Source organism: Agreia sp. PsM10 (genome assembly GCF_030433855.1).
Lineage (GTDB): Bacteria > Actinomycetota > Actinomycetes > Actinomycetales > Microbacteriaceae > Agreia.
In genome coordinates this window covers 55,279-112,949 of sequence record NZ_JARUXC010000006.1, presented here as the reverse complement: position 1 = coordinate 112,949, position 57,671 = coordinate 55,279, and the positions used below count along the sequence as shown (strand labels likewise).

42 protein-coding genes (2 of these 42 only partly in view) are annotated in these 57,671 nt (G+C 68.4%); 32 read left to right on the top strand and 10 right to left on the bottom strand.

All coding sequences use genetic code 11. The features are described 5' to 3' along the window. The 12 genes from QCD70_RS09555 to QCD70_RS09500 form a co-directional block, all read left to right on the top strand. Window positions 1–2,509, top strand: the final stretch of a protein-coding gene (locus tag QCD70_RS09555) for an Ig-like domain-containing protein (protein ID WP_301215498.1). 3,560 nt of this gene lie to the left of the window's left edge; only the last 2,509 of its 6,069 coding nucleotides appear in the window; its start codon lies off the left edge, out of view; it ends in the stop codon at window positions 2,507–2,509. A gap of 22 nt (window positions 2,510–2,531) precedes the next feature. Next, window positions 2,532–3,506, top strand: coding sequence for an AAA family ATPase (locus tag QCD70_RS09550; RefSeq protein ID WP_301215496.1), 975 nt, complete (start codon window positions 2,532–2,534; stop codon window positions 3,504–3,506). Then, entirely contained in the window at window positions 3,503–4,819 is a 1,317-nt protein-coding gene (locus QCD70_RS09545; protein ID WP_301215494.1) for a DUF58 domain-containing protein, read from the top strand. The genes QCD70_RS09550 and QCD70_RS09545 overlap by 4 nt, the downstream gene beginning before the upstream one ends. Next, on the top strand, window positions 4,819–7,179 hold the full coding sequence (locus tag QCD70_RS09540; protein ID WP_301215492.1) for a transglutaminase family protein: 2,361 nt from the start codon (window positions 4,819–4,821) through the stop codon (window positions 7,177–7,179). The genes QCD70_RS09545 and QCD70_RS09540 overlap by 1 nt, the downstream gene beginning before the upstream one ends. Then, window positions 7,176–8,654, top strand: coding sequence for an RDD family protein (locus tag QCD70_RS09535; protein ID WP_301215490.1), 1,479 nt, complete (start codon window positions 7,176–7,178; stop codon window positions 8,652–8,654). Before QCD70_RS09540 ends, QCD70_RS09535 begins: the two co-directional genes overlap by 4 nt. Next, entirely contained in the window at window positions 8,651–9,475 is an 825-nt protein-coding gene (locus QCD70_RS09530; protein WP_301215488.1) for a PP2C family protein-serine/threonine phosphatase, read from the top strand. The genes QCD70_RS09535 and QCD70_RS09530 overlap by 4 nt, the downstream gene beginning before the upstream one ends. Next, window positions 9,472–11,013, top strand: a complete 1,542-nt coding sequence (locus tag QCD70_RS09525) for an FHA domain-containing protein (RefSeq protein ID WP_301215486.1) — start codon at window positions 9,472–9,474, stop codon at window positions 11,011–11,013. Before QCD70_RS09530 ends, QCD70_RS09525 begins: the two co-directional genes overlap by 4 nt. Next, window positions 11,010–12,662 carry a serine/threonine-protein kinase gene (locus tag QCD70_RS09520; RefSeq protein WP_301215484.1) on the top strand — a complete coding sequence of 551 codons (1,653 nt, stop codon included), beginning with the start codon at window positions 11,010–11,012 and terminating at the stop codon, window positions 12,660–12,662. Before QCD70_RS09525 ends, QCD70_RS09520 begins: the two co-directional genes overlap by 4 nt. Next, window positions 12,662–13,444: a hypothetical protein gene (locus tag QCD70_RS09515; RefSeq protein ID WP_301215482.1), complete on the top strand. Its 783-nt coding sequence runs from the start codon at window positions 12,662–12,664 to the stop codon at window positions 13,442–13,444. The genes QCD70_RS09520 and QCD70_RS09515 overlap by 1 nt, the downstream gene beginning before the upstream one ends. A gap of 3 nt (window positions 13,445–13,447) precedes the next feature. Further along, window positions 13,448–17,905: an FtsK/SpoIIIE domain-containing protein gene (locus QCD70_RS09510; protein ID WP_301215480.1), complete on the top strand. Its 4,458-nt coding sequence runs from the start codon at window positions 13,448–13,450 to the stop codon at window positions 17,903–17,905. 140 nt (window positions 17,906–18,045) lie between these two features. Then, a complete protein-coding gene (locus QCD70_RS09505) occupies window positions 18,046–18,312 on the top strand; it encodes a WXG100 family type VII secretion target (RefSeq protein ID WP_044441009.1) in 267 nt (88 codons plus the stop codon). Window positions 18,313–18,405: 93 nt separating this feature from the next. Then, the gene (locus tag QCD70_RS09500) at window positions 18,406–18,879 is read left to right on the top strand and encodes an LpqN/LpqT family lipoprotein (RefSeq protein WP_301215475.1); all 474 of its coding nucleotides are present in this window, start codon (window positions 18,406–18,408) and stop codon (window positions 18,877–18,879) included. Between the two features lie 4 nt (window positions 18,880–18,883). Here QCD70_RS09500 and QCD70_RS09495 read toward each other — a convergent pair whose 3' ends face one another. After that, window positions 18,884–20,008, bottom strand: a complete 1,125-nt coding sequence (locus QCD70_RS09495) for an MFS transporter (protein WP_301215473.1) — start codon at window positions 20,006–20,008, stop codon at window positions 18,884–18,886. Between the two features lie 258 nt (window positions 20,009–20,266). Here QCD70_RS09495 and QCD70_RS09490 point away from each other — a divergent pair, with 258 nt between their 5' ends. The 4 genes from QCD70_RS09490 (at window position 20,267) to QCD70_RS09475 (ending at window position 23,951) form a co-directional block, all read left to right on the top strand. Then, window positions 20,267–21,175 carry a recombinase family protein gene (locus QCD70_RS09490; RefSeq protein ID WP_301215471.1) on the top strand — a complete coding sequence of 303 codons (909 nt, stop codon included), beginning with the start codon at window positions 20,267–20,269 and terminating at the stop codon, window positions 21,173–21,175. Continuing rightward, window positions 21,172–21,837 carry a nucleotidyl transferase AbiEii/AbiGii toxin family protein gene (locus QCD70_RS09485; protein ID WP_301215469.1) on the top strand — a complete coding sequence of 222 codons (666 nt, stop codon included), beginning with the start codon at window positions 21,172–21,174 and terminating at the stop codon, window positions 21,835–21,837. The genes QCD70_RS09490 and QCD70_RS09485 overlap by 4 nt, the downstream gene beginning before the upstream one ends. Window positions 21,838–22,002: 165 nt before the next feature. After that, window positions 22,003–23,109, top strand: a complete 1,107-nt coding sequence (locus QCD70_RS09480) for a hypothetical protein (protein ID WP_301215467.1) — start codon at window positions 22,003–22,005, stop codon at window positions 23,107–23,109. A gap of 140 nt (window positions 23,110–23,249) precedes the next feature. Then, complete coding sequence (locus QCD70_RS09475) at window positions 23,250–23,951, top strand: AfsR/SARP family transcriptional regulator (protein ID WP_301215465.1); 702 nt, start codon at window positions 23,250–23,252, stop codon at window positions 23,949–23,951. A 24-nt stretch (window positions 23,952–23,975) separates the two neighbouring features. Here QCD70_RS09475 and QCD70_RS09470 read toward each other — a convergent pair whose 3' ends face one another. After that, window positions 23,976–25,202, bottom strand: coding sequence for an ice-binding family protein (locus tag QCD70_RS09470; protein WP_301215463.1), 1,227 nt, complete (start codon window positions 25,200–25,202; stop codon window positions 23,976–23,978). Between the two features lie 221 nt (window positions 25,203–25,423). On the opposite strand from QCD70_RS09470, the gene QCD70_RS09465 reads away from it, so the two are divergent. After that, window positions 25,424–26,023, top strand: a complete 600-nt coding sequence (locus QCD70_RS09465; protein ID WP_301215461.1) for an HdeD family acid-resistance protein — start codon at window positions 25,424–25,426, stop codon at window positions 26,021–26,023. After that, entirely contained in the window at window positions 26,020–26,265 is a 246-nt protein-coding gene (locus QCD70_RS09460) for a hypothetical protein (protein WP_301215459.1), read from the top strand. The genes QCD70_RS09465 and QCD70_RS09460 overlap by 4 nt, the downstream gene beginning before the upstream one ends. Window positions 26,266–26,340: 75 nt before the next feature. Here QCD70_RS09460 and QCD70_RS09455 read toward each other — a convergent pair whose 3' ends face one another. The 3 genes from QCD70_RS09455 to QCD70_RS09445 all read right to left on the bottom strand — a co-directional run bounded on the left by QCD70_RS09455 (window position 26,341) and on the right by QCD70_RS09445 (window position 28,908). Next, a complete protein-coding gene (locus tag QCD70_RS09455; protein WP_301215457.1) occupies window positions 26,341–26,877 on the bottom strand; it encodes a HEAT repeat domain-containing protein in 537 nt (178 codons plus the stop codon). Between the two features lie 67 nt (window positions 26,878–26,944). Next, window positions 26,945–28,327, bottom strand: coding sequence for an adenylosuccinate lyase (purB, locus tag QCD70_RS09450; protein ID WP_301215455.1), 1,383 nt, complete (start codon window positions 28,325–28,327; stop codon window positions 26,945–26,947). Between the two features lie 44 nt (window positions 28,328–28,371). Continuing rightward, window positions 28,372–28,908: a low molecular weight protein-tyrosine-phosphatase gene (locus QCD70_RS09445; RefSeq protein WP_301215453.1), complete on the bottom strand. Its 537-nt coding sequence runs from the start codon at window positions 28,906–28,908 to the stop codon at window positions 28,372–28,374. A 111-nt stretch (window positions 28,909–29,019) separates the two neighbouring features. Here QCD70_RS09445 and QCD70_RS09440 point away from each other — a divergent pair, with 111 nt between their 5' ends. Beyond that, on the top strand, window positions 29,020–29,292 hold the full coding sequence (locus QCD70_RS09440) for a hypothetical protein (protein WP_301215451.1): 273 nt from the start codon (window positions 29,020–29,022) through the stop codon (window positions 29,290–29,292). Continuing rightward, window positions 29,289–30,746 carry a hypothetical protein gene (locus QCD70_RS09435; RefSeq protein ID WP_301215449.1) on the top strand — a complete coding sequence of 486 codons (1,458 nt, stop codon included), beginning with the start codon at window positions 29,289–29,291 and terminating at the stop codon, window positions 30,744–30,746. The genes QCD70_RS09440 and QCD70_RS09435 overlap by 4 nt, the downstream gene beginning before the upstream one ends. A 26-nt stretch (window positions 30,747–30,772) precedes the next feature. On the opposite strand, the gene QCD70_RS09430 is transcribed toward QCD70_RS09435, so the two are convergent. Genes QCD70_RS09430 through QCD70_RS09420 form a run of 3 tightly spaced genes read right to left on the bottom strand, consistent with a single transcriptional unit; the run spans window position 30,773 to window position 34,665 of the window. Then, entirely contained in the window at window positions 30,773–31,171 is a 399-nt protein-coding gene (locus QCD70_RS09430) for a phage holin family protein (protein WP_301215447.1), read from the bottom strand. Window positions 31,172–31,195: 24 nt separating this feature from the next. After that, on the bottom strand, window positions 31,196–32,491 hold the full coding sequence (locus QCD70_RS09425) for a glycosyltransferase (RefSeq protein WP_301215445.1): 1,296 nt from the start codon (window positions 32,489–32,491) through the stop codon (window positions 31,196–31,198). Further along, window positions 32,488–34,665 (bottom strand): glycosyltransferase family 4 protein, encoded by a 2,178-nt coding sequence (locus tag QCD70_RS09420; protein WP_301215444.1) that lies wholly within the window; start codon window positions 34,663–34,665, stop codon window positions 32,488–32,490. The genes QCD70_RS09425 and QCD70_RS09420 overlap by 4 nt, the downstream gene beginning before the upstream one ends. Before the next feature lie 245 nt (window positions 34,666–34,910). Between QCD70_RS09420 and QCD70_RS09415 the strand changes: the two genes are divergently transcribed. Genes QCD70_RS09415 through QCD70_RS09400 form a run of 4 tightly spaced genes read left to right on the top strand, consistent with a single transcriptional unit; the run spans window position 34,911 to window position 38,037 of the window. Beyond that, the gene (locus tag QCD70_RS09415; RefSeq protein WP_301215442.1) at window positions 34,911–35,159 is read left to right on the top strand and encodes a hypothetical protein; all 249 of its coding nucleotides are present in this window, start codon (window positions 34,911–34,913) and stop codon (window positions 35,157–35,159) included. After that, the gene (locus tag QCD70_RS09410) at window positions 35,156–36,910 is read left to right on the top strand and encodes a putative bifunctional diguanylate cyclase/phosphodiesterase (RefSeq protein WP_301215440.1); all 1,755 of its coding nucleotides are present in this window, start codon (window positions 35,156–35,158) and stop codon (window positions 36,908–36,910) included. Before QCD70_RS09415 ends, QCD70_RS09410 begins: the two co-directional genes overlap by 4 nt. A gap of 36 nt (window positions 36,911–36,946) precedes the next feature. Beyond that, the gene (locus tag QCD70_RS09405) at window positions 36,947–37,357 is read left to right on the top strand and encodes a hypothetical protein (RefSeq protein ID WP_301215438.1); all 411 of its coding nucleotides are present in this window, start codon (window positions 36,947–36,949) and stop codon (window positions 37,355–37,357) included. Then, window positions 37,354–38,037 carry a DUF1345 domain-containing protein gene (locus tag QCD70_RS09400; protein WP_301215436.1) on the top strand — a complete coding sequence of 228 codons (684 nt, stop codon included), beginning with the start codon at window positions 37,354–37,356 and terminating at the stop codon, window positions 38,035–38,037. Before QCD70_RS09405 ends, QCD70_RS09400 begins: the two co-directional genes overlap by 4 nt. On the opposite strand, the gene QCD70_RS09395 is transcribed toward QCD70_RS09400, so the two are convergent. Next, window positions 38,009–39,055: a LacI family DNA-binding transcriptional regulator gene (locus tag QCD70_RS09395; RefSeq protein ID WP_301215434.1), complete on the bottom strand. Its 1,047-nt coding sequence runs from the start codon at window positions 39,053–39,055 to the stop codon at window positions 38,009–38,011. The genes QCD70_RS09400 and QCD70_RS09395 overlap by 29 nt on opposite strands. A gap of 72 nt (window positions 39,056–39,127) precedes the next feature. After that, window positions 39,128–40,672 (bottom strand): sugar ABC transporter ATP-binding protein, encoded by a 1,545-nt coding sequence (locus QCD70_RS09390; protein ID WP_301215432.1) that lies wholly within the window; start codon window positions 40,670–40,672, stop codon window positions 39,128–39,130. Window positions 40,673–41,086: 414 nt separating this feature from the next. Between QCD70_RS09390 and QCD70_RS09385 the strand changes: the two genes are divergently transcribed. From QCD70_RS09385 to QCD70_RS09350, 8 genes are all read left to right on the top strand, one after another. Beyond that, a complete protein-coding gene (locus QCD70_RS09385; RefSeq protein ID WP_301215430.1) occupies window positions 41,087–42,079 on the top strand; it encodes an ABC transporter substrate-binding protein in 993 nt (330 codons plus the stop codon). 122 nt (window positions 42,080–42,201) lie between these two features. Beyond that, window positions 42,202–43,791 carry a sugar ABC transporter ATP-binding protein gene (locus QCD70_RS09380; RefSeq protein ID WP_301215427.1) on the top strand — a complete coding sequence of 530 codons (1,590 nt, stop codon included), beginning with the start codon at window positions 42,202–42,204 and terminating at the stop codon, window positions 43,789–43,791. Beyond that, complete coding sequence (locus QCD70_RS09375) at window positions 43,791–44,858, top strand: ABC transporter permease (protein WP_301215425.1); 1,068 nt, start codon at window positions 43,791–43,793, stop codon at window positions 44,856–44,858. The genes QCD70_RS09380 and QCD70_RS09375 overlap by 1 nt, the downstream gene beginning before the upstream one ends. Next, complete coding sequence (locus QCD70_RS09370; protein ID WP_301215423.1) at window positions 44,855–45,895, top strand: ABC transporter permease subunit; 1,041 nt, start codon at window positions 44,855–44,857, stop codon at window positions 45,893–45,895. The genes QCD70_RS09375 and QCD70_RS09370 overlap by 4 nt, the downstream gene beginning before the upstream one ends. 99 nt (window positions 45,896–45,994) lie before the next feature. Next, window positions 45,995–50,734, top strand: coding sequence for a family 43 glycosylhydrolase (locus QCD70_RS09365; protein WP_301215421.1), 4,740 nt, complete (start codon window positions 45,995–45,997; stop codon window positions 50,732–50,734). A gap of 40 nt (window positions 50,735–50,774) precedes the next feature. After that, window positions 50,775–54,122, top strand: a complete 3,348-nt coding sequence (locus QCD70_RS09360) for a family 43 glycosylhydrolase (protein WP_301215419.1) — start codon at window positions 50,775–50,777, stop codon at window positions 54,120–54,122. Between the two features lie 27 nt (window positions 54,123–54,149). Beyond that, window positions 54,150–56,699: a LamG-like jellyroll fold domain-containing protein gene (locus tag QCD70_RS09355; protein ID WP_301215417.1), complete on the top strand. Its 2,550-nt coding sequence runs from the start codon at window positions 54,150–54,152 to the stop codon at window positions 56,697–56,699. Window positions 56,700–56,736: 37 nt separating this feature from the next. Beyond that, on the top strand, window positions 56,737–57,671 hold the beginning of the coding sequence (locus QCD70_RS09350) for a LamG-like jellyroll fold domain-containing protein (protein ID WP_301215414.1). It continues 2,509 nt past the right edge of the window; the window shows 935 of its 3,444 coding nt (coding positions 1–935); the start codon lies at window positions 56,737–56,739; the stop codon falls past the right edge of the window.

The following is a 57,671-nucleotide window of genomic DNA, read 5'->3' as shown; positions in this document are numbered from 1 at the left end:
CTACGTGGTGACCGGCAACGGCGAGGCCGCGCGCATCACCCAGGCCGACAAGGTGGCCGTCTCGCACGGCAACGGCTCGAACCTGGTGACCGACGCCACCACCCTGAGCTACACGTCGGCCGAGGGCTACTACGGCCCCGACGCGCTGAGCTTCGAAGTGACAGACGGCACAGGCCCCGACGATCCCGAGGGCAAGAAGTCGATCCTCGTGATTCCGATCACCGTCGTGTCGACCACCAACGTGTCGCCCACGATGAGCGGCGGCGCGGTGAACGTGGAGCCCGGCGGCGACGAGGTCGAGCTCAACCTGCGCACGCTGTCGCGCGACCCCGATGAGGGCGACCTCAAGAAGCTGAAGTTCACGGTGGTCGGGTCGACCGCACAGGGCATCACCGCCTCGGTGGTCGACGACCAGACCCTCAAGGTGAAGGCCGCGGGCAACGCGGCGAAGGGCGACTCGCCCATCCAGATCGAGGTCACCGATGGCCAGAGCAAGCCCGGCACGGGAACCGTTACGGTGACTGTTCTCACCTCGACGAGGCCCCTGCCCAGCGCCACCGACGACGTCGTTCCGCAGGCCAACCAGGGCGAGACCCGCTCGATCGACGTGCTGTCGAACGACTTCAACCCCTACCCCGAGAACCCGCTGTCGATCATCGAGGCCGTCGTCGAGACGGGCGATGGAGCGGCCAGCCCCGACGGCAGCCAGGTGAGCGTGACGCCCGCCGCCGACTTCGTGGGAACGATGGTGGTGCGGTACCGCATCGCCGACTCGACCGGCGACCCGGCGCGCCAGGCCGACGGTCGCATCCGGCTCACCGTGCAGGGCAAGCCCGACGCGCCGGCCACGCCGAGCGTCACGAGCATTCAGGACCGCACCGTAGTGCTCTCGTGGACCCCGCCCGTGAACAACGGCTCGCCCATCACGACGTATACCGTCACGAGCCCGCAGGGCTACTCGAAGCAGTGCGCGTCGACGACCTGCACGCTCGACGGCCTCACCAACGACGTGGAGTACACCTTCACGGTCACCGCGACCAACGGCGTCGGCGAGTCCGACCCGTCGCCCTCGTCGGCCGTGGCACGACCGGATGCCCGCCCCGACCGCCCGGCCCCGCCGACGCTGGTCTTCGGCGACAAGAGCCTCACGGTCAACTGGGTCACGCCCTCCACCCCGGGCTCGGCCGTGACCTCGTACAACCTCGAGATCTCGCCGGCCCCGGCCCGCGGAGCGATTCAGAAGACCGGTGTCACGGGCAACTCCGTGGTCTGGGAAGGCCTCGAGAACGGCGTCGCGTACCAGGTGCGCGTGCAGGCCGTGAACCGTGCTCCCGACCCCAGTGACTGGTCGACGTACTCGGCGACCGAGGTCCCGGCGGGCAAACCGGATGCTCCGGGTGCGCCGTCGACGACACGCGCGGATTCCGTGGGGACGCAGTCGCAGTTGACGGTGAGTTGGAACGCTCCCGCAAGCAACGGAGACGCCATCTCGTCGTACAACCTGACGCAGTCGGGCGGAGGGGTACCGTCGCGCACCATCGCGGTTTCCGGTGGTCAGACGACACAGACCGTGACGGTTGGCGTGTCGGAAACCGACTACACCTTCTCCGTAACCGCGGTCAACAAAGCCGGTGAGGGTGCACCATCAGCGCCGAGCTCGCCACGTCGCGCCGTGAACAAGCCTGACGCTCCGACGATCACCTCGGCGACCGAGGGCGATAACACCATCACGGTGAACTATTCGCCCGGAGCCTTGAACGGCGCGAAAGCCAGCGAGGTGTCCTACCAATATCGCCTGAATGGCGGCGCATGGAGCGCGCTCGCTGGCACGGGCTCGGACACGGTCAGCGCAGCCAACAACGGCACATACTCGATTGAAGTCCACGCTTTGACGAGTGCTGACGGTGCGAACTACACGAGCGATCCCAGCAATGCTGTCGGCAACCTGAAGCCGTATGGGGCTCCGAACGCGCCGACAGTCAGCGCATCCGGGGATGGCACAGGTGTGACGCTGAGCTGGAGCCGCCCGGCAGAGAACGGGCGACCCTTCACGATGTGGATCACCGTCGACGGCGTCGAACGCCAGGTCAACGACAGCGGAAGCCAGCGAATCGACGGCTACTCGCAGACGCATACGATCAGTGCCCGCATCCAGGATTCCGTCGGAGGCACCTCGGCGGCGGGCGAGAAGTCGGCTCGCAGTGGTGACGAACCGCCGAAGAACGCAAAAGTGTCCATCAGCCGAGGTGACAGCCGGGTCGGCTACCCCAATTGCGGCGACCCGTCGTGCTCTCTCATCAGGGTGACTGTCAGCGAAGGCGCTCCGAATGCCACCTACACGGCAAGGGTCTTCGTCAAGGGCAAATACGAGGACACCATCACGATCAACACGAACGGCAGCGGCAACGGCACCGGACAGACCAACTTCTACTGGGGGTACCCGGGAGAAGAAGTAAGGGCTGAGATGACCGGCCCGCGCAACCCAAACAATCCGAGTATGAGCTGGTAATGACGAGGAAGACACGACAACGATGACAATGACACCGGAGCAGGCGACCTGGTTCGCCGGTACTTTCGATCGCCTCGTCGCGAATGTGGGCGTGGCCGTGCTCGGCAAGTCCCATGTGATCAGGCTGTCGATCATGGCGATGATCGCCGAGGGGCACGTGCTGCTCGAGGACGCGCCCGGCACCGGCAAGACCAGCCTCGCCAAGGCGATCGCGGCCACCGTTCAGGGAACGCACCAGCGCATCCAGTTCACGCCCGACCTGCTGCCCTCCGACGTCACGGGTGTCACCATCTACGACCAGAAGACGGGCGCGTTCGAGTTCCACCGCGGGCCTGTCTTCGCGAGCATCGTGCTGGCCGACGAGATCAACCGCGCCAGCCCGAAGACGCAGTCGGCGCTGCTCGAGGTCATGGAGGAGTCGCGGGTGACCGTCGACGGCCAGGTGCACGAGGTCGGCCGCCCGTTCCTCGTGATCGCCACCCAGAACCCCATCGAGCAGGCCGGAACCTACAAGCTCCCCGAGGCCCAGCTCGACCGCTTCCTCATCAAGACGTCGATCGGCTACCCCGACCTGGCCAGCGCGGAGCAGATCCTCGCCGGCTCGGCGAACCGCAACCCGTCGTCGGCGCTGAGCGCCGTGATCACCACCTCGGCGGTCGCCGACATGGCCGACCTCGCATCGACCGTGCACGTCGACAGTGCCATCCTGCGCTACACGGCCCAGCTGGCCGAAGAGACGCGCAACGCCCCCGAGAGCCGCGTCGGCGTCTCCGTGCGCGGCGCCATGGCACTGATCCGCGCCGCCAAGGTGTGGGCCGCGGCCCAGGGCCGGCACTTCGTGCTGCCCGACGACATCCGCGACCTCGCCGGACCCGTGTGGACGCACCGATTCGTTCTCGACCCCGAGGCCGAGTTCCAGGGCACGACCGCCGAGAAGGTTCTCGCGCGCGTGCTCAGCGACGTGGCGGCTCCGCAGGCGAGGCAACCCGCAGCATGACCGTGACGGGGGAGAAGAAGGCCTCCCCGATGGCGACGATCGGCCCCCGGCTGGCGAGCGCATCGGGCGCGGTGAGCACGAGCGCGCCCGCACGCTGGGTCTCGGGCACCGGATGGCCCGCTCTGCTCGGCGGCCTGCGTGCCGCCTGGCGCGTCGTCTCCCCCGTGCTCTCGACCGTCTCGGGATTCGGATGGGCGGTCCTCGCCTTCTCCCTGGTCTTCCTCTTCGTGGGGCTCGAATTCGGATGGCGCGAGTTCCTCGTGATCGCCTGCGTCGGTCTCGCGGCGCTCGTCGTCGCGATCGGCTTCGCGGTGGGGCGCTCCGCCTACGCCGTGCGGCTCGACCTCGCCAGCGAGCGGGTCGTCGTGGGAGAGCGTGCAGTGGGACGCATCACCGTGTCGAACACGTCCGCGCGCACACTCCTGCCCGCACGAATCGAGCTTCCTGTCGGCGCCTCGCTCGCCGGCTTCCCTCTTCCGCGCCTCGCCCCCGGCCAGGAGCACGACGACCTCTTCGGCATTCCGACCACCCGCCGCCAGGTCATCACCGTGGGCCCTGTGCGCTCCGTGCGCGGCGACCCCCTGGGCCTCATGCGCCGCGAGCTGCGCTGGACCGACGCCGTCGACCTCTATGTGCACCCGCGCACGGTGCGCCTCGAGGGCTCCGCATCGGGCTTCATCAAAGACCTCGAGGGGCTCGCCAGCCGCGACCTCTCGAACAACGACGTGTCGTTCCACGCGCTGCGCGAATACGTTCCGGGCGACGACCGCCGCTACATCCACTGGAAGACCACGGCCCGCACGGGAACCCTCATGGTGCGGCAGTTCGAGGAGACCCGCCGTTCGCACCTCGCGCTCGCCCTCTCGACCAACACCGCCGACTACGCCAGCGACGGCGAGTTCGAACTGGCCGTCTCCGCCTGCGGATCCCTCGGCATCCAGGCGCTCATGGAGGAGCGCGACGTGACCGTGATGGTGCAGGGCGCCACCCTGCACTCCGAGACGGGCCGACGCCTGCTCGACGACCTCTCTGCCATCGAGGAGCAGGAGCGACGCGAGACCATCGTGCAGCTGTCGAAGGTGGCGGGCCAGACGGTTCCGGATGCCTCGGTGGCGGTTCTGCTGTTCGGCGGCCCGGTCACCCCCACCCAGCTGCAGGCCGCCTCGGTGCACCTGCCCCTCGGCGTGCGCGTCGTGGGCGTGAGCTGCCAGCCGGGAACGGAGCCCATGCGCCGCCAGATCGGCGACATGACCCTGCTCACCATCGGCGACCTCGGGCAGCTGCCCGCGGCCCTCAGGCGGGTGAACAACTGATGACCGCACCCGCACCCACCCGCCGCAGCGGACGCTCAGCGCAGCAGATCAGCCGACGATCGGTCGTCGACGCCGCGCTCGACTGCGCGGCCGTTGTCGCCCTGCTCTCGGTGGCCATCGTGGGCTTCGGCCCCGCGTTCGGCGGAACCGGGTACCTCGTCGCCGGTTTCGGCGCCCTTCTGCTGGGCCTTGCTATCGCTCTGGTCGGCGCCCGACTGCGCGCCAACATCCTGGTTCTCGCGGCCGCCACGCTGATGGTCTACATGGTGTTCGGCGGCCCGCTCGCCGTGCCCACGACCACGCTGTTCGGAGTCATTCCGAGCCTCGAGACGATCCGCGCGCTGGTTCTCGGCGTGGTCTTCTCGTGGAAGGACGTGCTCACACTCGAGACTCCCGTGGGAGCCTTCGCCTCGGTGCTGATCGTTCCCTACCTCGCCACGCTCGTAGCATCCGTTCTCGCCTTCAGCTTCGCCCTTCGCCTGCGCCGAGCCGCCTGGGCCCTGCTGCCCGCCGGCGTGCTGTTCGTGGTGGCCATCGCCTTCGGCACGCGGGATACGGCCGCGCCGATCGTGCAGGGACTCGTCTTCGCCGGCATCGCGCTCGCGTGGTGGGCCTGGCGCCGCAGCCAGGATCGCGCCCGCCGCATCGCCGCGACCACCCTCGACAGTGCGTCGGGCGCGCAGGCTCCGGATGCGGGCCTCGCCCGCACGCGGCTGGCGCTCGGCGCCGGGCTGCTCGTCGTCGCGCTGGGGGTCGGTCTCGCCACCGGCGGACTGCTCGCCCCGGTCAGCGCCCGCGAGGTGCTGCGCGACGCGATCGTGCCCCCGCTCGACCTGCACGACTACGCGAGCCCCCTCGTCGGCTTCCGCAAATACGTACGCGACGAGAAGGAGGACGTGCTCTTCACCGTGAAGGGCCTTCCCGACGGCGCGCGCATCCGCCTCGCGACACTGGATGCCTACGACGGCGTGGTCTACAACGTGGCGGGCGACGGCACGGCCGGCTCGGGCACGTTCACGCGGGTGAGCGGCGACATCCCCAACGATGAGAAGGGCGACAAGGCCACGCTCGATGTGACCATCGGCGACCTGACGGGCGTGTGGATTCCCGACGCGGGCTACCTCGAGAGGTTCCGCTTCACCGGCGACCGCGCCGACGAGCTCTCGGGAAGCCTTCACTACAACCGCACCACCGGTGTCGCGATCACCACCACTCCGTTGGCCAAGGGCGACAGCTACACCATGGACGTCGTGATTCCGAAGGTGCTGACCGACGAGCAGCTCGAGAGCCACTCGCTGCAGTCGCTGACGATGCCGAAGGCCTCGGGGGTTCCCGAAGACGTGGCGCCGCTCGCCACCACCTACATCGGCGACGCCGAGCGCCCGCTCACCCAGGTGCGCAACATCGCCACGTCGCTGAGCCAGGAGGGCTTCTTCAGCCACGGGCTCGAGGGCGAGGCCACGTCGCGCGCCGGCCACGGCGCCGAGCGCATCGCGACCCTTCTCGGGGCCGACCAGATGATCGGCGACGACGAGCAGTACGCGGTGGCCATGGCCCTCATGGCGCGTTCGGCGGGAATGCCCGCGCGCGTGGTGATGGGCTTCTACCCCGACGACTACGCCGGCGCCGATGCCGAACAGCAGATCACGGGCGACCAGCTGCACGCGTGGGTGGAGGTCGCCTTCGACGACGCGGGCTGGGTGGCCTTCGATCCCACTCCCCCGAAGGATCAGGTTCCCCAGGAGGAGGCTCCGAAGCCGAAGTCCGACCCGAAGGCCCAGGTTCTGCAGCCGCCGCCTCCGCCGCAGGAGCCGGCCGACCTTCCGCCGGACATCCGCACCGACGACACCGACCAGGACGACGAACCCGACTCCAACGCGATCCTCACGACCGTGCTGATCGCATCCGGAAGCCTGCTGGCGCTGCTGATCGTGCTGCTGACACCCGTCGTGGTCATCGGCGCGCTGAAGGCGCGCCGTCGTAGAGACCGCCAGAACGCGGAGCGCCCCGCCGATCGTCTGAGCGGCGGCTGGGACGAGATCGTCGACCGCGCCGACGACCTGGGCACACCCGTGGGTGGTCGCGGCGTGACCCGCCGGGCCGATGCCGCCGTGCTCGCCGAGGCCTGGCCCTCCCTGCCGGTCGCCGAGGTGGCCGTGCGTGCCGACCACGGCGTGTTCGGCCCCGGAGAGCCCTCGCAGCAGGAGGTCGACGCCTTCTGGGCCGAGGTGAACGATATCGTCAGGGGAATGCACGATTCGCGTGGATGGTGGAAACGCCTGCGCGCGAGGGTGTCATTGCGCGCGTACATCGGCAGGCGCCTGGAGAGTCGACGCAGACGAAGGAGGGCACGGTCGTGACGAACCCCGTGCAGCAGGGCCCCGGGCAGACGATGCCGTGTGTGCGCTGCGGATCGCCCGTTCCCCGCAGCTCGCAGTTCTGCCTCGCCTGCGGAACGCCGACGTCGACGCGCAGCCAGGCCGCGGCGCTGGCGGGCCCCGAGGTTCCCGTGCAGGCCGCGTGGCAGCCCACGCCCGTGAACGCGCCCATCCTGCTCTCGACGATCGTGCCCGCGAACTACGGCCGACGTGTGCTCGCGTTTCTCATCGACGGTGCGTTCGGGGGTGTGCTCACGACGATCATCGCGCTGCCCATCATCTGGATCGCGGCCGCCTCGGTGGCTCCCGGCAGCGCGTTCGATCTGGCCGGCCTGCCTTCTGCGCTGATCAGTCTTGCGGGCGGCCTCTATCCGCTGGCCATGCTCGTGCTGCAGGCGTTCACGGGCTTCTCGCTCGGCAAGCGCATCATGGGCCTGCGCATCGTGAAGGTCGAGACCCTCATCCGCCCGGGAATCGGTCGGATGCTGCTGCGCGGCGTGATCGTCGGAGCCTCGAACATCGTGATCGGCATCGGCCCGCTGCTCGTCTACCTCTCTCCGTTGTGGGATCCGTGGAAGCGCCTTCGCGGCTGGCACGATCGCCTCTCGGGCACCTGGGTCATCGACGTGACGAGGGGCCCGAACCCGCTGGCGAAGAACGCCGGCGAGATCGTCGACGACGTGCCCGCGGTCGAGAAGACGCGGCGCCCGAAGGCTGCGGCGCCGGTGCCGTCCGCTGCGCCCGTTGCGCAGGCTCCCGTCGTGCAGTCGCTGTCACAGGCTCCGGATGCGTTCTCGTACGCGCCGCCGAGTGTTCCGGCGGCTGCGCCGTCTGCTCCTCCGGTCGCCCCCGCTCCCCCGGCCTCTGCTCCCCCCGTACCCGTGAATCCCGACGTTCCGTCGTATCCGTTCGCGCCGGCATCCGGAGCGCCCGCGGCACCGGCGGTGCCCCCGGCGCCCGCCGCACCGGTCACGCCCGCCGCACAGGTCACGCCCGTCGCGCCACCCGCACCTTCCGGGCCGATCGAGGCGATTCCGAGCTTCGATCCCCTGCCGCCGTTCGGCGGCGAGGATCTCGACGGAACCAAGCTCAGCAACTCCGTGCCCGCGCAGGCGCTGCCCGCCGGAACGGTGACGCTGCTGTTCGACACCGGCGAGAGCTATGTGATCGCGGGCCACGGCGTGCTGGGCCGCGACCCCGTGTCGCCGTACGGGGCGGCCGACGACATGCTCGTGCAGGTCGCCGGGGACACCCGTTCGATCTCGAAGACCCACCTCGAATTCGAGGTTCAGGTCGGCAGCATCTGGGTGACCGACCGACGGTCGACCAACGGCTCGGCCATCGTTCGGGCCGACGGCGTCGAATCGCCGATCACTCCCGGACAGCGCATGACCCTGCGCAGCGGCGACCGGGTGCGCATCGGAACGCGCGTCTTCACCCTCACGGTGGCCCCGTGAGCCCGCCCCCGACGATCGGCGCGTCGACGATCGTGCTGCGCTCGGGCGCCGCCACGCATCGCGGGCTGAAGCGGGCCACCAACGAAGACGCCTACCTGGCGTCGTCGCCGGTGTTCCTCGTAGCCGACGGCATGGGCGGGCACGAGGCGGGCGAACGCGCGAGCGCCATCGTGGTCGAGTCGTTCGACGGACTCACCGGCCGGTCGACGGTCGACCCCACAGAGGTGCGTGCCGCCTTCGACCGCGCCTACCGGTCGATCGCCGAGCTCAGCACCAGCGGGCGGCGGCGTGCCGGAACAACCGTGTCCGGCGTGGCGATCGTCGACAGCGAGGGCGCTGCCGTGTGGCTCATCTTCAACCTGGGCGACTCGCGCACCTATCGCCTCAACTCTGGCGTGCTCGAGCAGATCAGCATCGACCACTCGGTCGTTCAGGAACTGCTCGACGGCGGCGGCATCGACGCCGCCGAGGCGGCGGTGCATCCGGCCCGCAACGTGATCACGCGCGCACTCGGGGCCGGCGGGGACTACCGTCCGGACTTCTGGCTCGTGCCGGTCGAACCCGGCGATCGTATGTTCATGTGCTCCGACGGCATCTCCGGCGAGATCGACACGGAGTCGATCGCCCGAATACTCTCGAGTGAGAAGGATCCTCAGGTGGCGGCCGACCGGCTCGTTCGCGAGGGCATGGCTCGGGGAGGCCACGACAACCTCACGGCGGTCGTGGTCGACGCCTCACTGCCCGCAGCGGGGTCGAACTCGGCTCTGCCCGACGACACCATCCCCCGGGGATCCGTGCCGACCGAAGGAGCCGTGCGATGACCCGCCTCAACTACCAGCCCGGGCAGTGGCGCGGCGTCGTCGCGCCCGGCGCCGTGGCGCTGTTTCCCACCACTCTCGACGGCGAGCTGCTCGAACGCATCTGGCGCACCCTCGACGACGGACACGGGCTGAGCGGCGTACTCGAGGCCCTCACGGCCGAGTTCGGAACGAACCTCAAGGCCATCCCGCCGTTCGCCGTCGCCGTCGCATCGGGTTCGGAGCTGCGCCTGGCCGTTCGCGGGGCGTTCCGCATCGACGTGTCGGAGCCCGGTGCATCCGAGCCCGTGACCGTGGCGGGCGACGAGGTCACCACGTGGAACGAGCGCGTCGTGGCCGCGGCCGAGGGCTTCGTGGTGAGCAGCGACGGCGCGGATTCGTCGGACTGGTTCGCGATCCGCAGCGGCATCGTGCTGTGCCGCGCGGTGTCGTTCCGCATGGCGGGGCAGGCCGGGGCCTCGGCCTCTGCGGTTCCGGTCGTGGCCGTGGAGGCGGCTCCCGCGGCAGCTCCAGTGGTGCCAGCGCCAGCGGTGCCCGTGGTGGAGGCCGCGATCCCCGTGGTCGAGCCCGTGGTCGAGCAGGCGCTGCCCGCCGAGACGATCGTTCCGGATGCGGCTCCCGCGGTCGAGCCCGAGCCTGAGCCCGAGCCTGAACCTGAGCCCGCTCCTGGGCCGGAGCCTGAGCCGGAGGCTGTCGTCGACGACCCCGACGACACCGTCGACGATGTCGAGCCCATCGAAGCCGACGACTTCGGGCCGACCGTCACGGAGCTGCCCGACGACGCCTACGACCATCTCTGGGGCGCGACCGTGGTGAAGTCGGTCGAAGAGGCCGCCGTGCGACTCGACGACGACGAGTCGGCGGACGAGGAGAGCACATCGGCTCCTGCGGCGCCCACGGCTTTACCTGCACCCGAACCCGCTCCCGCTCCCGTCGCATCCTTCACCCCGCCGACCGAGGCCCCCAAGGTCTCGTCGAAGGAGTGGACCGCGCCGCCGCCGACAGGCCTTATCGACCGCGTTCCCGGCTTCGCCGGCGTCGGAGCCGCCGCCCCGAGCTGGAGTGAGCCATCCACTCCCGCGGCGTCGCCGACCGCGGCAGCCTCGAGCGAGAGCGACCACGACGGACTCACGGTCACCGTCTCCGAGCTCGAGGCGATGCGCCGACTCGAGTCGGCCGACGAGGCCGCCACGGCGGGCGGGCCCGGCCGCATCGTGCTGGCCACGGGAGACGTCGTCACGCTCGACCGCCCCGTCATCGTGGGACGCAGGCCGCGGGCTCAACGCGTGCAGGGCGATGTGCTCCCGCATCTCATCACCGTGCCGAGCCCGGAACAGGACGTCTCGCGCAGTCACCTCGAGGTGCGGGTAGAGGGTCGGCATGTGCTCGTCGTCGACCTCGACACCACCAACGGCTCGGTGCTGCACCGCGATTCGACGCCGCCCCTGCGCCTGTCTCCGGGTGAGGCGGTGCTCGTGCTGAACGGCGACATCGTCGACATCGGCGACGGCGTCACGCTGCTCTTCGAGGATCTTCCGTGAACGCGCGCCGACCGCCCTCGCCCCCACCCGAGATCGCCGGGTTCGAGCACGAGCAGCTGCTCGGCTCCGGCGGGTTCGCCGACGTCTTCCTCTACGAGCAGCGGATGCCGCGGCGCAGGGTGGCCATCAAGGTGCTGCTGAGCGAGGCGCTCACGCCGGGCGCCCGCGAGAACTTCGACGCCGAGGCGAACCTCATGGCGCAGCTCTCGACGCATCCGTCGATCGTCACGATCTACCAGGCGGACATCGCCAAAGACGGCCGTCCCTATCTCGTGATGGAGTACTGCTCGAGGCCGAACCTCGCCGCCCGTTACCGCCGCGAGAAGATCAGCGTGGCCGAGGCACTGCGCATCGGCATCCAGGTGGCGGGAGCCGTCGAGACCGCGCACCGCGCCGGCATCCTGCACCGCGACATCAAACCGGCCAATATTCTCACGACGGAATACAACCGCCCCGCTCTCACCGACTTCGGCATCTCGGTCACGATGGTGGGCGGCGGAGACGACGCGGCCGTGGGCATGTCGATCCCCTGGTCGCCGCCCGAGGTGTTCGGACAGAACTCGTCGACCGGCCCGGGTGGAGACATCTACGCCCTCGGCGCCACGGTCTACACGCTTCTGGCCGGGCGCAGCCCGTTCGAGGTTCCGGGCGGAAGCAACGGCGGGCTCGACCTGATCACGCGCATCCAGCAGTCGCCGCTGTCGCGCACGGGCCGGGCCGACGTTCCCGACTCGCTCGAGCAGATCCTGGCCACGTCGATGGCCAAGCGCGAGGAGGACCGCTTCGCTTCGGCCCTAGAGTTCGCGCGGGCGCTGCAGAAGGTGCAGCTCGAGCTCAGCCTCTCGGTCACGCCCGCCGACGTGCTCGACGACTCCCTGCCATCCGCGGCCGAAGAGGAGGAGGACGACGGCAACACCCGCATTCGCGGAATAGTCACGATCGACCCGACGGCGCCGGTCGCGGGCACCGCCACCCGTCGCCCGTATCCCGCGCCCGCGCCCGCGCCGACCGTGCCTCCCGTGCCGCCCGTCGGGGTTCGACCACCGGCCTTCGCACAGACTCCCGGCCTGGCGCCCGAGGTCGTCGAGGCGACGCAACGCCGCGGCCAGGTTCCGCCGGTGGCCGGCTTCCCGGCATCCACCCCCATGGCGTTCGGACTCACCTCGCCGGCCATCGAGCAGACCCAGCATCGCGCGCCCCAGCCGACCGGGCTCGCCGATGCCGGCCCGTCGAACCGCTCAAAGAAGATCCCCATTCTCATCGGAGCGATCTCGCTCGTGGTGCTGCTCGCCGTGGGCGGCACGATCTTCGCGATCAACGCAGGCGGCGGCAGTCCGGCCGCGGTCGAGACCGACGATCCGGTCGATCCGATCGACGTCATCCCGGGCGGGACGGTCGCACCGCCGACCGATGTCGTGGGAGCCCCCGGCGAGGGCGGCATCGTCTTCACGTGGTCGAACCCCGAACCCGAGAAGGGTGACGTCTACCAGTGGGGACTCCTCGTTCCCGGAACCGAGACCAGCCTCTCGTCGACCACCGACACCACCGTGACGGTCGTGCCGACCGAGGGACAGAAGACCTGCATCGAGGTGAGCGTCCGTCGCACCGACGGGCGCGCCTCCGAACCAGCGACGGGATGCGCACCCTGATGACCCACGTCAGCAGCTCGAAATCGAGCACCACCGAATCGTCCACGACCGATGCCAGCATCGAGTACTGCGGCGAGTGGTTCACCCTCGACAGGAACAAGCCCTTCGACATCGGTCGCGACGCCGACCTCGACATCGACGACAACCAGTATCTGCACCGCCGCTTTCTGCAGATCGCGTACATCGACGGCCTGTGGTGGCTCATCAACGTGGGCTCGCGCCTCTCGGCCTCGATCTCGGATGCGACGGGATCGATGCAGGCCTGGCTCGCCCCGGGTGCGCGGCTTCCCGTGGTGTTCGGCCTCACCTCGGTGGTCTTCACCGCCGGCCCGACGACCTACGAGTTCGTGGTGCACACCTCGACGCCGGCCTTCGTCGACTCGAAGCCCGTCTCCTCCAGCGACGGAACGACGACGGTCGGGGCGGTTACCTTCACCCGCTCGCAGTGGCTGCTGATCCTCGCCCTCGCCGAACCCATGCTCAAGCGCGAGGGAACGGGCACGAGCGAGATCCCGTCATCGGCCGCGGCCGCCGAGCGCCTCGGCTGGGTGCTCAGCCGCTTCAACCGCAAGCTCGACAACGTGTGCGACAAGCTCAGCCGCCAGGGCGTCGACGGCCTGCGCGGCGGAGTGGGCGCGCTCGCCACCAACAGACGCGCGCGGCTCGTGGAATACGCCGTGCTCTCTCGGCTCGTGACCCCCGCAGACCTTCCGGCGCTCGACGACGACACCGCCGACACTCCCCAGGCACCCGCCGCGACTCCCTTGAAGGATGCCCGCTAGTCCATGCACATCAAACTCACGCTCTCGCGCGGCGGCGGAACCTCCACGAACGTCGCCGTTACAGCGGATGCGACGACGAGCGTCTCGAACGTGGCCGAGGCCCTCTACACGGCCGACCCCGACAACGACGTGCAGGTCGCGCCACCCCGACTGACGCTTCAGGTCACCGAGACCTCCGGCCAGACCCGGGTTCTCGACCCGCAGTCCAACCTGCTCGACTCGGGAGTGCGCTCGGGCTCGACCATCGAGATCCGCCAGCACAGCGACGACTTCAACGCGCCCGGCTCCGATCGGGGTGCGCCCGCGGCCACCCTGCGGGTGCTGTCGGGCCCGGATGCCGGTGCCGAGTTCGCGCTGCCCTTCGGCACCAGCTACATCGGCCGTGAGCGCGGGGTGGATGTGCGGCTCACCGACTCGCTCATCTCCAAACGGCACGCCCGCATCACCGTGGGCGAGACGGTCGAGATCACCGACATGAACTCCGCGAACGGGCTGCTGATGGGCGGCGAGCAGGTGCCCCGCACCACGCTCAGCTCGGCCGACGTGGTCGTTCTGGGCGACACGGCCCTGTGCGTCGTGCCGCTGCAGCGGCTCGGCGGCGCCGCGCCCTCGACCCCGGTGATCGAGTTCAACCGCTCTCCGCGCGTCGTGGCCCGGTACCCCGGTGACAAGTACCCGGCCCCCGAGCCTCCCGGCCGCCCGCAGCCTCAGCGCTTTCCGATCGTCGCCCTGATCGCGCCGCTCATCATGGGTGTGGTGCTCTACGCCTTCACCCGCAACATCCTCAGTGTGGTGTTCATCGCGCTGAGCCCGCTGCTGATGATCGGCACGTACATCGATCACAAGCTCACGACGCGTCGCCAGATGAAGGATGCGATCAAGCAGTTCACGCTGTCGCTGAAGGCCTTCGTCGACAAGCTGCACGAGCGCCAGCGGCTGCAGCGGGCGGTTCGACTGGGCGAGGCGCCCTCGGTGGGCGACAGCCTCGAGTCGGCCCATCGCCTGGGCCACCTGCTGTGGACCCATCGACCCGAGCACGGCGCATTCCTCGCCGTGCGCCTCGGGCTCGGAACGGCGCACAGCCGGGACAGCGTCACCCTGCCGCAGGCCAACGACACCCTTCCCGAGTACTGGGGTCAGCTCGAAGAGGTGGCCGAGAAGTTCTCGCTCATCGACAACGTGCCGATCGTGGCCGACCTGCGCGAGTCGGGCGCGCTCGGAGTCGCCGGCAGCCTCGAGCTGCGCCGCGGCGTGACCCGCGGCGTGCTGGCCCAGCTCACCGCGCTGCACTCCCCCGCGGAGCTCGTGGTGTGCGCCCTCGTCTCGCCCGTCTCGCGCGAGAGCTGGGAGTGGCTCGAATGGATGCCGCACACCGGCTCCCCGCACAGCCCGCTGGCCGGCGATCACCTCGCCGACAACCCCGGATCGGGCCTGGCGCTGCTGTCGCGCCTCGAGGAGCTCGTCGCCCAGCGCACGACAGGTGCGCCCAGCGCCCGCGGAGCGCTCGAGAGCCCAGACCTGCGGCCGAAGAAAGACGACGAGTCGGACGTTCCGCTGCCCATCACGCCCGCGGTCATCGTGGTCATCGAAGACGACGTGCCCGTCGACCGGGGTCGTCTCAACCGCCTCGCCGAGCGCGGCGCCGACGCCAACGTGCACATCGTGTGGTCCGCGCCATCCATCGCCCACCTGCCGGCCGCGTGCCGCAGCTTCGTGAGCGTCGATTCGGATGTCGCCGGCGGCACCGTGGGCCAGGTCCGGCTGGGCGAGCACACCTACCCGGTGGTGTGCGAGACGGTCGAGCTGGAGGCGGCGCACCGCTACGCGCGGCATCTCGCCCCCGTCGTCGACGTGGGCTCGCCGATCGACGACGAGTCCGACCTGCCCCGCTCGGTGTCGTACCTCTCGCTCGTCGGCCCCGAGCTCGCCGAGCAGCCCGATGCCGTGGTCGAGCGCTGGCGCGAGAGCAACTCCATCGCTCTGCGCGACGGGTCGCCGCCGGTGCGCCGCAAGAAGGAGGGCTCGCTGCGCGCTCTCGTGGGCCACAGCGGAACCGAGCCGTTCTACCTCGACATCCGCAACCAGGGCCCGCACGCCCTCGTCGGCGGAACGACCGGAGCCGGAAAGAGCGAGTTCCTGCAGTCGTGGGTGCTCGGCATGGCCGCGGCGCACTCGCCCGACCGCGCGACCTTCCTGTTCATCGACTACAAGGGCGGCGCGGCCTTCGCCGACTGCGTGGCGCTGCCGCACACCGTGGGCCTCGTCACCGACCTGTCGCCGCACCTGGTGCGCCGCGCACTCACCTCACTGCGCGCCGAACTGCGCTACCGCGAGCACCTGCTCAACCGCAAGAAGGCGAAAGACCTCGTCTCGCTCGAGAAGACAGGCGACCCGGAGACCCCGCCGAGCCTGCTGATCGTGGTCGACGAGTTCGCCGCCCTCGTGCAGGAGGTGCCCGAGTTCGTCGACGGCGTCGTCGACGTGGCCCAGCGCGGCCGCTCGCTCGGCCTGCACCTGATCCTCGCCACGCAGCGGCCCGCCGGCGTCATCAAAGACAATCTGCGCGCCAACACCAACCTGCGCATCGCGCTGCGCATGGCCGACGCCGAGGACTCCTCCGACATTCTCGGAACGCCGATGGCGGCGTACTTCGACCAGTCGATCCCGGGCCGCGGAGCCGCGAAGACCGGACCGGGCCGACTCGCGTCGTTCCAGACCGGATACGCCGGAGGGTGGACCACGAACGAGCCGCCCCGCCCGCGCATCGACATCACCGAGATGAACTTCGGTGCCGGAGCCGAGTGGGAGGTGCCGGAGGTCGAGGTCGTGGAGGCGGCCGACCCGGGGCCGAACGACATCGCGCGACTCGTCGCATCCATTCGCACGGCGGCCCGCCGGGCCGACATCCCCGACCCGCGCAAGCCGTGGCTCGACGAGCTCGCGGCCGTCTACGACTTCTCGCTGCTGCCGAACCCGCGCACCGACGAGCGGCTGCTGCTCGGCGTCATCGACGAGCCCGAGAACCAGATCCAGCCGACCGTGTTCTACGAGCCCGACCGCGACGGCAACATGGCCGTCTACGGAACCGGTGGATCGGGCAAGAGCGCCACCCTGCGCACGATCGCCGTCGCGGCGGCCATCACGCCACGCGGCGGTCCGGTGCACGTCTACGGCCTCGACTTCGGATCGAGCGGACTCAGCATGCTCGAGGAGCTGCCCCACGTCGGCGCGATCATCGACGGCGACGACGAGGAGCGCGTGATCCGCCTGCTTCGGATGCTGCGCGACACGGTCGACGACCGCTCGGCCCGCTATTCCGCGGTTCGGGCCGGCAGCATCGGAGAGTATCGGCGCATCGCCGGGGCGCCCGAGGAGCCGCGCATCATCATCCTGGTCGACGGAATCGGCGCGTTCCGTGAGCAGTACGAGTTCGGCGGGCACTCCGCCTGGTTCACCACCTTCGCGCAGATCGCCAGCGATGGACGTCAGGTGGGTGTGCACATCGTGATCTCCGGCGACCGCCCCAACTCCGTTCCCGCATCGCTCGGATCGACGGTGCAGCGACGGTTGGTGCTGCGCATGGCCAGCGAGGATGACTACCAGCTCGTCGGCGTTCCGAAGGACACGCTCACGGCGATCTCTCCCCCCGGGCGCGGACTCATGGGCGGAAACGAGATCCAGATCGCCGTGCTCGGCGCCGACCCCAACGTGGCCATCCAGTCGCGCGAAGTGGCCAAGCTGGCCGAGGCCATGCGCCGCCAGGGCATTCCCGAAGCCCCGCCCATCCGGAAGCTGTCGGACTCGATCGGCCTGTCGACCCTGCCCGCCACCGCGGGGGGCCTGCCGGTGATCGCCGTTCGCGACGACAACCTGGCCCCGCTCGGCATCGCACCGCGCGGAGCGTTCATGGTGTCGGGATCGGGCCAGAGCGGCCGCTCCACGGCGCTCGCGACCATGGCTGCGGCGCTGCGTCGGGCGCAGCCCGGCATCCGGCTCGTGCATATCTCGCCACGCAAGACGTCGCTCACGCCCCTGCCGTTCTGGTCGATGTCTATCTCCGACCCCGCCCAGGTCACCGCGTTCGCAGACGACCTGCAGGGCCAGCTCGACGCTGGAACCCTGCGGCCCGACTCGATCGCGATCTTCGTGGAGAACATCGGGGACCTGACCGGGACCATGGCGGAGAACGACATCGACCGCCTGATCAAGCGGGCGCTGCGCGACGACGTGTTCGTGGTGGGCGAGAGCGAGACGGCCACCTGGTCGGCGGCCTGGACGCTGGCCGGCTCGTTCAAGGGCGCCAAACGGGGCCTGCTGCTGGTGCCGGGCGAACTGGATGGCGACACCCTGCTCGGCACATCGCTCGGCCGCTTCCGCCGCGCAGACCTGCCGCCGGGCCGCGGATTCCTCGTGCAGCAGGGCCGCATCACCAAGGTGCAGGTGGCCCTGCCGGATGCCTGAGAACCGCCCCGCCAGGGGCATGGGGAGTTCTCCCCATCGACTCCCCTACGGGGGTCGCCCTAGTCTGATCACGTGAGATCGACTCACGGGATGTAGCGAAACCGGAACCGCCGGGTCGCCAGGAAAATAAGGAGAAAACAATGGCCGTATGGGGTCTTGACGTTGACCAGGTTCGCAGCCTCGGAAAGCAGCTCAACCAGCAGTCGCAGCAGGTCCAGACGATCCTGACGACGCTCACCAGCGCACTGCAGAGCGTGCAGTGGACCGGTCCCGACGCGGAGAACTTCCGCAGCGAGTGGAGCGGAACGCACACCGCCGCCCTCAAGCAGGTCATCGCCGCACTCGAGGACGCCTCGCAGAAGGCAGCAAAGAACGCTGCCGACCAGGAGAGCACCTCGAACGCGTAGCACTCTCCTCCGGATACTCCGGAATCGGGCGGGCGTCGATCACTCGACGCCCGCCCGTGGTGTTTCTCCCCTCACGAAAGGTCTGCAGGCTCGATGTCGCGCACGCTCACGTTCCCCAGTTCGGATGCCCCGGCATTGCCCATCGTGTCTCTCGATGTGCCCGACGACTGGCATGTGCTCTCGACGACCGCCGCCATGCTGGCCGCGGCGAAAGAGGTGGAGCAGGGCGAATTCCGACCGAACGTCGTCGTCTCGATTTCGCGCTTCGGTTCGGGCTACACGCTCGGCACGGCGATCGAAGCCGTCATCGACAAGGTGTCGTCGATAGAGGGCGTCGTCGAGCTGGGTCGTGATCGGCCCGAGGTGCTCGGCCGTGCGGGTTTCCGGATCGAGTTCAGCTACCCGGATGCCCGCGTGGGCACCCTCGTTCAGGCAGTACGACTCGCCCTCGTGTCGAACGGCCCCGCACTCGACCTGGTCGAGGTCACGGCAACCGCCACCGCCGCGCAATCGATGGCGATCTGGCCGGAGATCCGGGCCATCCAGGCCAGCGCGACGCTCGCCTGAGCCGTCAGCCGCGGCGAAGGGCTGTGACATACCGGCAGCCGACCGCGATGAGTCCAGTCAAGATGGGGATGAGCCAGAGCGCTGCCGGCAGTGAGGTGGCGTGTGATAGCAGGCCGATAAGCGGGGGGCCGCAGAAGATGCCGACCCATCCGATGCCGGAGACGACCGTGACCGCGAATCCGGGATGCGTGCCGTGGAGTCTGCCGGCTGCGCTGAACACTGTCGGAACGACGGTGCCGCAGCCGAGGCCGAGGATAAAGAATCCGGCGATCGCGGCGGGGATAGTTCCGATCAGGAGTGCGCTTGCGAACACCATCGCGGCAACTCCGGTCAGGATTGGAAGGAGCACGTGCACGGGGAATTTGGCGACGAGTCGGTTTCCGAAGAGGCGAACGATGACCATCGCGAGGGCGAAGCTTGTGTAGCCGAGGCCAGCAGCGACCGGCCCGCCGTCGAGGGATTCGCGGAGGTATACCGACGACCAGTCGGCTACGGCCCCTTCCATGAGAAGGGTGGCGAAAGCGATACCGCCGAGAACGAGCATGACCGGTGACACGCGGCGGCGAACCTTCTGATCGGGATCGGCGACGAACTCCGACGCGGGCTCGACGTCGGACAGCATGCGGGTGCTCAGCCACGGGCCTAGGGCGAGGGCCGGCACGCCGATGATGATCAGTTGTGTAGTGAGGGACGTGCCGAGCGCGACGCCGGCTGTGCCGGCCGCGGCCCCGACGAACGCGCCGATGCTCCAACTGGCCTGCATGCCGTTCATGATCGGTCGATCGCGGGCCTTCTCGACCGCTACTGCCTGCGTTGTCATCGCGATATCCAAAAGCCCTTGAAACAGACCCCAGACGAGAAGGGCGCCGAACAACGCCCAAAGGGAGCCCGTCAGACCGACGAAGGGGCCAGTGAGACACGACCCGGCAAGCGCGAGCTGCACGAGTCGACGGCTGCCGAGCCGAGGTATGACAGCGGAGCTAATGATGACGGCGAGCAGTGATCCGGCCGGCACACCGAGCAGAGCGATTCCGAGCATGCCGTCGTCCATGCCGATATGCGCCTTGACGACCGGAATGTGCGCCGTCCACGACGCGAAGAGGAGGCCGTGCGCAAAGAACACCGCCACGACCCCCACTTGCGCGCGCCGCCCCGCTAGTTCGCTCAACGTCGAAGGCATGTTGTCTCATCCATAGCCGAATGCTATTCAGGGCCACCGACACCCGCGCGGGCAATGTCGTGGGTTTCCGCAATCACCCGAAACTGATCGGTTCTGGGTGGCTGTCGACGGGTTCGGATGCAGAGGTACACGCCGATGTTCGATCAACCGAAACCCTCGCAACACCGTTTTCGGGCGGATCGTCTATGGTGGCAGGGGAGGTTCGAGATGAGTCGCACAGTCGGGTATGCCCTGGCATCGACGCATGGGGAGAACCCGGCCCCGCACGAAGCCGAGTTGCGTGGTGCCGGCGCCGACCGTGTCTTCGTCGACTGTGGGGAGCACAGCCGAACTGCTGACCGTCCGCAGTGGCTCGCCTGCCTCGATTACCTCCGAGAGGGTGACACTTTACTGGTGCGTCGGCTTGACCGTCTTGGTAAATCCGAGCGGATCATCATCGAGATGCTGCACGACCTGAACCGCCGTGGCGTGAACATCAAGAGCCTGACCGAGCCGATGATCGACACAACGACGCCGATGGGGCGCGCCTTATTCGGAATCGTCGCGGTGTTCGCGCAGCTGCGCGTAGACACGATTCGGGAGGAAACGATGCGTGGTCTGCAGATTGCTCGCTCGAAGGGACGCGTCGGAGGCCGCCCTTCGGTGATCGGCCCGGAGCGGATGGCGGAAGCTCGACGGATGCGTGCCGAAGGGCGAAGTATCGCCCATATTGCAGGCGTTCTCGGCGTCGGGGCCTCCTCAGTTTCGCGCGCCTTCGCGAAGCTTGACCAGCCCACCTCGGTCGCCGCTCCCGCAGAGCGGCGTGTGTTCTTCCGGGACACCAAACCTTATGAGGCGCCGTCTGCTCTCGATGAGCTACGGGGCCCAGCCCACGGAGTGCTCGAGTTGCCGCATTCGGTCTACTGGGGCCCGGAACGCACTGCTGACCTCGAGACGGCGGCCGGCATCCGTAAGGCCTATCAGGCCGCGCTTCGCGAGGGTACCGCCGTCGAGCAAGTCGGCCTCCTGAACCGCGATGTGCTTCTGCGCGAATGGGGCGAGCTCGCCTTGCCCGACCGGGTGCGCGTGCTGTGGGAGTCTCGCTTTCCTGAATTGCGTGCATCGGTGTCGGCGTGAACGACCTCGAGCTGCAGCGCACGGTAACGCGGGTGGCTCTCGAGGCGTCGGCCTCAAGCGGGTTTGCTCTCGCCGGCAGCGGCGCAATCCGTGAGCATGGCGTCATCGATCGGCTCAGCGACGACGTCGATCTGTTCACGTCCAACACGAACGAACGGAGCTTCGACAGCGCGGTCGATCGCGTCGTCGTCGCCCTCCATGCTCATGACTTCGCCGTTGATGTCGTCCGGCGTACGGAGCAGTTCGCGCGTATGCATGTGCGCACGGCTGGCGGGCAGCAGGTCGACATCGATATGGGGATGGACTGGCGCGAGACCGAGCCCGTCACACTCGATGTCGGTCCGGTGTTGAGCATCCGGGACGCAATCGGCAACAAGGTCTCGGCTCTCTACAGCCGTGCTGAGGCCCGCGACTTCTTCGACGTCGATGCCATTCGCGCTTTCGGTCACTACACGGACGCGGAATTGGTCGACGCTGCCCGGGAACGTGACCCCGGATTCGACTCGGCCATGTTTGCCTCTCAGCTCGAGCGGGTGCAGCGACTCACGGTCGAGGATCTCCGGGAGTACGGCGTTGACGAAGCCGAACTTGCTGCCATCACAAGGCGTCTCATGGGCTGGGTTGATGAACTGAGGCCGGACACGGGCGGCCCACACGAGTAGAGAGGGCCATGGCTGACCTCGACTCGGCCAGCTCGGCGACACCCATTCCGGCGTCATCGCCGCGTCACAGCCGTGTCATGAGGGCGTCCTTGCCCGGTCACGAAGCCGTCACGGCTCGGTCATGACCCCTGAGCGAGACTCGAGCTACAACTAGGGAGTCACATCATGGGGAAGCCTCACACGCTCGCGACATCGCGACAATTCTTCGGCCTCGGAGCCGCGCACCGCCGTCTGTTCATCGCCGCAGCCCTGCTGGCCGTCGCCGCGGTCGCGTGCCTTCCCCTTCTCGGGGCGAGCAGCGCATCAGCAGTCCCGCTCGCCGTCTCCCAGTGCAACGGCACGGATAACAGCACCAACGAGGCCGTCGAGTGCACCGTGGTCGTCACCAACACGGTGAATGTCGCAACCGGTGTGAAGAGCAGTTCGACGGTCGTCACGGAATGCCACGGCTTCGCCAACGCGGAACCGGTCTGCGAGCTGCCCCAGACGCTCAACACGAACGACGTCGTGCTCTCCGTGGACCAGTGCAACGGATCGGGCAACGGCACGGGAAGCACCGTGATCTGCTCGGTCGAGGTCATCAACAACATCGTCGGCACAGCGACACCGCAGACCGTGACGATCAACCAGTGTCAGGAATCCGGCGCCGGAGGCGCGGACGCCACCAGCCTCAACTGCGACTCCTACGACAGCACCGACCCGTCGACGGCGACCGTCGTGCAGTGCAACGGCTCCGGCAACGGCGGCGGCGGAATCCTTCGGGTGACCTGCACCGTCGAGGGCGGCTCCACCGCATCCGTCATCCCCACCACCGTCAACCAGTGCAACGGCTCTGGCAACGGCGGCGGCGCCTACGTCACCTGTTCCGTCGCATTCACGACGAACATCGTCGCGGGCCCGGATGACGGCGAAGGCGACGGCGGCGAGACCGGTGGTGAGACGGGTGGCGGCACCGGCGGTGAGACCGGTGGCGAGACCGGTGGTGGCACCGGTGGCGAGACCGGTGGTGGCTCCGGCGAAGGAACGACGCCCCCGGGTGCAGAGACCCCCGGCACCCCCGGCACCCCCGGCGGCCCCGGCACACCCGGGAACCCCGAGGGATCGGGCGGCTCGGGATCGGGCGGTTCGGGCTCGGCAACCGGATCGTCGGCTGGAGCATTGGCGAACACCGGCATGCCGGTCGAGAACATCCTTCTCGGCGGGGCCTCGGTTCTGCTGCTCGGTCTTGTCGTTGCAGTCCTTGCGCGTCGCCGGCACACAGTGAAGAACTGAACACGTCGGGTGCGCCCCTAGCTGGGCGCACCCGCATATGGGAACATGTGACTCTAGGAGCGAATCCGTCACATGTTGCCTCTGCTCAATCCGAGTTCTCCGGTCGTTCCGACGCGGAGGATTTCGGCGCGGGCGGCGACATGATCGAGATCAGCGTGCTCGGACCGCTCACCGTCCGCAACGATGGAGAGGAGATCCTCGGTCTCTCAGTCGGAACCAAGAGGCTTCTCGCCTTTCTTGCGCTCAGACCGCGGGGCGCTCGCCTGGCCATCTCGGGGGAGATGTGGCCGGATGTCACGGAGCGGCGGGCCAGCGACAGCCTGCGCTCGGCGCTCACCCGTCTCGAAGACGCCATCAAGCCGGCCATCACGATGACTCCGGCCGGCCTGAGTCTCGCGCCCGGCGTCGCCGTCGATCTCAACGTCGCCCGCGAATCGGCGAGGCGCCTGCTGCAGCCGGGCGCGGCATCCACGCCCGATGACCTGAGCACCTGGGCGATCGAGGCCTTCGCGTCTCGAATCCTCCCCGACTGGTACGACGAGTGGGTGCTGTCGGAGGTCGAGGACTGGCGGCAGTTGCGTCTGCACGCCCTGGAGGCTCAGGCCGAGATGCTGATCACGGAGGGAAGCCTGCGGGCCGCCGCCTGGGCCGCGCGGGCCGCGATGCGCGTCGAGCCCTTGAGGCAGAGCGCCATCGTCAGCCTTGTCAAAGTGCACCTCGCCGAGGGCAACCAGTCGGAGGCGTTGCGCGACTACGACATCTACGCGGCCCTGCTCGAGCGCGAACTCGGGCTCGAGCCCACCGCGATCCTCAGCGACCTCGTCGCGCCCTTCCGCCGGTAGGGGCGGAAGGGCGGACGGAGCCGGCTACGACCGACGCCGAGCCGGTCGGGTGCGGAGGAGGAGGCCGAGCGCCAGCAGGGCCACGGCTCCGCCGATCAGGCCGCCTGTCTCGAACCCGGTGGCCGCGAGCGATCCGCCCTGTCCTGAGCCGCCCTGTCCTGAGCCGCCCTGACCCGAGCCGCTCGGCGTCTCGACCGTGGGCGGTGTCGGCACCACGGGTGCCGCCTCGGTGACGATCGTGTAGCTCGCGGTGACGTCGCCCGTATCGCCGTTGCTCGCCGTGATGGTGAACGTCGAGGTGCCGGGTGTGGTCGGTGTGCCCGTGATGGTGCCGTTCTCGGAGATGACCAGGCCCGCAGGCAGCTCGCCCTCGGTGACCGTGACGGTCGGAGTCGGCGTTCCCTCGGTGGCGACGGTGTCTTCGTACGGAGTGCCCACGGTCGCGTCGTCGAGCGAGTCCGTGGTGATCTCCGGTGTCGTCGTCTCGGTCGTGTCGCCGGAACCCGTCGTGCAGCCCGATGGACGCACGATGGTGTCGTTGATCAGCGTGACCGCCGAGGTGCTGGCGAGAAGTCTGCCCTGAACGACGGCGGCGTTGCCCACGCTGATCGACTCCTGCGCCATGATCGTGCCGACGAAGGTCGAGCCGCTTCCCAGGGTGGCCGACGAACCGACCTGCCAGAAGACGTTGCAGATACTGGCCCCGTTGATGAGTAGTACGCGGCTTCCCGAGCCGGTGACGAGGGTGCTCGACGCCTGGAAGACCCACACCGATGCCGCGCCACCGTCGAGGGTGAGGGTGCTGCCCGAGGCGAGGTCGAGGGCTCCGCCCGAGTAGACACCCGGTTTCAGCGTCTTGCCTGCCAGCTGGGAGAGTCCCTTCGCCTGAGGCGTGAGGCTCTTCGCCACACCGAAGGCCTCGTCGAGATCGATCTTGGCCTGGTCGACGTCGGGATCGGTGCGAGCAGACCCCGTGCCGACGACGAACGAACCTGCAGGTGATCCTTCGAATCCGTCGATCGCGGTGCCAGGCGAGAGCCCCACATCACCCGTGACCACGGTCGGCCCGGTGTTCGTCACGGTGGAACCCGCGAGAACGGCGTAGCCGGCAGCCGTCTTGAGGGTGATCGGGCCGTCGAGCACGGTCGCGGCCTGAGCGGTGCTGGAGAATCCCAGCACCAGTGCAGAGCCCAGGGCCAGACCGGTCAGGCCTGCAACGGAGATACGACGATAGTGATATGAGCTCGGCATGCGTGACCCCCAAGGTCTACGGCGAGTGAAGCATCATCGCTTCGATGTGACGAGATGTCGCACCGTCCTCAGTGATGAGTTGATCACACCCGACGCTCCTCGACCATGCTGATGACAAACGGCGCTACGGGGTGTAGGGACTGCTCGGAGTCGCCGACGGAGAACCCTCAGCATTCACCACGGTAAACTGGCAGGGTTCTCGAACGAAAGCAGGCCGCGCGGTGACCACCCAGCCCACCCGCCCGCAGGCGCAATCGCCCTACTGGGGCGTGCCTGTCGCCCGGGCGATCCCGGCAATCGTCGTGGCCCTCATCGTCGCTTTCACACCGAACCATTCGAGTGTCGTAGGCCTGCTGGTATTCGGGGCGTTCGCCCTCGCATCCGGCCTGCTCACGGGCATCCTGACTCTTCGCGCCCTGCCCGCAGGCACAGGCCGCGCCCTGCTTCTCGCGCAGGCGGCCACCAGCATCGTCGCCGGTGTGCTCGCGCTGTCGCTGCAGGGCTTCGGGTTGGCCTTCCTGCTGTATCTCGTGAGTGTGTGGGCCGCGATCACGGCCATTCTGGAGCTCGTCACGGGACTGCGCTCGCGCGGGGAGGCGCCCGCCAAGGACTGGATCGCCATGGGAGGGCTCACCGCGATCCTCGCACTCACCTTCCTCCTCCTCCCCCTCACCGACCTGGTTGCCGTGGGACTCTTCGGCGCGTACGGTGCCGTGCTCGGCATCTACCTCGTGATCGCGGGGCTCTCACTCCGCTGGGGCACCCAGCCGAGCGCCCCCACAGCAAAGGACTCCGTGACTCTCGAGGTGCAGAACCCGTGACCCAGCCATCCAAGCGCGACGTCTTCAAGCCCGTCGAACTCATCGTCCTGTCGGCGGTGATGGCCCTGTTCGTGGGGCTCACCGTGCTGCTCGCCACGCGCAACCCGCTGCTCTCGGTGATCTTCTTCGGGGTGGCCTTCATCGTGGTGCTCGTGGTGATCGCGATGATGGTGTTGACGTTCAAGCCGAACAAGTCGGAGCAGACGGAGCTCGACGACGACCTTCCGCCTTCTGGGCACTAGCAGTTTCCTGCGCCGAGTTCGCTTCGCTCACCGGCTTCGTTCCCTGAGCTTGTCGAAGGGAGCCTGCGGGGCGCTCTAGGAGAGGGTGTCTTTCAGGGTTTTGAGGGACTGCTGGGCGGTTCTGCGCACCTCTTTGTCGGGGTCGCGCAGAAGGGCCTCGAGCGTGTCCTGGGTCGTGGCGTCGCCCGTGGCCGCCAGTGCTCGGGCCGCTGCGGCGCGGACCCGTGCGTGATCGTCCTTCGTCAGGGCGGTGAGCGCCTCGGGGGCCGCGATCGACCGCAGGGCCGCCACCTTCGCGCACATCTCGCGAACCCGCCACGCCTGGTTGCCGAGGCCGGCGATGACGGCCGGCGCCGCGGCATCCGACCACACGTAGTTCAGCGCGCGGGCGCCCCACAGTTCGGGCCAGTACAGCGAGGGCGCGCCGGCGAGGATGCCGTCGGCGTGCGGGCCCCCGACGACGCGCAGGAAGTCCTCGCCCTCGTAGCCGCCCTCGAGCAGCGACCGCGCGCGGAGCACGACTGAGGTCTCGCCCTCACGCTCGACAGCGGCCTGGATGCGCTCTTCGAGCGACGCGGTGTGGTGGGACGGGGTCTCGCTGTCGTGTGCCATAAGACACCAAGGCTACCGTGAGCTCCCGAGAGCACCTCGGGAGCGGACGGGAAGCCGGGCCGGGCGCTCAGAGGATGTGCTCGACCAGCGCCGACGAGATGCCCACGTAGCTGTGCGGGGTCAGCGCGAGCAGCCGTTGCTTCGCCGCATCGCCGATGTCGAGGCCCTCCACGAATGAGGCCAGGTCGCTCGCGCCGATGCGCTTGCCGCGGGTGAGTTCCTTGAGCAGGGCGTAGGGGTCGGTGATCGACGAGCGGCCCGCCGTGATCTCGGCCCGCACGACGGTCTGGATGGCCTCCGCGAGCACCTCCCAGTTGGTGTCGAGGTCGGCGGCGAGGAGCTCGCGGTTGAGCGAGATCTGGCCGAGGCCAGAGGTGATGTTCGACAGCGCGAGCAGCGAGTGGCCGAGGGCGACGCCCACGTTGCGTTGCGTGGTGGAGTCGGTGAGGTCGCGCTGCAGGCGGCTTGTGACGAGGGTCTGGGCGAGCGAGTCGAGCAGGGCGGACGAGAGCTCGAGGTTGGCCTCGGCGTTCTCGAACTTGATCGGGTTGATCTTGTGCGGCATCGTCGACGAACCGGTCGCCCCGGCCACCGGGATCTGGGTGAAGTAGCCGAGCGAGATGTAGGTCCACACGTCGGTGCAGAGGTTGTGCAGAATGCGGTTGCCGTGGGCGACCTGCGAGTAGAGCTCGGCCTGCCAGTCGTGGGACTCGATCTGGGTGGTGAGTGGGTTCCAGGTGAGACCGAGCGATGTCACGAACTCGCGCGACACGGCCTGCCAGTCGAGGTCGGCCTCGGCCGAGAGGTGGGCGGCGAACGTTCCCGTCGCGCCTGAGAACTTGCCGAGGTACTCGGCCGCCTCGACCTGCTTACGGATGCGCTCGAGGCGGTAGACGGTGACCGCCAGCTCCTTGCCCATGGTGGTGGGGGTGGCGGGCTGACCGTGGGTGCGGGCGAGCATGGCGTCGTCGCGGTACTGCACGGCCTGGGTACGCAGCTCGTCGATCACCGCGCGGAACGCCGGCAGCCAGACCTCGGTGACGGCATCCCGGATGACGAGCGCGTAGCTGAGGTTGTTGATGTCCTCGCTCGTGGCCGCGAAGTGGGTGAGCTCGGCGATCTCGGTGAGTCCGAGCTCGTCGAGTCGGCGGCGCACGTAGTACTCCACGGCCTTCACGTCGTGCTTCGTGGTCGACTCGAGGGCGCCGAGCTCGGCCACCTCGTCGTCTCCGAAATTCGGGGCGAGCTGGCGCAGCTGACGCTGCTTCTCGAGCTCGATCGGCGTCGATCCGAACAGCGAGTGGTCGGTGAGGTAGATCAACCACTCGACCTCGACCTGGATGCGGGCGCGGTTGAGGCCGGCCTCCGAGAGGAACTCGCCCAGCTCGGAGACGGCGGAGGCGTAGCGGCCGTCGAGAGGGCTGAGGGGCTGGGGGGAAAGGGCGCTCATGATGCGGGTAACTCCAGTGCTGGGCGGCCGTCGGGCCGCGTCGGTCAGGCGTGGGTGGATGTCTGGGGAGCTCGGAAGGCCGGCTCCAGTTGCGCGAACAGCGACGCGCAGGCGCGTTCGATCGTTGCGAGCACGGCGGCGAAGGTGGCCGCGTCGGCGTAATAGGGGTCGGGCACGTCGAGCTGGCGGTTCGGATCGGTGTCGAAACTCGTGAGCAGCCTGATCTTCGATCGGTCGGAGTCGCTCGTGGCCCACGAGCGGATGGCCCGTTCGTGCGTGCGGTCGAGCGCGACGATCAGGTCGAGTTCGTCGAACGATGACGAGTCGAACTGCTTGGCCCGGTGCAGGGATGCGTCGTAACCGCGATCCGCGAGGGCGTCGATCGTTCTCGGGTCGGCCTGCTCGCCGACGTGCCAGTCGCCCGTTCCGGCGCTGGTGACCGAGACGCGATGACTGAGACCGGCCTGCTGCACGAGGTCGCGCAGCACGATCTCGGCCATGGGCGAGCGGCAGATATTGCCCGTGCAGACCATGCAGACTCGAAAGATTCCAGCGGGAATCTCGGTCTCATCCAGGGGCATACCTCTATCTTGGTGCAGTTTCCCCTCCTCCACATCAGCGGGTCTCCCCACCTCTCCCCCGATCGCGTGCTTGCTCCCCGCTGCGCAGGGCACGATGGCGACACTGGTGCGGTGACAGATCATCCCGATGCCCTCCTACTCCACGTCAGATCGTCGCTCGAGCACGACCGAACGGCCGTGCAGAGACTCAGCGTGCAACTCTCGACAGAACTGCTGCCCACGGTCGTCCGTGACGATGCGCCCGGGTGGCAGGGCCTGGCCCGGCAGTCGTTCGATGCGAGGTGCGAGCGGGTGGCGGCCGACGTCCGTCGGGTGTCGGCGAGCCTCGACGACATCTCCGCCCTGATCGCCGGCGCGATCGTCTCGATGGGGGCGACTCCGTGACGGCCGATGGCGACGAACTCGTCGTCTCGGGCGGAGGCAGCTTCGCGGTCTCGACCGACGAGATCTCGAACACGGCGTTCCGGCTGCGTTTCGTCGAGAGCGAGTCACTGGCCGCCGCGGCGCGGCTGCGAGAGCTCGAGCTCTGCATCGATCCGCACGTCGCCGCGCAGGCGCCGACCGTGCCCGCGCTGGTGCTCCAGGCCGCAGCCGACCTCGATCGAGCGTCTCGCGAGGCGGGCGAACTCGATGTGTCGCTGCGCCTGGCGGCCGAGGCCTACGGCATGGTCGAGAACGCCATGATCGATGGCCTCCGCGTCACCACGGGTCTTCTCGGCAATGTGCTCGGGCACCTTGCTCCGTTCCTCCTCCTTGCTGGTGCGCCCTTCCTCGCCGCCGGGTCGGGAGTGCTCGTCGGGCTGGCGGCGAGGCCGGGCACCTCGCGCAGCCCGGTCGGTGCCGCCGAATGGATGCGCGAGAACCCGCAGCTCGCCAACAATCCGGCGGTGGCGGCGGCCGTGCGCCTGCTCTTCTCGTCGAGCGACGACGTCATCGCGGGGCTCCTGGGTGTTCCTCCCGGCGCGGGCGCCGTCATCGGCGACGACGGGCTCGGGCTCTTCGGAATCAGGGAGGCCGCCGGGCTGGTTCTCGGGGCGGCGGGTGTGGCGGGTGCGGCCCGAGGCCTGGCGGGCGGCGGCGCTGCGGGCGGTGGTCGCAGTCCGCTCGTCGAGACGCAGGTGCAGACGACGAGGGTCGGCACATCGCCGGTCACGGCTCCGTCGAGCATCGCCGAGCTGGCGTCGCGCATGCCGAACACCAGCGCCAGCGGCCCGCAGATCAAGGTGGAGAAGTACGAGACCGGGAACGGCGATCCGTCATACATCGTCTACCTCGGCGGCACCGTCGACATGAACGCCGTGCCCGCGGGCGAGGCCTTCGACATGACGAGCAACGTCGAATCGATGAGCGCCGGTGACGGGGCCTCCTACCGTGCTGCCGTCGAGGCTATGCGCGATGCGGGCATCCGGCCGGGCGACCCCGTTCTCGAGGTCGGTTACTCGCAGGGCGGACTGCTCGCCGTGCAGCTCGAGCAGTCGGGCGACTACTCCGTGCAGGGTGTCGTGACCCTCGGCTCCCCCGTCGGCCAGCTCGAGACGGCCGCGCCCACCCTCACCATCGCCCACACCGAAGATCTGGTTCCCGCTCTGGGCGGGCTCGACACGGCATCCGGCGATGATCGGGTGCTCGTGCGGCGCACCCTCTACGACGACGCCCCCATGCCGACCGGCGACGCCTTCCCGTCACACGATCTCGACGCCTACCGCGAGACGGCCGGCCTGGTCGACGCGTCGAACGACCCGAGGGTCGAGAAGTTCATCGACGGCGCGGCGCCGTTTCTGACGGGCGACGCGAAGGGCACGGCGACGGAGTATCGCGCCGAGAGGGTGGGTCGATGACGATGTGCGCGCGGGCAGCTCTGGCGTCAGTCCTTGTCGCGACCGGCGAGCGGCCGGAGGATCGAGCCGATGATGGCCGAGAGTATGGCGAGCACCAGGGCGCCCAGCACGGCCCACAAGAAGCTCTCGACGGTGAGGCCGAAGCCGAAGAGCTGCGAGAACCAGGCCGCGAGCATCAGCAGCAGCGCATTGACCACGAGCGAGAGCAGGCCGAGAGTGAGGATGTAGAGCGGGAAGGCGACGATGCGGATCGCCGTGCCGACGATGCCGTTCACGACACCGAAGATCAGGGCAACGAACAGATACGAGAGGATCGTGCCCAGGGTGTCGTCCTGGAACGGATCGAGTCTGACTCCCGAGACGATGAGCGTCGTGAGCCACAGGGCGATCGCATTGGCCACAAGAGAGACGATGAATCTGCGCATGCGCCCAGTATTCCAGTTCGACAGCTACGCCGACAGAGCCGCGCGCGCCCTGTCGCGGCCGGGTGCGGCACGCAGCTCATCGCTCAGCAGTCGGCTGCGATCGCGCATCTCGCTGTCTGCCAGAACCGACTCGGCCGCCGAACGAAGCGCCTCGACCGATGCGGTGTTCGGATCGAGAGAGGCTCCATAGCCCTGCGCCTCGATGGCTGCCGCTCCCGCGAACTGGTCGGTCGAGAACGGCAGCACCAGCATGGGCACGCCGGCCGTCGCGGCCTCGGTCACGCTGTTGTTCCCTCCGTGCGTCACGGTCAGGGCCGAGTGCTCGAGGAGGGTCACCTGGGGCAGGAACTCGCGCACCAGCCACGACTCGGGCAGTTCGCCGAGCTCACGCCGGTCGGCCGAGCCGACAGCGAGAGCCACGCGCACGTCGAGTCCCTTCAGTGCCTGGGCGATCCGAGCCAGCACATCGGCACGAACAGAGAGGAAGCTGCCGAAGCTCACGTAGACGATCGGGGCTCCTCCCGCGGCCAGCCACGCATCGACCTCGGGGTCGGCAGGCTCGTCGCGCACGGCCGATCCGAGGAACGCGTGCGTGGGAAGCAACGAGGTGCGCGCAGGGTCGTGCAGCTGCCGAGGGTAGTTGAACAGCAGGATGTCGCCGTGCTCGGCGAACGCGTCGCTCGACGGCGAGGCACCCGGGTCGAGCACCGCCAGGGCGTCGTTCCATTGACCGGTGAAGCGATCGCGCACGGCCTCGCAGCGGAGGCGCAGGCGATCCAGCCCCTCACTGTCGGGGCTGAAAGCCCCCGGCCACGATGCAGGAAAGCCATATACCTCGTCGGCTATGGGCAGGGCGGTGGGGTGCCCAAGCACCACATCGGCGTGCGCTACTCCGGCGGCCTGCAGTGCGAGACGGGCCGTGAAGGCCAGGTGATCGACGACCACCGCATCCGGTCTCACCTCGTCGACCACGGCCAGCACGGCGCTCGCGGTCTCGACCGGTCGCCACAGCAGATCGGTCGTGCGCTGCGACGCCTGGTAGTCGAGGGTCTCGACCATGCCGCGGCGTGTGGCGTCGAAGAAGCCCCGCAGCGAATCGTCCTCGCCCGCAGGCTGCTCCTCGGCCCGTATCGTGCCCGGGTTCGAACCGCGGCCGAGCCGCAGCTCGGTGCCGCGGAATCCGAACGAGCGCACGATCGACGTCGTCGCGGGTCCGGATGCGACAACCACGTCGTCGCCCGCGTCACGCCAGGCCGTGGCGAGCGTGGCGAGGGGAAGCAGGTGGGAGGCGTAATCGGGACTGATGACCAGCAGGGTCACGAGGCTCCGCCCGTGCTCGACAGCGTCATCGACTCGAGTCGGCGGTTCTCGGCGACGGTGGCGTACACGCGCTCGAGTGCCGTCGCCATGGCCTGCACGGTGAAGCGGTCACGCACGATCCCCCGGGCCGCGGTGACGCGTTCCGGTTCGTCGCGGGCCGCGATCAGCAGGGCGTCGGCCATACCGCGTCGAACGCCCGAGACCGATCCGGTGTCGACGAGAACACCTGTGACGCCGTCGTCGACGTATGTCGCCGGGCCTCCGGCGTCAGGCGTCACCACGACCAGGCCCGCGGCGAGGGCCTCGAGAATGGCGATTCCGAACTCCTCCTTGAGGCTTCCGCACACGTAGATGCCATTGGCGCCGACGAGGCGGCCGGAGCCGAGTCTCGTGGCGGCGAGCCAGCGCGACACCACGTCGTTGGGGCGGTGACCGGCGAGTACAAGACCCTCCGCTGCGCGGGGATGTTCACGCAGAACGCTGTCGATGGCGTCGAGCTGGGACTGCTCGTCAGGCGAGGGCGCATTGAGGTCTCCGCCCACGATCACGAGGTTGCAGGTGGCCAGCAGGGTCGCATCCGAGGCCCACGCCTCGACGACGGTCGCCATGCCCTTCACCCGGTGCAGGCGTCCCACGCTCAGGGCCAGGGGCAGGCCGCGGCGGTGCTCGGGCAGAGCGGAGATCAGGGCGTCGAGGTCGTCGAGCGCGCCGATCGCCGCGCCGTCGGCGCGGGTCTCCACGTCGAGGATCGCATCGTCGATCGTGGCGAGATCGATTCCCTCCGGAACCACGGTGTACTGCTCGGGCGAGGAGTCGATGTCGATGCCGAGAAGCTCTTGCAACTCGTCGCGCAGGGCCGGACGGGGGAACAGCACGGTGTGGTCCGCGTCGGCAGCGAGACGCTGCACGAGCCGGTGCCTGAACCAGTAGTGCTCGCGCTCGTCGACGTCACCGAAGTTCGCGACGGTCAGCGCGCCGGCCACGTCGAGGGCGCGGATCACGCCGTGAGGGTCGGGAGCCAGGGTGAACACCACGGGGATGCCCAGCTCGCGGGCCACGCTCGACGCGGCCATGCTGCCCACATCCGCCATCCGCAGGTGCAGCACGTCGACGGGGCCGAGCGCCACGAGCGCACGCCGGATGCCGCGCTCGGCCGCGACCCGGGTGTGCCAGGAGCGGGCCTGCGGGCTCGGCTCCGACAGCAGGGGTACGGGAACGAACTCGTGGTCGGCCAGCACCAGCGGCTCGGCGGCGAGCAGCGTGTCGGCAGCGACGCCCGCGTCGCCCCGCGACAGGGTGAGCACCCGATCGATGCCGTCGAGAGAGGCGAGCGCGTCGCCGAGCCGCACGAGCAACGTGGCCACTCCCCCGTTGTCGCCCGCGCCGGCGCGGGTCAGCCCCCGGTCGATGTCGGCGTGCAGGAAAAGCTGGGCCACGGTCAGACCGTCGCCGAACCGGATGGCGGCGGGTGCGTCGCCGAGGTCGACGAGGGCCAGTCTCGCCGCGTCGACGGTGGCCTGGGAATCGGCCGCTTCGGCTCCCGCGGCTGCGATCTCGCGGACCAGACGAAGGGCCCGCTCGTCTCCGCGCCGGTCGCCGAGGCCGGCGATGGCCGCCACCCGGGCGTCCTGCTGCTCCCCCGGGTTCGCGGCGATCTCTCGCAGCGCGCGCCCGGCGACCCGTCCGGAGACGAGTCCGAGAGTCTCGACGAGGCGCGAGCGGGCGCCGGGTTCCGACTCGGAGATGAGTGCGCTCTCGAGTGCGAGGGCGACGTGATCCGGTGCCGAGGCGCCCCACTGCTGCAGCGTGCGCTGGGCGAGCATGCCCGTGAAGCCCGCCTGCACGACGCACCCCACGAGTCGCGACACGGCATCCAGTCGCGGAAGGCGGCCGCCGAACACCCATGCGGCGTGTTCGCGCAGAAAGGCCTGCTCATTCGATAGGAGCTCGGAGAGAACATCGTCGGCCTCGTCGTCGAAGACCCGGCCGAGCGCGTGCACGGCGGCGATGGCGACGAGCTGGTTCTCGTCGTCGTGGACGGCCCGGCGGAGAATGCCGACGGCCTGCCTGCCGCCCTCCCGCGACGCGATCAGCGCGAGATCGTCGGCGGAGCGCACGACGTCGAGCAGAAAAGGGGTTCGACGAAGACGGTCGAGGGCGGCGGTCAGTTCCATCGCGGGGGTGTTTCCATGGTGCGGCTGGTCCGAATTCGTGAGGGGGATGTCTCGGGTCTATTCGGAGCCGAATGATCTGCGGTTGTCGAATACACCGTCTTCGAGTACACGCGAGTTGACTGCGCCCTGCAATGCCATTGACAGGAGCGTCTCTTCACGCTCGGCGTGCATCGCAGAGTGCCGTCCACTTGTAATCACGTGAGACGGCAGCTGTCGGATGGAGGTGTTAATGCGAAAATGGAGCCATGGCATGCGAGCTCACGAGCGCGGATGAGGGGGCCAGAATCGTCGACTGGGACAATGTATGGATCACAGGACCGGGCGCAAGCGAGGTGCTGCCCTTCGCCCATGGCTTCGGGCGCGATCAGATCATGTACCGGCGATCGCCGCCCCGCGCCTCGGTGGTCGTGCTTCAGGCGCAGGGCCATGTTCCGCAGGCGAACGCTCGTGACGAGATCGCTCGCAGCATCCTGGCCGTCCTCGCCGAGCGATGACCATGCAGCCTGATGCGACAGACCAGATCGACTACGAGGTCCTGTTCCGCTCGGGTCCGGGCGGACTGGTGGTCACGGATTCCGACGACACGATCGTAGACGTCAACGATCACCTTCTGATCTGGACCGGATTCGTGCGGGAAGACCTGATCGGGTCACCCTTCGTCCGTCTTCTGCCGCCGGCCGATCGCATCCTGTTCTCAGGACGCGCCGCGCGATTGCTCCACCTCGAGGGGCGGGTATCCGATATGTCGTTCACCCTGCTGGGCAAAGACCGCGCCGCCCGCGCGGCCGATCTCTTCGCGTCGCGTGTCCGCGGAGCAGCAACCCTGTACATGTTCGTGCCCCGGCGAGAGCGTCATTCTGACGAGGAACACCTCATCAGGGCCGTGCGGCAGGCCGAGAGATCCGACGCGCTGCGGCGCGAGGCAGAGCTCGACCTCAAGCAGGCGGCGCAGTACGACGCGCTGACCGCCATGTTCAACCGCTCCGGGCTTCTGACGCGCATCGTCGAGCTGGCCGTCGGCCTGCCTCCCCTGAGCGAGTTCTCCACCTTCGTGGTGGGCCTCGATCACTTCAGGATCGTGAACGGAAGCCTGGGAAGGGCCGGTGGAGACCAAGTGCTCAGGGAGGTCGCCAAGCGCCTGATGGCCCTCTCGGCCGATGGCTTTCTGACCGCCCGCGTCGGCGACGATGAGTTCGTCGTGGTCGGTCGAACTCACGCCCGAGGCACCACATTCGCCGAGACGATCCTCGAATCGATCAGCGCTCCGATGCTGGTCGACGAACTCGAGGTCGTCGTGACGGCGAGCCTGGGCGCTTCGGTCGTCCGACTCGAGTCGTCCGAGCGCATCCATCCCGCGTCGATGGCCGAAACGCAGATGAGACAGGCAACGACGGCCATGTACGAGGCGAAGGCGTCGGGTCGCAACTGCTGGAAGCTGTTCACCTCCGTATTCGACGATTCCACGGTCGACGAGATCCGCCTGCTGGGCGAGATTCGCGCAGCCCTCGCCAACGACCAGTTCCGACTCGAGTATCAGCCGCAGCTCGACGTCGCGTCGGGAACGCTGCATGGCTACGAGGCGCTGCTGAGATGGGATCATCCGGAGCGCGGACTGATAGGACCCGCCGGCTTCATCGACCTGACCGAGAGATCCGGACTCATCAACCAGGTCGGCGCGTGGGCGTGCCGCGCAGCCATCGAACAGTGCGCTGCGCTCAACCGGGAGCCGGACGCCCGGCCCGTCACGGTGTCGATCAACGTGTCGGCGCGCCAGCTGGCAGATCCGCGGCTGGCCGACCTGGTCGGTGCACTCGTGCGCGACAATCGTCTCGACCCGGCGCTCATCACTCTCGAGATCACCGAGACGGGCCTGATCACCGACAGTCGGCGCGCGCATCGCAACCTCAAGCTGCTGCACGACCAGGGCGTCCGCGTTTCGATCGACGATTTCGGCACCGGCCACGCGGGCTTCGCCTATCTCAAGGACTTTCCGGTCGACGAACTCAAGATCGACGGGTCGTTCGTGGCCGGTCTCGGCGTCTCGGTCGAGGACACGGCCATCGTCACGAGCTGCATCGACGTCGCCCATGCCGTGGGCATGCGCGTCGTCGCCGAGGGGGTCGAGACCCGTGCCCAGCTGGATCGGCTCGCGGAACTCGGATGCGACATCATCCAGGGGTACCTCTACTCGACGCCGCTGCACCGCGATGCCCTGCAGTCCTTCATGTCGGAGCCCTGGCGATAGCTCCTGTTACGCGCCGCACGCGGTAGCGTCATGCGTATGCCCCTCAGCGACGCCCCCGTCCCGCCCTACGACGGACCCCGTGGCATCCTGCACGCCGACCGCCACGAGGTCGCGGCCCGCCTGTTCGTCGCGACGTTCCTGAAGCAGAAGGAGTCGCGTCTGCCCCGGGTCGACGTCGAGATCCCAGGTCTGTCGGGCCTGCAGGGCGAACTGGCCGAGCTCGGCGGCTATTCGGTGGGATCGTTCACCCTGTTCGCGAACAAGCAGCCGTGGGCCATCACCACGCAGCTGGCTCTCGAGTGCGTGCTGATCTGGGAGCGGGCATCGATCGCCGCCCGCTATGGAGACAAGATCGTCGTGCTCGAGCCGGGCATGCGCATCCTCGTCTCGAGCGAGCCGTCGGCCGCGGCCGATCGCGCGATTGCACGGGTTCGGCCCACGGCATGAGCGGCGTGAGCGGCACAGGCGACCTGAGCAGCGCCCGGGACTTCTCGGGGTTCTGGCACCGTGCCGGCGTGCGGGCCGCCGTGGTGCTCGCCATCTTCGTCGTCGTGTTCACGATCACCGGTGTCGCCGGGTCGTGGATCTTCGCGCCGGCCGTCGGATGGATCGCCGCGGCGGGCACCTTCACGATCTGGGTCTGGATCTCGGTGCTCCGCTTCGATGCGGCCGACACCGCCGCCCACGCGAGCCGGGAGGATCCGTCGCAGCGCATGGCGCAGACGCTGCTGATCCTCGCCAGCATCGCCAGCTTCGGCGCGATCGCCCTTCTCCTGGTGGAGGCGGGAAAGCTGGGAACGAGCGCGACGCTCGGGTTGATCGCCGCGGCGCTCGCCACGCTGGCCGCCTCGTGGTGGCTGGTGCACACGATCTACACCCTGCGGTACGCGGGCTTCTACTACCGGGCGGGCGGAACGGGTATCGAGTTCAACCAGAAGGAGCCGCCCCGCTACCTCGACTTCGCGTATCTCGCCTTCACCCTGGGAATGACGTTCCAGGTCTCCGACACGAACATCACGTCGTCTGTGCTGCGGGCCGAAGCGCTGCGCCACGCGCTCCTGTCTTTTCTTCTCGGCGTCGTCGTGGTGGCCTCGACGATCAATCTCGTGTCGAGCCTGCTGCACTGACCGCACTGCGACCGGGCGCCGGCCCGGTCGACTCGCGCTCGATGAGGGCGGGCAACGACTGCGGAAGCTCCGTGGTGCGGTCGCCATCGATGCGTGACAGCAGCGTGCTGAGCATGTCGCGCCCGATCCTCTCGAAGTCCTGACGCACCGTGGTGAGGGGTGGCGTGACATATGCCGCTTCGGGAATATCGTCGAAACCTATGACGCTCATGTCGCGCGGAACGGCGAGGCCGCGCTCGTTGAGCGCGTGGATCAGGCCGATCGACATCTGGTCGTTCGACGCGAAGATGGCGGTGAGGCCCGACAGGTCGCTCGAAGCGCCGAATCGGTGGCCGGATGACGGGGTCCAGTCACCGACACCGATCACCCGGGCAGACAGGTCGTTGGCCCCCAGCTCGTCGCGCCACCCGCGCTCGCGCTCGCGGGCGTCGACCGAGTCCGCCGGACCTGCGAGGTGGGCTATGCCGCGGTGGCCCAGTTCGATGAGGCGCTTCACCGCGCTGCGTGCGCCGGAGTACTGATCGGCGCCGACGGTGGCCAGCCCCGCATGAGCCGTGGCCTCGAGGGCCACCAGGGGAATGGTGAGCTCCATGCCTGCGACGACATCGACCGAGCCCTCATGTCCGGAGATGACGGCGATGCCCTCGACGTTTTGACGGAGGAACGCCTCGACGGCTCCACGGATGGACCCGGGATCGCTGTCGGTCATGTTCGCGGTGAAGACCGACCAGCGGGCGTCCCGGGCCGCCGCGTTGAAGTACAGGACAGTCGACGACGGGCCGAACTCGGGGCCGCCCGTGGCGATCAGCCCGATCGTGCGCGATCGTCTCGTGACGAGGGCCCGCGCTGCGGGCGAGGGCACGTAGCGCAGCTTCTTGATGGCCTCTTCGACCCGAACGCGCGTGGACGAGCGCACATTGGGCAGATCGTTGACCACACGCGAGACGGTCTGGTGAGATACCCCTGCGAGCCGTGCCACATCGAAGATCGTCGCTTGGCGCGGCGTCTCTTCCGTCACGTGTTCCACCCTATCCAGCGACACGCCCGTGCTCGTGTCGTGATTCGAACACTAGTCGACCAGAGAGCGCGATCAGTCATCGTCGCCATCCGTCGAACTCTCCGCGATGATCGTGAGCAGCCGCTCCACCGACAGGTCATGGTTCTCGAGGTCTCCGACCTTGCGTTTGTCGCGCAGAATGGCGATGCGGTGGCTGATGCGCAGCACCTCTTCGAGCTCTGCCGAGATGAACACCACCGACAGCCCGTTGTCTGCGAGGTCGGAGACCAGGCTCTGGATCTCGGCCTTCGCACCGACATCGATTCCGCGGGTGGGCTCGTCGAGCACCAGCAGCCGCGGCGCGATCGCCAGCCAGCGGGCGAGGAGCACCTTCTGCTGGTTGCCTCCCGACAGGGTGCGCATCAGCGCGTCGGGGTCGGCGGGCCGGATGTTCATGGCCTGGATGTAGCTCGCGGCCAGGTCGTCCTGCCGTCGGCGGGGGATGCGCCGGAACCAGCCCATGTCGGCCTGCAGGGCGAGGGCGATGTTGTCGCGCACCGACAGCTCGCCGATGATTCCCTCCGTGCGCCGGTTCTCCGACGCGTACGCGATGCGGTTCTTCAGCGCTCGACGCGGATTCACGAGCTTCTCGGCATGCCCGTCGATGAGCGTCTCGCCGGAGTCGGCGCGGTCGATGCCCGAGAGCAGTCGTGCGAGCTCGGTACGCCCCGAGCCGAGGAGGCCCGCGATGCCCACCACCTCGCCTTCGTAGACGCGCAGGTCGAAGGCTTCGATCGCGCCGCGGCGGCCGAGCCCGATCGCGCTGATGAGGGGCTCCTCCCCGGAGAGGCCCTCCTCGACCGTGCTGCTGCTGGTGTGCTCCTGGATGTTCGCCAGCGCTGGAAGGTTCCTGCCGACCATCTTCTGCACGAGGTCGATGCGCAGCAGGTCGTGCGTGAGGTACTCGCCGACGAGCCGTCCGTCGCGCAGCACGGTGAGCCGATCGGAGATCTCGTAGACCTGGTCGAGGAAATGGGAGATGAAGAGAATCGCGACGCCCGACTCCTTCAGGCCCGCGATGATGCGGAACAGCTCGGTCACCTCGTCGTTGTCGAGACTCGACGTGGGCTCGTCGAGCACCAGCACGCGCGCCTCGACGTAGACGGCCCGCGCGATGGCGATGAGCTGCTGGATCGCGGGGGAGTGGTCGGCGAGCATCGAGCGGGGATCGACGTCGAGCCGCATGGTCGCCAGCAGCTCGCTCGTGCGAGCGTGCGCCGCGCGCCAGTCGATGCCCCCGAACCGAGTGCGCGGCTCGCGCCCGAGCATCACGTTCTCGGTCACCGAGAGGTTCGGCAGGAGATTGACCTCCTGGTAGACCGTGCTGATGCCCGCTCGTTGCGCGGCCGCGGGAGTGCCGAACGACACCGGTCGGCCGTCCATCTCGATGGTTCCGCCGTCGATGGGCTGCACGCCCGTGAGGGCCTTGATCAGCGTGCTCTTGCCGGCGCCGTTCTCGCCCATGAGCGAGTGGACCTCACCGGGGAAGAGCCGGAAGTCGACTCCGTCGAGGGCTCTCGTGGCGGTGAACGCGACCGAGACGTCGGTGAAGCGGATGACGGGCGCATCCACGGTCATCGTCGCCTCCCGCGAGGAGTCGTCATGGGGAACCTCCTCGTCCGTGCACGCGAGGACGCGTGCTCCCTGTGGGAATGTTAGGGCTCACATTTATCGCGCACAAGTCGACGGCCGGGATCGTGCCGCCGCATGCGTGTGCCCGGCCTCCGTTGCCGATTCGTTACCCGGGTCGACGCAATCGTCGCTTGACAGGATGTTCGCAGCGCGGATATTGTCTCGACCAAGCACACTGTGAGCGCTAACAACTCTTCACCAACTGCCGCTGGATCTCAGGGACGAGATGACACGATCCCCTGCAGGACCGCCCGGCCGAAGCAATTGTTAGCCCTCACAACCCGGCCCATGCATCAACCACGGTTCACATTCACTCCGGAGGCGCACGACAGGCGCCGCCGGGTCTCAAGGAGGAGATCAATGTTCAAGACACCTCGATTCAGGTCCATCGCAGGCTTCGCTCTGGTGGGGGCAGTCGCCCTCGGCCTGGGCGCCTGCTCCGCAGGCGGCGGCGACGACGCATCGGGCGACGGGGGAGACCTCACGACCATCGGATTCGTCGCGGTCGGCCCCGAGGGCGGATGGCGCACGGCGAACGAGAAGAACATCCAGGACTCGTTCTCGGAGGAGAACGGCTTCGAGCTCAAGTACGCCCCGGCCACCAACGGTGACCAGAACTCGCAGATCACCGCGTTCACGTCGTTCATCGACGAGGACGTCGACGCCATCCTGCTGTCGGCCACAGAGGCCACCGGCTGGGAGAGCATCCTGGAACGCGCCAAGGAGGCCGAGATCCCCGTCGTGCTTCTCGACCGCGGCATCGAGCCGAACGACACCGAGCTCTACACGAGCCACATCGCACCGGACAACGTGGGCATCAGCGCCTCGGCCGCCGAGTGGGCGAACGAGCAGTTCCCCGACGGAGCCAACTACGTCGTCCTCGAAGGTCCTCCCGGACTGTCGGTCGTGAACGACCGCAACAAGGGCTGGGACGAGACGGTCGCCGACAACCTGACGAAGCTCGAGAGCCAGTCGGCCAACTGGTCGACCGAAGAGGCGAAGAGCGTCTTCGAGACGATCCTCAAGGCCAACAACAACGACGTCCAGCTCGTGTTCGCACAGAACGACGAGATGGGCCTCGGCGCCGCCCTGGCCGTCGAAGAGGCGGGCCTGAAGCCCGGCACCGACGTGAAGATCATCACTATCGACGGCACCAAGGCCGCCCTCGAGGCGCTTGCCGCAGGTCGACTCAGCTTCGTGGCCGAGTACAACCCGCTGTTCGGCGACACCGCGATCGACGTGGTCAAGTCCGCCCTGGCCGGTGAGACCGTCGAGTCCGACATCGTGGTTCCGAGCGTGACCTTCGACTCGCCCGAGGCCGCGACCACCGCACTGCCCGACCGCCAGTACTGATTCACCCCGCTCATCCGGTTCCCTTGGGCCTCGCGGCTCGGGGAACCGGATGGGCTCCCGCGTGGGAGAATCCACGCGACTCAATGACGAGGCCGGCACGCCGGCAGAACGAGCAGGCAGACATGGCAGCGACAGAGCCGATCGTCGAGATGACAGACATCTCGATCGAGTTCCCTGGCGTCAAAGCCCTCCAGAACGTGCAGCTCAGGCTGTACCCGGGAGAGGTGCACACCCTCATGGGTGAGAACGGTGCGGGCAAGTCGACCCTCATCAAGGCACTGACCGGCGTGTACAAGATCGATTCCGGCAGCATCCTGGTCTCCGGCGGCCCCCGCCAGTTCTCGGGAACCGCGGACGCCCAGAGCGCCGGCATCTCGACCGTCTATCAAGAGGTCAACCTCTGCGACAACCTCACCGTCGGCGAGAACGTGATGCTCGGCAACGAGATCCGCGGCGCCTTCGGAATCAACTGGAAGAAGACCCACGAGGCCGCCCACGAGGCGCTCGTCGGCCTCGGTCTCGGCGACCTCGACCCGCGCCAGCCTCTCTCGAGCATCTCGCTCGCGCTGCAGCAGCTCGTCGCCATCAGCCGGGCCATGGTCGCCAAGTCGAAGGTTCTCATCCTCGACGAGCCCACCTCGAGCCTCGACGCCAACGAGGTCGAAGGCCTCTTCACGGTGATGCGCCGTCTTCGAGACCAGGGCGTCGCCATCCTCTTCGTCTCCCATTTCCTCGACCAGGTCTATGCGATCAGCGATCGCCTCACCGTGCTGCGCAACGGCGAGTTCGTGGGGGAGCACCTCACCCGCGACCTGGGCCGCAGCCAGCTGATCTCCCTGATGATCGGCAAGGACTTCGATACCCTCGCATCGCTCGGCTCGAACAGGCGGCGGGATGCGCGGGAGAGCGGTGAGCAGCCCTTCTACAGCGCCACGGATCTCGGTCGGAAGGGCTCGATCGAGCCCGTCGACATCGCCGTGTACCCGGGCGAGGTCGTCGGCCTCGCCGGACTCCTCGGCTCCGGCCGCACCGAACTCGGCCGTCTCATGTACGGCGCCGACCGGCCCGACACAGGCGAGGTGACCATCGGAGGCAAGAGCGCCGAGGTGCACAGCCCGGTGGCCGGGCTCGCCACCAGGATCGCGTTCTCGACCGAGAACCGTCGCGACGAAGGCATTGTCGGCGACCTCACCGTGCGCGAGAACCTCATCCTGGCCGTCCAGGCCCGACGCGGCTGGGCCCGCCCGCTCTCGAAGCGCGAGCAGAAGGAGCTGTGCGACAAGTACCTCGTCGAGCTCAACGTGCGCCCGAGCGACCCGGAGCGACCCATCAAGAACCTGTCCGGCGGCAACCAGCAGAAGGTGCTGCTCGGGCGCTGGCTGGCCACCAAGCCCGAACTGCTCATCCTCGACGAGCCGACCCGCGGAATCGACATCGGCGCGAAGGCGGAGATTCAGGAGGCCATCGCTACGCTCGCCGAAGACGGCATGTCCGTCGTCTTCATCTCGTCGGAGCTCGAAGAGGTCGTTCGACTGAGCGAGAGAATCGTGGTTCTGAAGGACCACCGCAAGATCGGAGAGATCATCAACGGGCCAGACATCACCGCCGACACGATCGTCGACCTGATCGCATCGGACGGCGCAGAGGCGCAGGGCGTCGAGGCCTTCGAGCCCGAGCCCGCCGCCTTCGCAGCAGAGGGGAGCACCAACTGATGTCGAACACCTCATCGGGCGCAGCGTCGTTCCTCAAGACCAGCGTCAAGCAGCCCTACATCTGGGCCATCGCGGCCCTCGTGCTGCTGCTCATCATCAACCTCATCAAGGACCCGACGTACCTCGGCATCTCGGTGAACGCCGTCACCGGAGATCTCTCGGGAAACCTCATCGACATCCTGCGTGCCAGTGCGCCGATCATGATGATCGCCGTGGGCATGACCCTGGTGATCGCCACGCGCGGCATCGACCTCTCGGTCGGTTCCGTCATGGCCGTCTCGGGCGCCGTATCGATGGAGTTCATGCACGATGCCGGTGACGGATCGCTCGGATCCGCGCTCATGGCCATCGCGCTCGCCCTCGGCATCAGCGCCTTCCTCGGCCTGATCAACGGAGTGCTCGTCTCGATCGTCGGGCTGCAGCCGTTCATCACCACGCTGATCATGATGCTGGCCGGTCGAGGACTGGCCAAGGTCATCACCTCCGGTCAGAACACGTCGGCCAGCAACGAGTTCTTCCGCTGGATCGCGAATGGCACCGTCCTCGGCTTCCCCGTCGTCTTCGTGATCGGAGCGGTGATCGTGGCCCTCGTGGCCCTGCTGGTGCGCCGCAGCGCGCTCGGTCTCATGATCGAATCGATCGGCATCAACCCCAAGGCGGCGCGCATGGCCGGCATCCGACCGGTCGGCCTGCTGATCTTCGTCTACATCCTGAGCGCCGTGCTCGCGGGCGTCGCGGGAATCTTCAGCACCGCCAGCGTCATGACCGTCGAGGTGGCCAAGACGGGCTTCTCCTCCGAGATGGATGCGATCCTCGCGGTGGTCATCGGCGGCACCTCGCTGGCCGGCGGAAAGTTCTCGCTGACCGGCAGCGTGATCGGCGCCCTGCTGATCGCCACGCTCGACAAGACCATCGTGTTCCTCGCCATCCCCTCGTCGGCGACCCCCGCGTTCAAGGCCATCGTCATCGTGGCGATCTGCCTCCTGCAATCGCAGCGGGTTCGCGCACTCTTCAGCCAGCGTCGTGCGAGAACCAGCACGCCACGAAAGGAGGCGGTGTCGGCATGACCTCCGTCATCGAACGCCCGAGCGCGCCGCAGAGCCCGCACACCCCGTCGCTCGCGAGCCGCCTCAAGCCGAACCTCGAGACGCTGCCCACCCTGGCCGCCATCGTGATCTTCGTCGGCATGATCATCTACGGCGAGATCGCCTACGGCCGCATCCTGCAGTTCAGCACCCTGTCGAACCTGTTCATCAACAACGCCTACCTCATCATTCTGGCGGTCGGGCTGACCTTCGTGATCCTGACCGGCGGCGTCGACCTCTCGGTCGGAGCGATCATCGCCATCAGCAGCCTCGTCGGGGTGATGCTCGCGAACGCCGGATGGAATCCGTTCGTAGTGATCGTGCTGATGATCCTCATCGGCTCGGCCTTCGGAGCCGCGTCGGGAATCCTGATCCAGTACTTCAACGTGCAACCGTTCATCGCGACGCTCGCGATGATGTTCCTGGCCCGGGGACTCGCATCGATGCTGAGCACCACGCCCGAGCGTCTCGCCGACGACTCGCCCATCCGCACCCTGTCGACCGAGGTGAAGGTAATCGACGGGCCGAAGATCAACGACCTGGTCACCACGCCCAACGTGATCATCGCCGCCGTGGTGGTGATCGTGGCCTTCTACATCCTGCACAAGACGCGTTTCGGCCGCACCGTCTACGCGATCGGCGGCTCCGAGCAGTCGGCCACGCTCATGGGCCTGCCGGTCGTGCGCACCAAGCTCGCGATCTACATCATCAGCGGCACTCTCGCGGGCCTCGCCGCCGTGGTCTACACGTCGAAGCTCGGCATCGCCCAGAACATCACGGGCGTCGGCTGGGAGCTCGACGCGATCGCCGCGGTCATCATCGGAGGAACCCTGCTCACGGGTGGCGCCGGCTTCGTGCTCGGCTCGGTCATCGGCGCCCTCGTACTCGGCCTGATGAACGTGCTGATCACCCGCGACGGCAGCATCCCGCCCGAGGCCACGACCATCATCACGGGCGCGATCCTGCTCGTGTTCGTGCTGCTGCAGAGGCTCGTCGTCTCGCGCAAACGCAAGACCTGATCCCAGTACGCCCGCGAGGAACGAGCGGGCTGCTCGATCGACGAAGAACCGCATCGCACTTCCACCCGTCAATGAAGCCGACCCTGGAGTTTTCGCGCCATGAAACGACCCCTGCTCACCAGATCGCTGGTGGCCGCGACGGCCTTCGCCCTCGCCGTCCCCCTGCTCAGTGCCGCCCCCGCGCTCGCGGCCGATGACAGTCTCGTGCTCTCGTACGCGCTCGACGAGGCAGACGGCACCGTCGCCGTCGACTCCTCGGGCAATGGCCTCGACGGAACCGTTGTGGGCGGAGCGGCACGCGCCGGCAGCGCGGGCCTCGTGCTCGACGGAGTCGACGACCACGTCGCGCTTCCGGGCAACGTGCTGGCTGGTCTGGATTCGATCACCGTCAGCACGCAGGTGCTCGTGCGTCCCGAACAGGCCTCGCCGTACTTCATCTTCGGCCTGGGCAACCCGGCCACGTCGAACTCGGGCACCGGGTACCTGTTCGTGACCGGCAACGCCTATCGCGCCGGCATCACGACGGGCAACTGGAGCGGCGAGCAGGTCGTGAACTCCAACGCCAACCTGGAACGCGGCACCTGGAAGACCCTCACCTACACGCTCGACGACGCCACCGACACGGCGCGGCTCTATCTCGACGGCACGGAGGTCGCAGTCAAGACCGGCGTCACGGTGAAGCCGAAGGACCTGGGGGGCGGCGTGACGAGCGCCAACTACATCGGCCGCTCGAACTACGCCAGCGACCGCTACCTCGCCGGCAGCGTGCGCGACTTCCGCATCTACAGCTCGGCCCTCGGTGCGACCGAGGTGGCCGCGCTCCAGCCGAGCGACGCCGATCGTGCGCTTCGCGACGCCGACGTGCTCGATCTCGGCGACCTGAGCGCCGTCACGAGCAACCTGACCCTTCCGGGATCGGGAGCCAACGGCTCGACGATCGCCTGGGCATCCGACGCACCCGCCGTGATCTCGACCACGGGCGTCGTCACGCGGCCCGCCGCGGGCGAGGGTCCCGCCACCGTGAACCTCATCGCGACTGTCACCCGCGGCGCCGCAACCGAGATCCGCACCTTCTCGGCGACGGTCGCGCCGCTGCCGTCAGATCAGTACGACGTGGATGCCGCCGCCGCGGCTCTCGAGATCGCCGGCCTCGACGACGTGCGCGGCAATCTGACGCTGCCCACGGCATCCAACGGCGTTGCGACGGCCTGGTCGTCGTCGAACCCGGCCGTCGTCTCGATCGACGGAGTCGTGGCGCGCCAGGCATCCGGCACCACCGTCGTGCTCACGGCCACCCTCACGAAGGGCGCCGCGACCGCGACCCGTGAGTTCACGGCGCAGGTGCGCGCAGCCGCACCGACCGCCGAGTACGAGGGCTACGCCTTCGCGTACTTCACCGGCAACTCCCTCGCCGGCGAGAACATCTTCTTCGCGGCGAGCGAGGGAAACAACGCCCTCGACTGGCGCGAGCTCAACGGCGGACAGCCGGTGCTCACCTCCAGCGAGGGCACGAAGGGTCTGCGCGACCCGTTCCTCATCCGCTCTCCCGAGGGCGACACGTTCTACCTGATCGCCACCGACCTCTCGATCGGCAGCGGAACTTCGTGGGGCGACTCCGTGCGCACGGGCAGCAAGTACCTCGAGGTGTGGGAATCGCACGACCTGAAGACCTGGTCGCCGCAGCGCCACATCAAGGTCGCGCCCGAGAACGCGGGCATGACCTGGGCTCCCGAGGCGTACTACGACGAGACGATCGGATCGTACGTGGTGTTCTGGGCCTCGGCTCTCTACGCCGACGACGACCCCGGCCACACGGGCAACACCTACCACCGCATGATGTACGCCACGACGCGCGACTTCGTGACCTTCACGCCGGCGCAGGTCTGGCAGGACCAGGGCGTGTCGCGCATCGACTCGACCGTTCTGAAGGACGACGGCACGTACTACCGCTTCACGAAGGACGAGGGCGCGGGCGGCACCGGCTGCAGCGACATCATCCAGGAGAAGTCGACCGAGCTGCGCGCGACCCTCGAGTCGTGGAGCATGGTCGACAGCTGCATCGGCCGTGACGCCGGAACAAGCGCGGTCGAGGGACCGACGGCGTTCAAGGCCAACCCGGGCGACATCAACGGCGAGAAGTTCTATCTCTTCGTCGACGAGTACGGCGGACGCGGCTACATCCCCCTCCAGACCGACGACATCGCGAACCCCGAATGGGCGGTCGCGCCGGACTACGACCTGCCGGCCAGCCCGCGCCACGGCACGGTCATCCCCATCACGGCTGCCGAGCTCGAGAGCCTCGGCAGCGGGCCCGCCCCGGCTCCGGTCAACGAGGACGGCGAGATCCTGCACTACGACTTCGAGGATGCCTCGGGCTCGGTCGTCGACGATGTCTCCGGCAACGGCCAGAACGGCACCATCAGCGGAGGAGCGACCTGGGGCGACGGCTCGCTGACCTTCGACGGCAGTGACGACTACGTCGACCTTCCCGACAACCTGCTCGCCGGCGTCACCGACGTGACGGTCGAGGCGGATGTCTGGATCGACTCGGCGCAATCGGGCGCCTACTTCATCTACGGCCTGGGCAACACGATCTCGGGAGCCGGAAACGGCTACCTGTTCACCTCGGGGAACGGGTACCGCACCAGCATCGCCACGGGCAACTGGACGACAGAGCAGACCGTCTCGCGGGGCTCCAATCTGCCGCGCGGACAGTGGGCGCACCTCGTCTACACGCTGAAGGGCGACACCGCCACGATCTACCTCGACGGCGTGGCCGTCGGCACGGCCACGGTCACGACGGATCCCCAGGACATCGGGGGCGGCATCACCACTGCGAACTACCTCGGACGCTCGAACTACGACGCCGACAATAAATTCCGCGGCAAGTACCGGGAGTTCGCGATCTACGACCGTGCCCTCTCCTCCGACGAGGTTCTGGCGCAGTCCGGCAACGTCGGCGCCCTCGCAGGGGTGACCCTCGCAGAGGCCGACACCCTGAAGATCGCCCCCATCGTGAACAACACCACGCACGAGGTCACGTTCCCGGTGAAGCCGGGCACCGACCTGACGGCGCTGACGCCGGTCTTCACGACCGCGAACGGCGTCGTCGCGAGCCCGGCATCCGGAACCACCAACGACCTCAGCACCCCGCTCACGGTCACGCTCACGCCGAACGGCGGGGGAGCAGCGACCACCTGGACCCTGAAGGCCGTCGAGATGGGCAGCCCGAGCATCCCCGGCCTCTACGCCGACCCGAACGTGGTGGCCTACGGCGACAGCTACTACGTCTACGCCACCTCCGACGGCTACCCCGGCTGGGGCGGCAAGGAGTTCTACGTCTGGTCGTCGAAGAACCTCGTCGACTGGGAGCGCTCGGCAGAGCCGATCCTGACGCTCGACGGCGCGAACGGGAATGTTCCATGGGCCACCGGCAACGCGTGGGCCCCGACGATCGCGGAGAAGGACGGAAAGTTCTACTTCTACTTCAGCGGTCACAACGCCTCGCTCGACCGCAAGACGATCGGTGTCGCGGTCGCGGACAGCCCCGAGGGGCCGTTCGTGGCGCAGCCCGAGGCGATGATCCTCAATAACGAGGCCGTCACATCCGGCCAGGCGATCGACCCGGCGACCTTCACCGACCCGGCCACCGGCAAGAACTACCTGTTCTGGGGCAACGGTTCGCCGGTCTACGCAGAGCTCAGCGACGACATGCTGTCGATCAAGCAGGAGACGCTCAAGCGCATCGACGGTCTGAACGACTTCCGCGAGGGCTCGTTCGTGAACTACCGCGACGGCCTGTACCACCTCACCTACTCGATCGACGACACGGGAAGCGAGAACTACCGCGTCGGCTACGCGACCGCGACCAGCATCGACGGACCGTGGACCTACCGCGGGGTCATCCTGCAGAAGGACCCGTCGCAGGGCATCCTCGCCACTGGGCACAGCTCGATCCTGAACGTGCCGGGAACCGACGACTGGTACATCGTCTACCACCGCTTCGCGATGCCGGGCGGCGACGGTCAGCACCGTGAGACGACGATCGACAAGCTGACGTTCGACCCGGAGACCGGCCTCATCAACACCGTGACGCCCACCCTCACCAGCGTCGAGCCCCAGACCATCGTCGATCCCCAGCCGCTGGCGGTCGAGATCACGGGAGCCGCTCGCGAGAACGAGACCCTGACCGCGTCGGTGCCCGAGCCCTGGGCGGCGACCTCCGTGCAGTGGACTCGAGACGGCGAGGACATCGACGGCGCGACGGCGACGAGCTACCTGCTCACCGCATCGGATGTCGGTGCCACGATCGGCGCGTCGGTGACGGCTGAGAAGCCGCTCTGGGATCCCGCCTCGGCCGTCGCCTCGGTCGGACCGGTGCTCGGTGCCGGCGGAGGTCCGGTCGACCCGGGCTCTCCCCAGCTGCTGCTCGAGACGACCACGCTGACCGCGGGCCAGCCGGTCACGGTTCGCGGAAGCGGCTTCGGTGCAGACGAGCGCATCGACTTCACGCTGTTCTCGACGCCGACGGCGCTCGGAACCGCGCAGACGGACTCGGCCGGTGCCTTCACCGTGACGCTGACCGTGCCGGCCTCCGTCGAGGCGGGCGCCCACACCCTGCGGGCGGCCAGCGCCGATTCCGACGACGTGGCAGAGGTCGCGGTGACCGTGGTCGCGGCCGCATCGACCGGCGGCTCCGGGGCGGGCGCAGGCACCGGGTCGCAGACCTCTCCGCTCGCCAGCACCGGCCTCGCCGTCGGCTTGCCGATCGCGGCCGGGGTGCTGCTGCTCGCCGCAGGACTCCTGCTGGTCATGCGCCGCCGCCGTTCCGTCTCCTGACCCGATCACCCGAACACCAACCCACGACGAAGTGAGTGTCATGATCAGATCCCGAATCGCCCTGGTGACCGCGTTCGCGGTGGCCTTCGGCACCCTGCTGGCCGCACCGCAGGCATCCGCCGCCGAAGGCGACCTGCTTCTGCACTACGACTTCAGCGACGTGTCGGGCACGACCGTGCCCGACGCGTCGCCGAACGGAAACGACGGCGTCATCAAGGGAACGGGTGCCACCGTCACCGGCGCCGAGCTGACCCTTCCCGGAGGTGGGAGCGGCAGCAACGCCGCCTACGTGCAGCTGCCCACCGGGCTCTTCGACGGGCGCGACACGCTCACGATCTCGACGTGGCTGCGCAATGAGAAGGCCTCGGGCAACTACGCGGCCATGTTCTTCGGATCGGCGAACAACCCGCCGTCCCAGTACTGGCTGCTGAACCCGAAGAACCCGAGCGGTCTGTTCAAATCGGTGATCACGGGCAGCGCCACCTCGGGTTCCCCCTGGGCCTCCGAGGTCGGCATCTCGCCGACCAACGCGGCCAACGGCATCGCCGGACCGACGACATCGACGGCCTGGAGCCTGTACACGACCGTCATCGAGCCGACCCGCATCACCGGCTACGTCGACGGCAAGAAGATCGGCTCGGTGCCGACCACCCGCACCGTCAGCCAGTTCGGCACGAACCTCGTGTCGTACATCGGCAAGTCGTCGTACCCCGACGACCTCTACAAGGGAGGCGTGCGCGACGTGAAGGTGTGGACGACCGCCCTCGACGACTCGGCCATCTCGGCCGAGTACTACGCCTGGGCCGACGAGGCCACCGTGCAGGCGGCGCTCGCGGCCGACGCCGATGCGCTCGACCCGGGCGAGGGAGACATCACGACCGACCGCACCCTGCCCGCGACGGGCGGCAACGGATCGACCGTCGCGTGGGCATCCGATCGCCCCGACGTGATCGCGGCCGACGGCACCGTCACCCTGCCCACCACGGGAGGCGACGTGCCGGTCACCCTGACGGCGACCCTCGAGCTGGCCGGCCGAACCACCACGCGCACGTTCGGCTTCACCGTGCTCGCCGACACCCCGCAGAACAACCTGCAGGTGGCCGTCGACGGCTACGACCTCGCCATCACCCGCGTCACCGACGACCTCGCGCTGCGCACGTCGATCGGCGACGTCGCCGTGGCCTGGGCATCATCGGATGCGGCCACGATCGCGACCGACGGCTCGGTCACCCGGCCGGCCGCCGAGAAGCAGGTCGCCCTCACGGCGACGTTCAGCCTCGACGGCCAGACCGCGACCCGCGACTTCACGGTCACCGTGCTGGCCGAGGATGCCGGTCGGATCGGCTCGTACATCGTCGACGGCGACACCACGCGCACCGATGTGCTGCACCTCGCCGCGTCGTCGTCTGCGGCTGCCGGCGGCGACTTCGAGGCCCTGAACAACGGGCGCGGAGTGCTCTATCCGTCTCTGGGCTCCGCGAAGTTCGGGCCGCCCGTGGCGCTGCGCGCACCCGACGGGACCTTCCGTCTCGTGTCGATCGAGAACGGTTCCGGTTCGCGACTCTACGTCTACGACTCGGCAGACCTCACCTCGTTCACGAACGAGCGACTGGTGTCGTTCGTGCCCAGCGGGGTGACGGCGACCGCGGTCTCCGCCCGCTACGACAACGGCATCGGCGCGTATCGCGTGGCATACACCGGCCAGGGCGGAGCGCGCTTCGAGGTGACCACCGCCGACTTCGCGAGCTTCAGCGCACCGGTGACGGTGGCCGCCGTCGCGCCTGCGGAAGCCGGCGATTTTCCGGCCGGGGCGACCGGCGCATCCAGCATCGGAGTGACCGAGGCCGAGTACGCGCGCATCGTCGAGAAGTTCAGCCGCGTGGTGAACACCGGCGTGCAGTCGTTCGACGACGTGACGGTCGACGAGGGCGAGGCCCCGGTGCTGCCCGAGACCGCGACGGTCGAGTACTCGAGCGGCGACACCTCCTCGATGCCCGTCGAGTGGGATGCCGACGACCTCGCGGCCCTCGAGTCCGCAGGGCCGGGCACCTACACGGTCGACGGAACGGTGACGCGACCGACATTCCCCGACCCGCTCGTCGAGCGCCGGGCGGACCCCGATGTCACCCTCGGCGACGACGGCTGGTACTACTTCACCGGCTCGTACCCGATGACCCGCGCCGACGACCCGAACGGCTACGACCGCGTCGTGCTGCGCCGGGCGCAGACGATTCAGGGCCTGAAGACCGCACCCGAGACCACGATCTGGCACGAGAACACCGATCCCACCTTGAACCGCTACATCTGGGCTCCCGAGCTCACGAAGATCGGCGACGACTGGTACATCCTGTTCACCGCCGGTCGCACGAGCGGCTTCGACATCCGACCGGCGATGCTCAAGTTCACCGGCGCGGAGTTCGGCGGAGAGGCCGCCCTCGACCCGGCGAACTGGACGAGTCTGGGCCAGGTCAAGGCGGCAGCGGGGGACGCCTCGGCGTTCACGAGCTTCTCGCTCGACATGACGTACTTCGAGGAGGCCGGCAAACACTACGTCGTCTGGGCCGAGAAGCCCGCCATCGGCTCGACGCTGCGTATGGCCGAGATCGACCCCGCCACCCCGAACCAGCTGATCTCGCAGTCGATCCTGCTCTCGGCACCGACCCTGGCCTGGGAGAAGAACAACGGCGACTCGATCGATGAGGGCCCCGCCGTGATCAAGAAGAACGGCAAGATCATCATCGCCTTCTCGGCAGCGACGGTCGACGACAAGTACTGCGTGGGCGTGCTCACCGCGGATGCTGCGGCCGATCTCATGAACCCGGCGTCGTGGGCCAAGAATCCCTACCCGCTGCTGACCACCGACGACGTTCCCGGGCAGGTCGGCCCCGGCCACAACTCGTTCACGGTCGACGAATACGGCAACCCCGTGATCGTGTACCACTCGCGCACCGTGAACGACTCGTCGAACCCGGGCGAGGCGACGGATGCCGGTCTGTTCGACCCGCGCAGGCACGCCCGGGCCGCCCTGGTGCACTTCGCGAGCGACGGCCTGCCGGTGTTCGCGATGACGGCCGACGAGGAGCTCGCTCCCGAGAACGCGGCCGTGCAGCTCCGGGTGATCGTCGAGGGCGAGGACGTCGATCCGGGGACACCGCCGACGACGACGCCGGGTACGTCGACGCCGGGGATTCCGACACCGGGCGGTGCGGGCACGCCCGGCACCGGCTCGGGTTCGGATTCCGGAACCGGCTCGACCAATGCAGACGGCAGCCTCAGTCGGACCGGATCCGGCGCGGCCGGGTTCCTGGCCGGGGGACTGCTGCTCGCCATCGTCGGCATCGTGCTGGTCATCGCACGCCGCCGCTCACGCACACTCGCATCGAAGTAAGACACAACAGGACAACGGGGGAGAACGATGAGGTTTTCGACAGTGAAGGCGGCCGGGGTACTGGCCGCGATGGGGGTGGTGGCGTCGACACTGCTCGTCACCGCACCGGCGAACGCCGCCGCGCCCGGTGACGGGCTGATAGGGGAGTACCTCTTCACGCAGACCACGGGCAACGCCGTGCCGAACACCGCCACCGGTGCCGGCGCGGTCGCCGGCGCCACCGTGGTGAACGGCACCGACGCCCAGTGGACGGGGGATTCCCTCGTCTTCACCGGCGGAGCGAAGAACAGCGCCGCCAACTGGGTCGAGCTGCCCGACGGCATCCTCGCCGGAAAGACCTCGGCCACGATCACCACCGAGGCCAAGATCGATGAGTCGATGAAGACCGCCAACCACTTCCTGTGGAACATCGGCAACGACACGAACGCGGCCTACTGGTTCGCCACAGCCCGAGACACCACGCGCACCGCGATCACCACCACCTCCGGCGGTGGCGAGGTGAACGCCCGGGCCACCGGCACGCTCGACGCGAACCGCTGGTACAGCCTGACCTCGGTGATCGACGGCGCATCCGGGACCATCACCTACTACGTCGACGGAACCCGGGTCGGCCAGGCCGACACCGCGCTGACCCCCGCATCCATCACCGACCAGTCGCTCAACACCATCGGCCGATCGCCGTGGCCCGACCCCTTCTACAAGGGCGAGGTCGCCGCGTTCCGTGTCTACGACCGCGCGCTGACCGCTGACGAGGTCGACGCCGTCTCAGACGAGGATGCCCTCGCCCACGCCGACAGCATCGCCGCGGCCGCGCAGGCGCTCGTCGACGGTATCGGGCCGGTGACTATCGACGACAGCTCGCTCGTGCTTCCCGCATCCGGGGGAGCCGTGAGCTGGGCGTCGAACACGGCCGGCATCGCGATCGCCGCCGACGGCGTGACCGCGACGGCCGTGCAGCCGGCCGCGGGCGAACCCGCCCTCACCGGTACTCTCACCGCCACCGCGACGGTGCGCGGGATCACCGCGTCGAAGGAGATCGCCGTGACCGTCACTCCGCTGGCGGCCCAGACCGACGACTACGGCTACCTGATGGTGCACTTCATCGAGGACTCGGCCGGATATGCCGAGAAGATCTATCTCGACGTGTCGCGCGGGGACAACCCCGAGCAGTGGGACCCGCTGAACGGCGGCGTGCCGATCCTCGCCTCCGACCTCGGAACCACGGGCATCCGCGACCCGTACCTGACCTACAACCCCGAGACCCAGACCTACTTCATCATCGCCACCGACCTGCGGGTCTTCGGCGGAGACAGCGGCTCGGGCTCGTGCACCACGTGGTGCTACTGGACCAAGAACGCCAGCACCAAGCTCAACATCTGGGAGTCGAAGGACCTCGTGACGTGGGGCGACCTGCGCCAGATCGACATGGCCGCCGACGCAGAGGGCAACACCGTGGCGCAGCTCGGAATGGCGTGGGCTCCCGAGGCGACCTGGGTCGACGACTACTACCCCGACGGCCGCGGCGCCTTCGTCGTCTACTGGGCATCGAACGTCTTCCCCGCCGACGACACGGCGCACAACACCGCCTCGTACAACCGGGTTCTCTGGGGAGCGACCACCGACTTCACGCAGGGCAGCTACTCCTACGGCGGCGACTTCGTGAACACCGGCGGCAATGCGATCGACACCACGATGATCCAGAACGACGGCACGACCTACCGCATCACCAAGGACAACTCTTTCGGCAACGGCATCTACATGGAGTCGACCGAGGCCGCCCGCTGGTGGGAGTCCGGAACGACCTGGACCACCCTGCAGACGAAGATCGGCGCGGTCTGGGCCGGCGGCAACGCGGGCGGAGTCGAAGGCCCGGCCGTGTTCAAGAGTCACAGCGACGACACCTGGTACGTCTACGTCGACGTGATTCCGACCACCGGATACAAGCCGATGGTGACGAACGATCTGGATGCGGGCTTCGAGCAGCTCACCGACCCAGGGTTCTACATGGCCCCCAGCACGAAGCACGGCGGCATCATTTCGCTGACCAAGGCCCAGTACGACACGGTTCGGGCAGCGGATGCGACGTCGGCGGTCACACCGGACCTGGGCGTTGTCGGCATCGCTGACCTGCCCGCGACCACGACCGTGAACCTGACCTATGGCCGGGGTACGTCGGAGCTCCCTGTGGACTGGGACCTCGCCGGTGTCGACACCACGGTTGCCGGTGACTACGCAGTAACCGGAACGGTGCGCTCGATCGGGGCGAACCTCAACGACTGGGTGGGAGCCGACGGGTCGACCGCGTGGAACGCGGCCGGCAAGCAGCTGTCGAGCTCGACCGCGATCCGGGTTACCGCCACGGTGCGGGTCGCTCCGGGAGAGGTCGTGGTTCCGCCGGTCGACCCGGGCCCCGGCCAGCCGGGAACGGCCGGACCCGGCGCATCCACCCCGGCGGCGCCCGCCGCCGCCGAACGTCTCGCGGCCACGGGATTCGGCGCATCCGGAATCGTCTCGCTCGCCGCCCTGCTGCTCGCGGCCGGCGCGGCCGTGCTCATCCGCCGCCGCCGCTCGGCCTAACAACTCTCTTCTGCACGACCAACCTGAAGGTGACCAAGTGATTTCCAGAATGCTCAAACGAGGCGCAGCGGCCGTGGTGTCGCTCGCCGTGATCGGGGCCGGCCTCTCTGCTGCCGGAACCGCGGCGGCTGCCGCCCCGACCGACGGCCTCGTCGGCGAGTACGTCTTCTCGCAAACCGCAGGCGCCACCGTGGCGAACACCGCAACGGGGGTGGGCGCCCTGGGCTCCGCCACCGTCGTGAACGGCACGGATGCCCGGTGGACGGGCGATTCCCTCGAGTTCTCCGGCGGTGCCAAGAACAGCGGGGCCAACTGGGTTCGCCTGCCGAACGACATCCTCGCGGGCAAGACGTCGGCCACGATCAGCACCGAGGTCAAGATCGACGCCTCGATGAAGTCGGCCTACAACTTCCTCTGGAACGTGGGCAACGACACGCCCACCTCCTACTTCTCCACCACCGTGCGCGACACACCGCGCACCGCGATCACCACCTCGTCGAACCCGGGGGAGATCAATGCCCGGGCGACGAACACCCTCGAGGCCGACCGCTGGTACAACCTCACCTCCGTCATCGACGGCGCGGCAGGAACGATCTCGTTCTACGTCGACGGCGTGAAGACTGGCCAGGCGACGACAGCGCTGACACCCGCCTCGATCACCGACCAGTCGCTCAACGCGATCGGACGCTCGCCCTGGCCCGACGGCTTCTTCGCCGGCGAGGTCTCGGCGTTCCGCGTCTACGACCGGGCGCTCGAAGGGGCCGAGGTCGCCGCGATCTCCGATCTGGATGCAGCCATCCATTCCGCAGACATGGCCGCGCGTGCGCAGGCGATCCTCGACGGTCTCGACCTGGCCGATCAGACGGTGGATGCCGGCTACGTCGCGCTTCCCGCAGCCGGTGGCGCGGTCAGCTGGACCACCTCCGACGAGACGATCGTGGCCCCCGACGGGCGGGTCACCCAGCCCTCCGA

Excerpts from the sequence above, each read along its gene's own strand:
- QCD70_RS09550 (WP_301215496.1), top strand. The coding sequence starts at position 2,532 with ATGACAATGACACCGGAGCAGGCGACCTGGTTCGCCGGTACTTTCGAT.
- QCD70_RS09545 (WP_301215494.1), top strand. The coding sequence starts at position 3,503 with ATGACCGTGACGGGGGAGAAGAAGGCCTCCCCGATGGCGACGATCGGC.
- QCD70_RS09540 (WP_301215492.1), top strand. The coding sequence starts at position 4,819 with ATGACCGCACCCGCACCCACCCGCCGCAGCGGACGCTCAGCGCAGCAG.
- QCD70_RS09525 (WP_301215486.1), top strand. The coding sequence starts at position 9,472 with ATGACCCGCCTCAACTACCAGCCCGGGCAGTGGCGCGGCGTCGTCGCG.
- QCD70_RS09515 (WP_301215482.1), top strand. The coding sequence starts at position 12,662 with ATGACCCACGTCAGCAGCTCGAAATCGAGCACCACCGAATCGTCCACG.
- QCD70_RS09510 (WP_301215480.1), top strand. The coding sequence starts at position 13,448 with ATGCACATCAAACTCACGCTCTCGCGCGGCGGCGGAACCTCCACGAAC.
- QCD70_RS09505 (WP_044441009.1), top strand. The coding sequence starts at position 18,046 with ATGGCCGTATGGGGTCTTGACGTTGACCAGGTTCGCAGCCTCGGAAAG.
- QCD70_RS09500 (WP_301215475.1), top strand. The coding sequence starts at position 18,406 with ATGTCGCGCACGCTCACGTTCCCCAGTTCGGATGCCCCGGCATTGCCC.
- QCD70_RS09490 (WP_301215471.1), top strand. The coding sequence starts at position 20,267 with ATGAGTCGCACAGTCGGGTATGCCCTGGCATCGACGCATGGGGAGAAC.
- QCD70_RS09480 (WP_301215467.1), top strand. The coding sequence starts at position 22,003 with ATGGGGAAGCCTCACACGCTCGCGACATCGCGACAATTCTTCGGCCTC.
- QCD70_RS09475 (WP_301215465.1), top strand. The coding sequence starts at position 23,250 with ATGATCGAGATCAGCGTGCTCGGACCGCTCACCGTCCGCAACGATGGA.
- QCD70_RS09470 (WP_301215463.1), bottom strand. The coding sequence starts at position 25,202 with ATGCCGAGCTCATATCACTATCGTCGTATCTCCGTTGCAGGCCTGACC.
- QCD70_RS09455 (WP_301215457.1), bottom strand. The coding sequence starts at position 26,877 with ATGGCACACGACAGCGAGACCCCGTCCCACCACACCGCGTCGCTCGAA.
- purB (WP_301215455.1), bottom strand. The coding sequence starts at position 28,327 with ATGAGCGCCCTTTCCCCCCAGCCCCTCAGCCCTCTCGACGGCCGCTAC.
- QCD70_RS09445 (WP_301215453.1), bottom strand. The coding sequence starts at position 28,908 with ATGCCCCTGGATGAGACCGAGATTCCCGCTGGAATCTTTCGAGTCTGC.
- QCD70_RS09430 (WP_301215447.1), bottom strand. The coding sequence starts at position 31,171 with ATGCGCAGATTCATCGTCTCTCTTGTGGCCAATGCGATCGCCCTGTGG.
- QCD70_RS09420 (WP_301215444.1), bottom strand. The coding sequence starts at position 34,665 with ATGGAACTGACCGCCGCCCTCGACCGTCTTCGTCGAACCCCTTTTCTG.
- QCD70_RS09415 (WP_301215442.1), top strand. The coding sequence starts at position 34,911 with ATGGCATGCGAGCTCACGAGCGCGGATGAGGGGGCCAGAATCGTCGAC.
- QCD70_RS09410 (WP_301215440.1), top strand. The coding sequence starts at position 35,156 with ATGACCATGCAGCCTGATGCGACAGACCAGATCGACTACGAGGTCCTG.
- QCD70_RS09405 (WP_301215438.1), top strand. The coding sequence starts at position 36,947 with ATGCCCCTCAGCGACGCCCCCGTCCCGCCCTACGACGGACCCCGTGGC.
- QCD70_RS09400 (WP_301215436.1), top strand. The coding sequence starts at position 37,354 with ATGAGCGGCGTGAGCGGCACAGGCGACCTGAGCAGCGCCCGGGACTTC.
- QCD70_RS09390 (WP_301215432.1), bottom strand. The coding sequence starts at position 40,672 with ATGACCGTGGATGCGCCCGTCATCCGCTTCACCGACGTCTCGGTCGCG.
- QCD70_RS09385 (WP_301215430.1), top strand. The coding sequence starts at position 41,087 with ATGTTCAAGACACCTCGATTCAGGTCCATCGCAGGCTTCGCTCTGGTG.
- QCD70_RS09380 (WP_301215427.1), top strand. The coding sequence starts at position 42,202 with ATGGCAGCGACAGAGCCGATCGTCGAGATGACAGACATCTCGATCGAG.
- QCD70_RS09375 (WP_301215425.1), top strand. The coding sequence starts at position 43,791 with ATGTCGAACACCTCATCGGGCGCAGCGTCGTTCCTCAAGACCAGCGTC.
- QCD70_RS09370 (WP_301215423.1), top strand. The coding sequence starts at position 44,855 with ATGACCTCCGTCATCGAACGCCCGAGCGCGCCGCAGAGCCCGCACACC.
- QCD70_RS09365 (WP_301215421.1), top strand. The coding sequence starts at position 45,995 with ATGAAACGACCCCTGCTCACCAGATCGCTGGTGGCCGCGACGGCCTTC.
- QCD70_RS09360 (WP_301215419.1), top strand. The coding sequence starts at position 50,775 with ATGATCAGATCCCGAATCGCCCTGGTGACCGCGTTCGCGGTGGCCTTC.
- QCD70_RS09355 (WP_301215417.1), top strand. The coding sequence starts at position 54,150 with ATGAGGTTTTCGACAGTGAAGGCGGCCGGGGTACTGGCCGCGATGGGG.